We start from the raw sequence: 56,802 nt of genomic DNA on the forward strand, positions 1-56,802 counted from the left end.
GCGATGACCTTGACCATCCTGAGGCGCCAAGAGAAAGCTGTTGAGCTGCATCGGCGCAGCAAGATCGAGGACGATCCGCGTGTCGCCCTTGCCGAAATGTCCCGAGCGAATAGAGGTAATGCCGCTGTTGCTCAGGGCCAGTTGGCTGAAATCTTCGCTCAGGCCAGCGCCGCTAAGGTCGATGATCAGCCGCTCGGGGGCCGTCAGGGAAAAGGTCTTGTATTGCACTGGGCCGCTGAGATCGAACACCACCCGCAGTTTTTCGTCCGAGCGCCAGAGCCGGGCATTGCGGATTTGCGTGGCAGAAACACTGAAGGGTAAAGCGAATACTGCACTGGCCAGCAGCAGGTTGAGGAGTTGACGTCTGTGCATGACTTACACCGCAAATAAAGGAGCGTCCGTGTTCGACATAACTGATTAAAAGACCGGCGCAGAAAAACCATCGTCGCCGTAATAGTTATAATATAACATGTCTTTTTAATCCCAACGATGGACCTGCTCATGAATGCGCTGACTCTGCCGGATATCGCCGCGCAGGCTTCACGCCAAGCCTTGCCACTGGACTGGGTGGGCATGTGCGGCATTGCCCTTCCTGTCCTGATCGACGGCCAGCGCCTGAATGCCAAGGCCGATGCAGGCGTGAGCCTCGACGACAGTGAGGCGCGCGGCATTCATATGTCGCGCCTGTATCTGGCGCTGGAAATGCTTGAACAAGAAAGCCTGACACCGGCGCTGTTGCGTCAAGTGTTGCAGCGCTTCCTCGATAGCCATGAAGGTCTGTCCCATAACGCCAGCCTGCGTATTCACACAGATTTACTGCTCAAACGCCCCGCCCTGGTCAGTCCTTTGGCTGGCTGGAAAAATTATCCGGTGAGCATCGAGGCGCGTTTTGAAAATCAGATGTTCCACGTGGAACTAAAAATTGACGTTACCTACTCGTCAACCTGTCCTTGCTCGGCCGCGCTCGCCAGGCAGTTGATTCAGCAGCAATTTGTCGATGATTTCGCCAACACCCCTTTGCAACACGAGGACGTGCTGGCTTGGCTGGGCAGCACGAAAGGCATCGTCGCCACACCCCACAGCCAGCGCAGCAGCGCGCAATTGCAGGTGCAGTTGCAAAGCAACACTCACAACCTGCCGCTGATTGAGCTGATCAATGCCGCCGAAGCCGCTCTCGGCACCGCCGTGCAAACCGCCGTGAAGCGGGCCGACGAACAAGCCTTCGCCTTGGCCAACGGCCAGAACCTGATGTTCTGTGAGGACGCAGCCCGCCGCTTGAATCTGGCGCTGAAACGTTCAGACGCGGTACACGCCTTCCACTTGAAAGTGGTCCACGCCGAAAGCCTGCACGCTCACGACGCTGTAGCAGAAAGCCGCTGGACGAGGGCATCCGCATGATCAGTTGCAAAGCGTTGCGCTGGGGGGCGCCTGGCCAGCCACTGACACCCGCAGTGGATTTCGAACTGGCCAAAGGCACCCTCACCGGTGTGATCGGCGCCAACGGCTCCGGCAAAAGCAGCCTGCTGAAAGTCATCGCTGGCTTGCAGAAACCCCTGGCCGGAAAAGTCGTACTGGAAACTCCCCGGCGCGGCAGTCTGTCATTCCTGCCACAGCAGCAACACTTGGACCGCCAGTTTCCGATCAGCCTGCAAGAATTAGTGGCCGCCGGCTTCTGGGGCAGCAAACAAACACCGCAACAACGCAGCCAACGCCTCCAAGCCGTACTGGACGACTGGTGCCTCAGCGGCCTGGAGCATCGCCCGTTGATGGCCCTGTCCGGCGGCGAACTGCAACGCGCCCTCCTCGCTCGCATGAGCCTGGCCGAAGCACCTGTGCTGTTGCTCGACGAACCCCATGCTGCCCTCGACGAAGACGGCCAAGCATTACTGTGGAAACACATCCACGCCTGGCACGCCGCAGGCCGCACGCTGCTGGTGGTGTGTCATGACCTGGCCGCTGTGCGCCAACACATCCCCCAGGCATTGCAGATCAAAAACAGCGGGTGCGTCCTGGCACCCAGTAACGAATTGATCCGTCAGCAACCGCAGATGCAGGTGGCCTGATGCACATCGCCGCCCACCTATGGATGCCGTTCAACGACTTCGTATTTATGCACCGCGCATTGCTCGGCGGCCTGGTCCTGGCCTGCAGCACCGCCCCACTCGGCGTGTTCCTGATCCTGCGCCGCATGAGTCTGATCGGCGACGCCGTGGCCCATGGCATCCTCCCCGGTGCGGCATTGGGATTCTGGTTCGCCGGCCTCAGCCTGCCCGCCCTGACCATCGGCGGCCTCGGCGCAGGCCTGAGCATGGCTGGATTGGCCGCGTGGATCACCCGCCGCACCGGCCTTCGCGAAGACGCCAGCCTCGCCGCCATCTACCCGATTTCCCTGGCCAGCGGCGTACTAATCCTCGGCATGGCCGGCAAGCGCCTGGACCTGCTGCACCTGCTGTTCGGCTCGGCCCTGGCGGTGGACGGCCCGACTCTCACCGGCATGATCTGGGTGTCCGGCTTCAGCCTGATCGCCATGGCGTTGATCTACAAACCGCTGCTGTTGGACACCCTCGACCCACTATTCCTGCAAACCATCAGCCGCCTCGGGCCGCTGGCCCACGGCGTGTTCCTGACCCTGGTGGTGCTGAACCTGGTGATCGGCTTCCAGGCCATCGGCGCCTTGATGGTGGTCGGCTTGATGATGTTGCCAGCAGCGGCTTCACGATTCTGGAGCCGGCGCCTGCCGGTGTTGATCGTGGTATCGGCCGTGCTGGGATGCCTGTCGGTGTGGCTTGGCTTGTTGCTGTCGTTCTACTACTCGCTGCCCAGCGGCCCGGCGATTGTGCTGGTGGCTGGCGGCTTGTACTTGCTGTCCGTGGTCTTCGGTCCGGTGCACGGCTTGCTGCGCCGCCCGCCTTTGCTTACATCCTAATGAGGTGTTTCCCGATGCGCGCTCTACTCGTGCTGTTCAGTGTCTCGCTGGCGCTGTCGTTCGCGACCGTCCAGGCGGCGGACAAGCTTCAGGTGGTCACCAGTTTCAGCATCCTTGCCGACATGACTCACCAGGTTGGCGGTGACCATATCCAGATCAGCAACATGGTCGGCCCTGACGCCGATGCCCACACGTACGAGCCAACCCCGGACGACGCCAAGGCGCTGCTCACGGCCAAGGTGATCATTAAGAACGGCCTGGGTTTCGAACCGTGGCTGGATCGACTAGTCACCAGCACCGAGACCAAGGCCACAGTGGTGACCGCCAGCAAAGGCGTAATTCCCCGCACCATGGACGAAGATGGCGACACCCTCCCCGACCCGCACGCCTGGCACAACCTGGCCAACACCGAACTCTACGTGAACAACATCACCAAAGCCCTGATCGTGGCGGACCCGGCCAACAAAGCGGACTACCAGCACAACAGCCAGGTCTACCTGAAGGAAATCTACCGCCTGCTGGCCGAAGCCAAGGCCAAGTTAGGTTCGCTGCCACTGGGCAACCGCCGCATCGTCACCTCCCATGACGCCTTCGGCTATCTCGGTCAGGCCTACGGTATCGACTTCATGGCACCTCAAGGCCTGTCCACTGAACGCGACCCCTCGGCTGCCGAAGTCGCCGCGCTGATCACCCAAATCCGTCAGGCCAAGGTCAAGGCGGTATTCATGGAGAACATCAAGGACGCGCGCCTGCTCAAGCAGATTGCCGACGAAAGCGGCGCCCATATCGGCGGCACGTTGTACTCGGATGCCCTGGCAACCGAAGGCCCGGCCAGCACCTTTACCGGGCTGTTCGAATACAACCTCAACACCTTGTACGACGCCTTGAGCAAGCCATGACCCTGACCATGCTTGATCTGGAAAGCGCGGCCCTCGGCAGCCGCTTTCCCCTCGATCAGGTGCTCGACGCCCTGCCATGGAACAACGATGGCCTGATTGCCGCCATCGCCCAGCAACACGGCAGCGGCGCGGTGCTGATGCTGGCCTGGATGAACCGCCTGGCCCTCGACGAAACCCTGGCCACCGGGCAGGTCTGCTATTGGTCACGCTCGCGCCAGCGACTGTGGCGCAAAGGCGAGACCTCTGGTCATCGCCAGCAACTGATCGAAGCGCGCCTGGATTGCGACGGCGACGCTGTGCTGCTGATCGTCGATCAACAGGGCCCCGCTTGCCACACCGGCCGGCCCACCTGCTTCTACAACACCATCGCTGACGGCCAAGTGCACATCATCACCGCGCCCGTCGAGGAACAAGCATGATCCGCAAGAACCCTTCCGGCGATCTCCCGGTGATTGCCGAGTCGGCCTACGTCGACAAAACCGCAATCATCTGCGGCAAGGTGATCATCGGTGAAAACGTGTTTGTCGGCCCCTACGCAGTGATCCGTGCCGACGAGGTGGACACCAACGGCGATATGGACCCGATCACCATCGGCGCCAATTCCAACATCCAGGACGGCGTGGTGATCCACTCCAAATCCGGGGCGGCGGTGACCATCGGCGAATTCAGTTCCATCGCCCACCGCTCCATCGTCCACGGCCCCTGCACCGTCGGCGATCGAGTATTTATCGGCTTCAACAGCGTGCTGTTCAACTGTGCGGTCGGTGACGGCTGCGTGGTGCGGCATAACTCGGTGGTCGACGGCCGCGACTTGCCTGCCGCCTTCTACGTACCCTCCACCACCCGCATCGGCCCCAACACCGACCTGTCGCAATTCCCGCCGGTGAGCGTCAGTGCCTCAGAGTTTTCCGAGGACGTGGCCCGTACCAACGTTGATCTGGTGCGTGGTTACAAAGCCCTGCAAAACGAGTTTTAAGCATGAGCCGCCTACTGATCCGCAACGCCCGCCTGGTAAATGAAGGACAGGAATTCGACGCCGACCTGTTGGTCGCCAACGGCCGCATCGAAAAGATCGCCGCAAGCATCGAAGGGCAAAACGCTACCGTAGAAATCGACGCCCAGGGCCAGTGGTTACTGCCCGGCATGATCGACGACCAGGTGCATTTCCGCGAACCCGGTGCGCCGGACAAAGGCAGCTTCTACAGTGAGTCCCGCGCCGCCGTGGCCGGCGGCATTACCAGTTTCATGGACATGCCCAACACCCAACCGGCAACCCTGACCCTGGAAGCATTGGCCGATAAAAAGCGCCGCGCCGCCCTGCATTCAGTGGCCAACTACGGTTTTCACTTTGGCGTGAGCAATGACAACCTCGACACCGTCGCCGCGCTTGATCCGCGAGAGGTGGCAGGCGTCAAAGTGTTTATGGGCGCCTCCACCGGCAATATGCTGGTGGATGATCCACGGATTCTGGAGCACCTGTTCGCCGAAGTACCAACCATCCTCCTCGCTCACTGCGAACACACCCCCAGCATCCAGGCCAACGAACGACGCCTGCGCGGGCGCTTCGGCGACCACATCCCCGCCGTGGCCCACCCGTTGATCCGCGACGCCGAGACCTGCTATCGCTCGTCATCCCTGGCCGTGGATCTGGCCCGCCGCCACAGCACGCGCCTGCATGTGCTGCACCTGACCAGCGCCCGGGAGTTAGCACTGTTTGAAGACAAACCCCTGGCTGAAAAACGTATCACCGCCGAAGTCTGCCTGCACCACTTGTTGTTCGATGACCGCGACTACGCGCGCCTAGGTCATCAGATCAAATGCAACCCGGCGATCAAGTCCCGCGCCGACCGCAACGCCCTGCGTATGGCGCTGCTGAGCAACCGCCTGGATGTGATCGGCAGCGACCATGCGCCTCATACCTGGGCACAAAAACAGCAGCCGTACCGCGAGGCGCCATCGGGCTTGCCGCTGGTGCAACACGCTATGCCTGCGTTGTTGGAGTTAGTGGCCGACGGCCTCTTGCCGCTGGCCACCCTGGTGGAGAAAACCAGTCATCGGGTTGCCGACCTGTTCGCCATCCCTGATCGTGGCTATCTGCGCGAAGGCTATTGGGCCGACCTGGTGCTGATCAAACCCGAACCCCACGGCAAACCCGTCAGTAGCCAACCGATTCTCGCCCGCTGCGGCTGGACGCCCTTCGCCGAACGCAGCTTTCGCCACAGCGTCAGCACCACGCTGGTCTCCGGGCACCTGGCCTGGCACGACGAGCGGGTACATGACAGCTGCCAGGGCTTGCCTTTGCTCTTTCTGCGTTAGGCGCGAGGCTTGACCGTCCCGCAATTGCTGCCCAACCACTGTGCATGGGTATCCAGGCTGCCGTTCTGCTGAATGCCGGTGGCATTGAAGGTGCCGTTGACTGTGGTGGTGAATTCCTTCTGACTCTGGAACGTTGCCACTCCCGTGCCCTGGGCTTTCGGGCAGCTGAAACGGAATTTCCACTGGTTGCCGGTTTTATCGGTCACTTCCTGCTTGCAGCCCGATTGCGGGTCAGTCAGGGGGATCGAGTCAGACGCCACTTGTGCCGGCGTCAGGCACACCTGAACGCCCTTGCCGGCCATGGCAATGCCCTGCTTTTCCAGCATGGCGCGTTGCTCCGGGGTCATCTGTTGTTTCAACTGACCGAGGATCAGTGACAAGTCCGGCAGATTCTGGTTATCGACTTTCATGTTGCTGGTGGTCAATTCCCACAACCCCGGCGCCAACATCTGCGCCTGCGCCGCCACTGGCAACGACAAACCAACAACCATGGCCAAACCAAGCAGACGAGCATTCATCGGGTAACTCCTGGGCAATTGTCGGCGTTAGACGCCGCAAAAGCGCCAGTGTTGCACAGCGAATAAAATAGCGACATTCGCACCGGAACATGGTCTGTTAGGCATGGAATCATCGGGAGTACCATCGTCCATGGATTTTTTTGGCCCACACCTGCTCGGCTACCTGATTGCATTGCTCCATACCCTGGGCACCATCGCCGCCATTCACGCGGTGCTGACCGTCAGGACCGCCCAAGGCTCGATTGCCTGGGCCCTGTCCCTGATGTTCATTCCTTACCTGACGCTAATCCCCTACCTGATCTTTGGCCGCAGCACCTTCGACGCCTACATACAGGCACGCCGCCAGGCCAACCAGGAAATGCACAAGGCCATCACCGAGCTGAACTGGCGTCCGTGGGTGGAAGAGGCGCTGGCCGCCCGCAACTCCCATGCCTATGCCTCGCTGCGCGCCATGCCCAGGCTGGGGCGCATGCCGTGCCTGGCGAACAATCAGGTGCGGTTACTGATCAACGGCGACGCCACCTTCGGCGCGATTTTCGAAGCGATCCGTGGGGCGAAAACTGCGGTGCTGATCCAGTTTTTCATCATTCATGACGACGAACTCGGCCGTCAGTTGCAGGCATTGCTCAAACAGAAAGCCGCAGAAGGCGTGGTCATCTACGTGCTCTATGACCGCATCGGCAGCCATTCCCTACCCCACGGTTATGTACAGCCATTGCGCGATGCCGGGGTCAACGTCAAAGCCTTCGCCACCCGCAGCGGCTGGCTCAACCGTTTTCAGGTCAACTTTCGCAACCACCGCAAGATAGTGGTGGTGGACGGCTTGGTGGGCTTTGTCGGTGGGCATAACGTCGGCGATGAGTACATGGGCAAGAAGCCTCCGCTCGCGCCTTGGCGCGATACCCATGTCCAGGTCAGTGGCCCGGTGGTGGCATGCCTGCAGGAGTCCTTTGCCGAAGACTGGTTCTGGGCCGCGCGGGAACTGCCGCCGCTGATCCTGCCAGACACTTACCCCGATGACGGCGTACTCTGCCAGTTACTGGCCAGCGGCCCGGCTGACCCCTATGAAACCTGCTCGCTGTTCTTCGTCGAAGCCATTCATGCCGCCACCGAACGGGTATGGATCACCAGCCCGTATTTCATCCCGGATGAGGCGGTGTTCGCGGCGCTGCGGCTAGCAGTGTTACGCGGGGTTGATGTGCGTGTGCTGCTGCCATCGCGCCCCGATCACCGCATCGTCTATGCCGCATCAAGCCTGTATGCCATCGAGGCCGTGCGCGCAGGCGTACGGGTGTTTCGCTACACGCCCGGCTTTCTGCATCAGAAGGTGGTGTTGGTGGACAGCGAAATCAGCGCCATCGGCAGTGCGAACCTGGACAACCGCTCGTTCCGGCTCAATTTCGAAGTGATGTTGCTGACGGTGGATGAGGCCTTTGCCAGCCAAGTGGAAAAAATGCTGATGGACGACTTCGCCCTGGCCCACGAAACCAGCCAGGAAGAAAGCCGCCAGACCCGCCGCCTGCAACAACTGGGCATGCGGGTCGCGCGGCTTATTTCACCGATTTTGTAGGCGCACTATCGGTACAGATCATCTCGCGTCCAAGGCAAATCATGACTGCCATCGGCATGGGGCTTGACCGCCAGAATCTGATGCAGATTGATCCAACCCCGGGCAAAGGCATACGCACAGCCCGCCAGGTACAGCCTCCAGATCCGTAGCGCTTGCTGCGGCACCATCTTCGTCGCTGCTTCCAGGTTGTCTTCCAGGCGCTCGCTCCAATGGTCCAGGGTGCGGGCGTAATGCAGGCGCAAGCTTTCCACGTCGACCACTTCCAGACCTACTTCGCTGATTTCGGCGGTCATCATCGACAGATGCGGCAGCTCGCCGTTGGGGAACACATAACGCCCGATAAACTCACCAGCGCCACGGCCCACCGGTCGGCCATCAGTGTGTTTGGCGGTAATGCCGTGATTCATCACCAAGCCACCTTCGCGCACCGCACCAAAGAGCGTCTTGCAGTACTCAGCCAGGTTAGCGTGGCCCACGTGTTCGAACATGCCGACGCTGATCACTTTGTCGAAACGCCCGTCCTGCGGCAGGTCGCGGTAGTCCAGCAACTGCAGCTCCACCAGATCCTCCAGGCCTTCGGCGATCACACGCTCGCGAGCCAGCTCCAGCTGTTCCTTGCTCAGGGTAATGCCGAACACCTTGACCCCAAATTCCCGCGCGGCATAACGCGCTAACCCGCCCCAACCGCAGCCGACATCCAGCAAATACTCACCTGGTTGCAGTCGCAATTTGCGGCACAGGTGGCGGAATTTGTCTTGTTGGGCCTGGTCGAGGGATTCGCTGCCGGTTTCGAAGTAACCACAGGAATAGGCCATGTCGTGGTCCAGCCAGAGCTGGTAGAACTCGTTCGACAGGTCGTAATGGTAGGAAATGGCCGCCGCGTCGGTGGACTTGTCGTGGATCGAGCGCACCGGACGACTCTCTTCGTCGTCATGGATCAAGGCATGACTCCACTCGTCACAGACCCGGATCACTTCGCTAATGGAGCCTTCCAGTTCCAGTTTGCCCTCGACGAAGGCCGCGCCCAGGGAGTCGAGCGTGGGATGAGCCAACTGCGAAACCACGATGGGGTCCTTGACCACAATGGTGACGCTGGGCTCCGGGCCCAAGTTGAATTCATGGCCATCCCAGAGTCGCAGACGCAGTGGAAGCTGAAGATTCTGTAAGGCCGGTGGAAGTTGCGCGAGCATGAATAATCCCCCTTGTTTCAGACGTCTGAAATGAGGGTAGACCATCCAAAGAAAAGCAGCAGGCTATCGATAATAGCCGTTTTCTATGGTGCACGAAGCTGCAGCAAACCGTCCTGAACCCACTGTTTCAACCAGGTAACTGCTTGCAGGGGCGCGCCCTCCTGATAACTGACTGCCAACTCGGCGCACAGTTCTGAAAAGCTCCAGCCGGTAGTGACCATTGCGGCCAGGGCGCAGGCTTCGCCCGCTTTCAGGCTGCGGTAGCGGCAAACATGTTGGTCACGCCAGACCAGGTACACCTCGGCCAAGGGCAGCTCCTGGCTGCCGGGAAAGCCGGTCTGATCCTTGACCGAACGCCAGATCCCCAGGCTGTTGAAGCGACACAACACCTGCTGCACCGACGGCGCCAGTTCGACCTGCAGCCCCGGCCACTCCTCAGGCGTCAGCGCGGCCATATCGGACACCGTCAGCGGTTTACCTTCCGGCGCATCGAACGCCAGGGTAAACGCCCATTCCAGGCGCGCCAGCTCTACCAGCGGAGCACTTTGCTCGGCAACCAGATGCTCGCCGATAAAGCGTTCGAACCGCTGTCCCAACCAGCGCAAACTAAAATGTGCCGAGGGATAGCGAGAAATATAGGCCGCCACCAGCGCGGCAAACTCTTCGTCCCCCAACCAGTGCCACACCGCCGGGAAGTCCCCACGCATCACCTCCTGCAACCGCTCCAGATAGGCGTTGTGGTAAATCGCCAATCCCGTCTCGACATCCAGCGTCGGCCCGCCCATCAACGTGGCATTAAAACCACTGCTCGCAGAGGATTTGCTCAGCAGGCGCTGTTCAAACGCCTGTTGCCAATCGATCAGGCGCATAACGGCCTCCTGGCCAGGGCGATTGCGCCCAGCTCACGGGCCTTGTTCAACTCATCGAGCAACTCGGCAAACGGCGGGAAGTGGTCGTCACGCTCCAGCAGTGTCGCCACCGGGCCGAGGTGTTCAAGGGTCTGTTGATAGAGCTTCCAGACCGGATCGCACACCGGATGATCATGGGTGTCGACCACGTAGTCGCCGTAATCCATGTGCCCGGCCAGATGTAACTGGCGGATGCTCTTGGGCGGCAGGTTGCGGATAAAGGTCCAGGGGTCAAAGCCGTGGTTGCGGGAGCTGACATAGACATTGTTAACGTCCAGCAACAGCTCGCAACCGCTGAGGTGACTCAGGGCATTGAGAAACTCCCATTCGGTGAATTCATCGGCCTTTGCTCGTACATAGCTGGAGACATTTTCCAGCACCAACGGGCGCTGCAAAACCTCCTGTACCTGCCGCACACGAGCAGCGACGTGATAGAGGCTTTCTTCGGTGTAAGGCAGCGGCAACAAGTCATGCAACTGATGGGCGTTGCCACGGCTCCAGCACAGGTGATCGGAAACCCAGGCAGGTTTGACCCGGTCAGCCAGTTGCTTGAGTTGCTTGAGGTAATCGATATCGAGGGCATGGGGCCCGCCGATGGACAAGGACACGCCATGCATCACCAGCGGGTAGCGCTCTGCGATGGCGTCCAGGTAGTACAAGGCCTTGCCGCCTTGCACCAGATAATTTTCGGAGACGATCTCGAACCAGTCCACGTCCGGCGACTGTTCAAGAATCTCCTGGTAGTAAGCGCTACGTAATCCCAGGCCGTAGCCCAGGCAAGGCATAGATGCAGACATGACGAACTCCTGAAAAGTGTCCGCAGCGACGTGCACACCGCTGCGAAATCACGTATTCGCCGTTACTCGCCGACTTTGCCGCCAGCCTTATCGCAGGCCGCCTGAGTCATTGCCTTGAAGCCGTGACCCTTGCAGACAGCCTGGCCCTTGCAGGCGTTTTCAGCGGTCTTGCAATCGTTCATGCCTTTGCAGGAAGTCACGCCGTAGCAATGAACGCTCGCTTCATCGGCGGCTTGTACTTGAGTGGCAACACCGGCAAACATGGTGGCGGCAGCGATAGCCAGGGCAGCACCGGAAATGGCATTTTTGATGTTCATTTTTGTATTCCTCAATGATCGGTAATGGCGTCGGCTGAACGGATTGTTCAGTCCCGACATACCACTAGAGTGAGGTCATCGAATGCCGTTACAGAGCACCTCGATATTTTCTGAAAATCATTCTTCCAGCTTCAGCAACGGCTCCTGAAACCGCAGCAACCGCCCGGCGTTACCCAGCACCAGCAAGGTGCTGAGATTATGCAGCACCGCCGCAATCATCGCCCCCGCCGCGCCCAGCCAGCCAAACGCTGCGAATGCCACGATCGCCAGTGTCCAGCCCAGGCCGATGATCACGTTGACCTGCAACGTCTGCCGACACTGGCGACTCAAGCGTACGCAAGTGCCCAGGCGCCGCAGGTCGCTGCCAATCAGCACCACATCCGCCGATGCCAGGGCGATGTCCGCGCCGCCCGCGCCCATTGCTACGCCTACCACACCGGCCTTGAGCGCCAGGGAGTCGTTGATCCCATCGCCCACCACCATTGGCCGGAAACCGCTGCTGATTTCCCCCATAACACGGTTGAGCTTGTCTTCCGGCAAGGCCTGGGCCTCGACGTCGCTGATGCCCACTTCCAGCGCCAGGCTATCGGCCACGCTCTGGCGATCGCCGGTCAGTAGCAGTTGCCGACCCAGGCCCAGTTCTCGCAGTTCCTTCATGGCCTGGCGCGCTTCCGGTTTGACGCTGTCGGCCAGCAGCAGCCAGGCGAGAAATTGCCCATTGAGCGCCAGCCCGGCAATCGGGCCGTCGTGGTTGGGCACCGCAGTGGTGACGATACCCAGTTGGTCGAACAACTCAGGCCGACCGAGGGCCGCTTCACCCTGTGAAGTCTGCGCCACGACACCCAGGCCTTGGCGCTCACGAATATCCGCGAGCGCCAGCATTTGTTCCTGAGTTGCCAACCCCGCCAATGCCCGGCTGACCGGGTGGCTGCTGGCCGAACCGAGGCTGGCGGCAAGGTTGAGCAGCACCTGGCGATCAGGCTCAGTGGTTTCAATGGACTGCAAACGCAAGGTGCCAAAGGTCAGGGTGCCGGTCTTGTCGACCACCAGTGACGTCAAGTCCGCCAGCTCTTCGAGAAACGCCGAGCTGCGAATCAGAATCCCATGGCGCGCCGCGACTGCAATGCCCGCAATCGCCGTGGCTGGTGCCGACAACACCAGCGCACACGGACATGCCGCCACCAACACCGCCAACATCGCCTGGGCATCGTTGGTGACAAACCAGGTGACCGCCGCCAGCAACAACACCAGCACCAGGTAACTGCCGGCATAACGCTCCAGCAACCGGGTAATCGGCGGCTTGGAGCGCTCGGCGCTTTGCATCAGGGCAATGACTTTGCCCAGGGTCGACTCGTTGCCGGTGCGGGTCACTTCCAGGCGCAGCAAGCCGTCCAGATTGATCGCCCCGCCAAAGACCTGTACGCCAACGCTCGCCTCCAGAGGCACCGACTCGCCGGTAATCGGCGCAGTGTCCAGGCTCGCCTGCCCCGACAGCACCACGCCATCGGCGGGCACCCGGTCGCCGGCACGTACTTCAACGATATCGCCGGTCTTCAGCGTGCCGTTGTCCACCCCCACAATCGTGCCGTCGGCCTGCACCCGCCGCGCATGGCTGCGGGTCAGTTTGCCCAAGGCATGAATGGCTTCCTGGGAGCCGATGACGCTGCGCTCTTCCAGCACATGACCGAAGATCATGATGATCGGCAGCAGTGCGGCGGTCAGCAGATCACCGGTGGCCCAGGCGCCCAGCATCGCCAAGGCAATCAGTTGGTCAGTGATGCCATGCAGGCTCGGGTAACGCAGGCTGTACCAGGCCGAACGCATCACCGGCACCGCCACCAGCAGCGAGGCAAAACCCAGCAGCAGTTGGCTGACGCCGGTTTGATCAGGCGCCAGCCAGCGCCAGACCAGGCCCAGGCTGAGCAGACCCAGTGCGAGCATCGCCAAGGTCAGTTGCCGGGCGGCGCTGCGTTGTTCGGCCGATGAGAGCATGGGCGCCTGCTCCAAAGGTAGAGAATGAGCGGTCATTGTTCGGCTCCCTGAATGATCAGGCGGGAATCATCTTTAGGGTCGACCGTGGTCACGGAGCCGGCTTGGCCGAGGATCTTCGGCAGGCGTTCGCGGTACAGCCGCAGCAGCAGGCCGGGATCCTTCACCTGGGCCAGGCTAGCGACGGTGGCGGTTTGTGCCTGGGCGTTGGCCAAGCGTTCGCGGGCCTGGGCGTGAGCCACCTGCACGGAGCGGTCGGCGTCCTGAGTGGCGGTCTGGGTCAGCTTCTCGGCGTCGGTGCGGGCGTTGGCCACGGCCTTATCGGCCTGCTGGCTGGCAGTGAGTACCGCGTTAAAGGCGCTGACGGCCGGGCTCGGCAGGCTCGATTGCACATCGACGCGAGTGACTTCAATGCCCAGGCCCAAGCCGGTGGAGGCCAAATCCGCCAGGCGCTGATTGATACCTTGCACCAGATCGCCCCGCAGCCGCTCACGACGTTCGGCGGCCTGGTTGTCGGCGCCGATCAGTTCGGGGCGAGCCACCAGAATCGTGTCCAGGTCCCGCGCCGCCGTCAGGGCCACGGCACTTCGTGTGACCAATCGATCCAAAGCGGGCAACACATGATCAGCCTGCAATACGAAGGCGTAAGGCTCGGTGACCTTATAGAACACCCGCACATCCAGTTGCACCACGCCCGCATCACCGGTCAGCAGGTAACCGGAGCCGGCCAGGGCGTCACTGATGGGCGTGGCGAAACTGGCCACGCGGTCGGCCTGGATCGCGGCGTCGGAACGCAGCAGGTTTTCCACCCGACGCTCGATCACGCGGTCCGCAGCGGGCAGCAGCACGACTTGTTCAAAGGGCCGCGGCCAAGCTAACAGCAGGCCGGCATTCTGAATCCGATCCAGGGCGCCGAAGTGCAAGACCACGGCGCGGTTCTGCGGGTCGATTTGGCGCACATTGGAGAATGCCCAAGCCAGCGCTGCCAGCACGGTCACCGCGTACAGCGCGATGAAGGTCAGGCGCCCGGCCTGAATCCATGGGCTGTCTGGGGTGTCACGGTCACTCATGGCTGGACGTCCTTGGGCCCGTCCACCAAGGCGCGAAACGGTGCGGCGTCGGTGCGCAGGATGATTTTGGTGCCCGGCGTCACTACCGTGCCGAGGGTATCGAGGGAGCGCAGCAGGTTGTACAGCTGTGGGTTGCCGGCGTAGGCGCGGCCATAAATCTGCGCCGCTTCCACGCGCGATTGCGCTTCGATGTCGGCGGCTTTCACCGTAGCGTCAGCCTGGACGATGCGTGCATCACGCTCGGCAGCGGAGCGAATCTGTGCCGCTTCGCGCTTGCCAATGGCGGTGCGTTCAGTGGCGATGGTTTCCCGCTCGGCGCGCATACGGTCGACGGTGGCGGCCAGGGTGACCGAGGGCAGCGTCAGCCGTTCGACGCCCACCTGCACCACGCGCACGCCGTAGGTGGTGAGCAATTGTTGATCAATCTGCTGGCGTAGTTGCGCTTCAAAATCGGCGATGTGCACTTGATTGGCGTCGGTATTTACCAGGTTGGCCAGGTCGAAGCTGCTGGCGGTGGTTTCCAGGGCCGAGCCGACAAAGGTGCGAATCTGCCGCGCGGCTTCGTCCGGCTGGTTCTGCACCGCGCGCATAAAGCGCTGCACATTGTCGGCGTCGCCCTGAACCTGCCACGCCACATAGGCCTGGACGATGATCCGCAGGCCATCACGGGTACCTACATCCTGCAAACCGCTGGAGGTGGTGCGCAGGCGAAGGTCCACCGGGATTGCCGCCTCGAACGGCTGCGGCCAGCGCCAGCCCAGGCCCGGTTCCAGCAGCACCCGCGACGGGTTGCCAAAGCGGGTAATCACCGTCGCTTCGCCGGAGCGCACCTGCACCAGGCTAGCCGCGGCGATGGCGAACAGCACCAGCAACACGGCCCAGGCCATGCGCCGCCAGGGGAAAGGGCCGGCTGCTTGTTCGTCACCGTGATGGTGATGATGGTGGCCGTGGTGGTGACCATGATCGTGAGAGTGAGCGCTCAACAGACAGACTCCTTATTGAACGGTTTTACGCGGCAGCGAAGGATCGGCCGGCAAGGTAAAAGAACGCAGATCGATCGTCGGTGCACCACTGGCGCCCAGGCGATGATCAAGAATAAGTAACTTGGCGTGGGCCAGGCCCTGGCTCAGTTGGCTCAGGTACTGCTCCAGCACAAAGGCCTGGCCGGCTTCTTTGTAAGCCCTTTGTTCGGCGCGAAAGCGCAGGTCCGCCGCCTGGGCGCCAGCACTGACTTCATGGGCCGTGGCCTGGGCCTGATCGCGGGCGACACTGGCTTGCAGCAGCGCCAGGTTGGTCTGCTCGCTGGCCGCTCCGCGTTCGCGGGAGATCAGCGCCTGGGCGCCAATTTGCGCGGCCTGCACGCCGTGGTAAGCGTTGGCAGCGCCGGCCGGTGGGTGAATGGCTTCCACCACAGTGGCAAGAATCTCCACACCGCTGTCGAGTTTCTGCAGATCAGCCTGCACCGCCCGGCCCACTTCGTCGGCGAGGTTGGTGCGTTGTTCCCCCAGTAATTCGTCGAGGGTACGTGAGGCGAAGTCATGCACGAGGATGCGGCTGGCGGTGCTGCGGATCAGCGTCGGCACATCGGCGCTGTTGTAGGTGGCGGCAAGCGCGGCCTGATCGGTCAGGCCGATGCGGTAGACAAAACGCACATCCATGTTGACGATCTGAAAGCTCTGCTTGTCGCCGCTGCTGCTGGCGATGACCTGGGATTTGTCATTCACATGGCTGGCGTCCCACAGGCGATTGGCGATCAGCGGCGCTGGGCCTTCGGCGGGGGCAAGATCGGTGACGGTGGTTTCGCCAACGCTGGTGGCCAGTTCGTGGACCACGCCGTTTTCCACCGGAAGCACACGGCCCAACGGCCAAGGCAAGCCGACATGCAGGCCGGGGCCAAAGACCTCCACCGGTTTGCCAAAACGTTCATAAATCCCACGGCCTTGTAAGGCGACTTCATGCACACCGGTGAGCAACCATCCTACCGCCAGCACCGCCACCAGAACCGGCAAAAACGCGCGGCGCATGTAGGTAAAGGCCCAGATCTGCCGCAGGTCAATGCCAAAGCGGTTGTGCAACTCGTGCTGCAAGGCCAGCAAGGGTTGTGGTGGCCAACGCAGCATGCCGGCGATAAAGCTTTGCGCCATCAGGCGCGGTTCAAGCAGCGCCTGACGCGGGCTGAACAGCGACAGTACGCCCCGCAGCAGGAACTCCAGCGCCACCAAGGCGGGCAACAGGCCAATCAACACCGCCAGGCGCAATGGCCACACCGATGTTTCACCGGCAAATAACAGACAGATCCCACTGATCACCAGGCAAATGATCGCCACCCGGCTCAACTGCGCCAGCTGCGCCGCTTCCGGCCATTGGGCAGTGCTCTCCTGGGCCAGGCGCCTTTCAAACACCAGCAAACCGAAGGCCAGGATCAACGCCAGCGCCGCGCCGACACTCGCGGCCTGCCCGACCGCAGCGGCTGGCAATGCCAGGTTCCAGAACTGCTGGATGCTCACCAACGCCAGCAATGACCAGCTGCACAGCCACATAACCGGCGCGCCGATTTGCGCCAGCAGGCCCGCCCCGCTGTGGCGCAAGCGCCCCAGTTGGCGGTCAAGCCAAGTCGTCTCCTCCACCGCTGACAGCGTTTCAGTCAACCCAGGCGCGGGCACTTCCAGCGCCTGGGCGCGCCAGTCAGCTACCCACCACGCCGACTGCAAACCCGCCACCAACACCAGCAACGCCGACGCACAGTTAATCAGCACCACCGGCCAGATCGACAGCGGCGCAAACAACGCGACAAAAAACGCCAGCATCCAGCCGATGACAGCCACCGCCGTCAGGCCAATGCCCGCCTGTCTTAACCGCCGGGTATGAAACAGCCCTTGCTGAAAACGCGGCAGCCCTTCGATGGCAGCGCCTTCAGCTTCCAGATCCACTCGCATCCCCAAACGCCCATCAAGAAACAATTCGTTACCATATAACACGCGGCGTGAAATTTTTGTTTGGTACCACATCGATCGTGACAAAGCCCCCATAAACACGAGCCATCACTAGTGCCCGCCGCGATAAATCGTCACACTCCGGAAAGTTTTTCGCGGGATCACGGACAAGGAAGCGTCACCACTCATGATTTCGATCTATCAGCTCAAACCGCGTTTTCAGAACCTGCTGCGCCCCTTGGTCCAGCGCCTCTACGACAATGGCACCACCGCTAACCAGATCACCGTGCTGGCCGGGGTGGTTTCCCTGTTGGTGGGTCTGCTGATCGCAGGTTTTGCCCAACACCTCTGGCTGTTCGCGCTGATCCCGTTGTGGATGATCCTGCGCATGGCCCTGAACGCCATCGACGGCATGCTCGCCCGGGAGTTCGGCCAGCAATCACGCCTGGGCGCTTACCTCAATGAACTGTGTGATGTGATCGCCGACAGCGCATTGATCCTGCCGTTTGCGTTGATCCCAGGCGTCAGCCTGGCGCCAGTGTTGCTGGTGACCTTGCTGGCGGTGTTCAGCGAATACGCCGGCGTGCTGGGGCCGATGGTCGGTGCATCGCGGCGTTACGACGGCCCAATGGGCAAGAGTGACCGGGCATTTGTCCTCGGCGTACTGGCCACCGGCGTCGCCCTGGGTTGGCTCGGTACTGGCTGGGTCGATGGGGTGATGTGGCTGGTCGCCGCATTGCTCGCCTACACCTTGGTCAACCGCGTGCGCCAAGGCCTTAAAGAACAATCAGACATTTCCCCTTCTGCATAAGGATTTTGCGATGCGTGAACAGCAAGAGCACACCTTCAGCACCCATGACGGTGTCGAGCTTTTCTACCGTCACTGGCCCGCCACTGCGCCAGCAGGCTTAGAACCGCGCAAGGCGATCCTGCTGTTCCATCGCGGCCACGAGCATTCCGGGCGCATCGCCCACCTGGTGGATGAACTGGACCTGCCGCAATTCGACTTCTTCGCCTGGGACGCCCGTGGCCATGGCCAGTCCCCCGGCGAACGCGGTGACAGCCCCAGCTTTGCCACCAGCGCCCGGGACGTGCAGACCTTCTGCGACCATATCGGCGGCGCCTACAGCATCGAAGAAGAAAACCTTGCAGTTATCGCCCAAAGTGTCGGCGCAGTAATCGCCGCCACTTGGGTGCACGACTACGCGCCGAAGATCCGCGCTCTGGTGCTGGCCTCGCCGGCGTTCAAGGTCAAGCTCTACGTGCCTTTCGCCCGTCCGGGCCTGGCGCTGATGCGCAAGTTTCGCGGCAATTTTTTCGTCAACAGCTACGTCAAGGCCAAGTTCCTCAGCCATGACCCGGAGCGGGTCGCCTCCTACGACACTGACCCGCTGATCACCAAGGCGATTTCGGTGAATGTGCTGCTGGGCCTGTACGAAGCAGCCGACCGCGTTGTAGCCGATGCCCAGGCGATCCAGGTGCCGACCCAGTTGCTGATTTCCGGCTCCGACTTTGTAGTCCATCGCAAACCCCAACAGCAGTTTTTCGACCGTCTCGGTAGCCTGAAAAAGGAACTGCACATCCTCCCCGGCTTCTTCCACGACACCCTCGGCGAACGTGACCGCGCCGTGGCCGTGAACAGCGCCAAGCGGTTTATCCTGCAAAACTTTGAGCACCCGCTGGATCGCGCATCCTTGCTGGACGCCGACAAGATCGGCCTGACCTGCGCCGAATCCGAATCCCTCGCCGCGCCCCTGCCGCGCAACTCACTGCGCGATCTGTACTGGCGCATGACCCGCGCCAGCATGGGCTTGGGCAGCAAGCTGTCCGATGGCGTGAAGCTGGGCTTCGACACTGGTTTCGACTCCGGGAGCACCCTGGATTACGTCTATCGCAATAAACCCACCGGCAAGGGCGCGCTGGGTCGGATGATCGACACCAACTACCTGAACTCCATCGGCTGGCGCGGCATTCGCCAGCGCAAGTTGAATGTCGAAGAGCTGCTGCGCCTGACCATGGCCAAGCTGCGGGAAGACGGCCGCGAAGTGCGCATCGTCGACATCGCCGCCGGCCACGGCCGGTACATTCTGGAGGCGTTGCAGGGCGTTTCGCCGTTGCCGGAATCGATCCTGCTGCGCGACTACAGCGACATCAACGTGCGCGACGGTGGCGCACTGATTCGCGAGAAAGGCTTGAGCGATATCGCCCAGTTCGTCAAAGGCGATGCCTTTGACCGAGCGGACCTAGCGGCACTGGAGCCCAAGCCAACATTGGCGGTGGTTTCGGGCCTGTATGAATTGTTCGCCGATAACGCGATGGTCGGCGGTTCGCTGGCCGGTCTTGCCGAAGCGGTGGAACCCGGTGGATATCTGGTCTACACCGGCCAACCGTGGCACCCCCAACTGGAACTGATCGCCCGCGCCCTCACCAGCCACCGCCAAGGCCAGGCCTGGGTGATGCGTCGGCGCAGCCAGGCGGAAATGGATCAACTGGTGGAGGCGGCAGGTTTTCGCAAGATCACCCAGCGCGTGGATGAATGGGGCATCTTCACTGTCTCCCTGGCGCAGCGGGTCTGATCATGCAGCTTACCCCTAGAGAGCAGGGTTTATTGAAACCTGCGGTCTTATGGCTGCTATTGCTCGCGCCGCTGTTTTTCAGCACCTACGGCTTTGCCACGTGGGTCACCAGCCAACGCAGCGATGTCGGCACGATGGTGTTCGGCTGGGAAACCCATATTCCGTTCTGGGCCTGGACCATCGTGCCCTATTGGTCGATTGACCTGCTCTACGGCTTCTCCCTGCTGCTGCCCAACAGCCGTCATGAACTGAAACAGCACGCCCTGCGTTTGCTGACGGCCCAGGTGATTGCCGTCAGTTGTTTCCTGGTATGGCCGTTGCGCTTTACCTTCGAACGGCCAGAAATGGATGGCGTGTTCGGCTGGCTGTTCGCCGTACTGGCGGGCTTCGACAAACCGTTCAACCAGGCGCCGTCGCTGCATATCGCGCTGTTGGTGATCCTGTGGATCATGTTCCAGCGCCATACCCAAGGGGTGTGGCGCTGGCTGGTGCATGGCTGGTTCACCTTGATCGGGATTTCAGTGCTGACCACTTATCAACATCACTTTATCGACTTACCCACAGGGGCGCTGGCAGGTTGGTTGTGCTTGTGGTTATGGCCACTGGAACATCCGAGCCCGCTGCTTGATACACAACTGGCCGAGGATTCGAAGCGCTGGCAACTGGGAATGCGTTATGCCTTGGGTGCACTGGCGTTTGCTATCCCGGCGTTTACCTTCGGTGGCTGGTGGTTGTGGCTGCTCTGGCCCGCCGTCGCGGTGCTGTTGGTGGCGTTCAATTATCTGTTGCTGGACGCCGCCGGCTTTCAAAAACGCGCCGATGGAAAACTCAGTCCTGCGTCACGCTGGTTGTACGCGCCGTATCTTGGCGCCGCGTGGATCAACTCACGGTTGTGGACTCGCAAGCATCCACAGGCCGATCAGGTTGTGGATAACGTTTGGCTGGGGCGAATTCCGACGACAAGCGAGCTAACTTCTTTTAAAGCGGTGGTCGATCTGTGCGCCGAGTTGCCACTTGATCCACAGGGCCGCGCCTATTACAGCCTGCCCGTGCTGGACCTCACGGCTCCCACCGCCACGCAGTGTCTGGACGCCGCTCACGCTATCGAACGCCTGCGCGAAGCCGGGCCGCTATTGGTGTGCTGCGCCCTCGGCTATTCCCGCAGCGCCACCGCCGTCGCTGCCTGGCTGCTGAACAGCGGGCGCGCCGCAACGGTCGACGAGGCAGTGGCTATTATTCGTACAGCACGTCCCGGTGTGGTCCTACACCCCGCCCACCGCCAAGCACTGGGGCAAATGCTCACTCATCCTTCCCCCAATCTGAGGACAGCCAATGCCCGCTGATATGGAACTACAGGTGGTTGCCAGCCTACTGCGTCGAGGCCGGTCCCTGGATCAGCTATCCACAGGCCTGACCTTGCTCGGTGTGTTGTTCGGCCTGGCGCAACTGTTAATGGCCAGTATTACGCCGGTGTGCCTGATCCTCGCCGTGTGGATGATTGTCTTGGGACTGCTGCAAAAGTACTGGGCCCTGCGAGTGGCGTTCGATGCCGATCTGTTTAGCCTGATGGCCCGTGACGTGGAACGCACCCAGGATCTGGACCAGACGCTGCAAACCCTCGGCCTGCAATCGCCCAAGCGCGCCGGCCGGCCCTGGACCGAACGCCGTCGCGGTGCCCTGAAACTGCTGCGTAAACAAGCGTACCTGCTGGCCGCGCAAGTGCTGCTGACATTGGCCGTCATCCTGGCCAGCCCTTGGCTGCCCTTCGCCGGATAAGGAATCCTCATGTTCGAACCCGTGGTCGCCACCCTGATTACCTCCATGGCCCGCACGGTCACTGGCGCGCGCAGCCTATGGCTCGGTTGCGCGCCGGAGCCAGTACAGCGCATCTACTTCGCCAACCACAGCAGCCACGGCGACTTTGTGCTGCTGTGGGCATCCTTGCCGCCCAAGTTGCGCAAAGCCACACGCCCGGTGGCTGGCAGCGATTACTGGCAAAAAAGCGCCCTGCGCCGCTACATCATCAATCGGGTGTTCAACGGCGTGCTGATCGACCGGGAACGCAAAGACCCTGTGGATAACCCATTGCAGCCGATGCTCGACGCCCTCGAAAATGGCGATTCGCTGATCATCTTCCCCGAAGGTACGCGCAATCTGGAAGATGGCCTGCTGCCCTTCAAAAGCGGCCTCTACCACTTGGCAAAAAGTTACCCACAAGCCGAGTTGATACCGGTGTGGATCGCCAATCTCAACCGTGTCATGCCCAAGGGTCGCGTCCTGCCGCTGCCATTGCTGTGCACCACCAGCTTCGGTGCGCCGCTGCAATTGGAAGACGGCGAAGACAAGGCGCTGTTCCTCGCCCGCACCCGCGACGCCTTGCTCGCCCTTGCCCCGGAGCATTCCTGACATGGATAGCCAAACCCTGATGTTGTTCGGCGGGATCGGCATGATCCTGGTGCTCGCCTCGCTGATCGGCCTGATCCTCAAATTGCGCAGCCGTGGCACGCCCAACGCGGTGATCGATAACCTCAACGCTCGCATCAACGCCTGGTGGGTGATGGTGGTAGTGATCGGCATCGCCTTCTGGCTCGGCACCGGCGCGGTGATCTTGTTGTTCTACGCGGTGTCGTTCTATGCCCTGCGAGAGTTCCTCACCCTCACGCCAACCCGACGCAGCGATTACCCGGCGCTGGTGGCGGCGTTCTACCTGGCCTTGCCCCTGCAATACCTGCTGATCTACTTCGACTGGTATGGGCTGTTCTCAATCTTCATCCCGGTCTACGTGTTCCTGCTGCTGCCGATCCTCGCGTCATTGGGCGGCGATAGCACGCACTTCCTGGAGCGGGCGTCGAAGGTGCAGTGGGGGCTGATGATCGCAGTGTTCTGCGTGTCCTTCGTCCCGGCGCTGCTGACCCTGGACATCGTCGGCTATGAAGGTCGCAACCTGCTGCTGATCGCCTACCTGGTGATCGTCGTGCAGCTGTCGGATGTGTTGCAGTACGTGTGCGGCAAGCTGTTTGGCAAACACAAGATCGCGCCCAATTTATCGCCTTCGAAAACCGTGGAAGGGTTTGTTGGCGGAATCCTGCTGTCATCGCTCATTGGCGCGGCGTTGTGGTGGACCACGCCGTTCAATCCTTGGCAGTCATTTTTAATTGCGCTGTTGATCAACTTGCTGGGGTTTGCCGGCGGGATCGTGATGTCGGCGATCAAGCGCGACCGTGGCGTGAAGGACTGGGGGCATATGATCGAGGGGCACGGCGGGATGCTGGATCGGCTGGATTCGGTGTGTTTTGCCGCGCCGATTTTCTTTCATCTTGTGCGGTACTGGTGGACCTGAAAACGTTAATCAGACCAAAAGAAAACCCCCGGTTGTCGGGGGTTTTTCTTGGGTATTGGAATTAGATAATAAAGTCTGTCTCAAATCGACCCTTCGCTTATTTCGTCATCCTACCCAGAAGCTCACCGACAAGAGTAGCTTGGTATGTAGAGACAGAGCCTACACACCGAAGCACCATTCCAATCAGCAGCGTCTTCGAGAAGGTTTGGATTCATGTTGGCTTTCGGGGCTTTGGCGATGGCCCCGAAGGGTCGAGTAGGCTGTTGAAGGCATTGGCCAGGTCATCTTTCGTTGCCTTCGGCACGGGAGTTCGCTTAGATCCCTTTGCATGTCTGGAGTCTGGCTTGAGGGATTCGGGCTGAATAAGGGCCTGGAGTGTCTGGCTTTTCCCCGCTCCGGCTAAACCTGTTAGACAGATCGGAGCGACCTCGGCGTCGGTTCAAAGCCTAGAAATACTGTGGTTTAGAAACCTGCGTCAGCGAAGCAACAAGACAGGCATGCTGGCTGTTCGAAGCACTGTCTTAGTCGTGTTATCCACCAGGAACTGTTGGATGCCCATGAAAGCCCGGCCAAGTGCCGGTTTTTTTATTCGCCAGTTAAATTTTTCTCAATGAAATGCGAGGAATTTTTTGAGCTCATGAAGGCGAGCTAGGTTCTGCCACTTAACAACCGATCCTTGTTTGACTGATTGCCTGTAGAAATTTTACGCAAAATTTACGGGGCTTTGAGGTTGAGCATTCGATACTGCGCGGCGCTAATTTAGCAGGCCACTTTCTATGTCCCTCGCAGCAATGCGGCTCATCGGCTTCATCCTAGGCATTTTTCTGATCACGCTGGCCGTAAGCATGGCTATTCCAATGATCACGCTGGTGGCCTTCGAGCGTAGCGACGATCTGTCGGCCTTTCTCTGGTCGAGTTTGATTACCTTCATCAGCGGCCTTCTTTTGATCGTGCGTGGGCGCCCTGATACTGGCCAGCTCCGTCCGAGGGATATGTACCTGTTGACGACTGGCAGTTGGGTGGTGGTGTGTACCTTCGCGGCGTTGCCAATGGTGTTCATCAGTCACATCAGTTACACCGACGCTTTCTTCGAAACGATGTCCGGCATCACAACCACGGGCTCAACTGTCCTGAGTGGTTTGGATACCGCTTCACCGGGATTGTTGATCTGGCGCTCGATGCTGCACTGGCTGGGTGGGATCGGCTTCATCGGCATGGCTGTGGCGATCCTTCCACTGTTGCGAGTGGGTGGCATGCGTCTTTTCCAGACAGAGTCCTCAGACTGGTCGGAGAAAGTGACGCCGCGTTCCCATGTGGCAGCCAAGTACATCCTTTTTCTCTATCTGGGACTTACTGGCATTGGGGCTCTGGCGCTCTGGATCGCTGGGATGACACCGTTTGAAGCAGTCAACCACGCAATGTCGTTGATCTCTACTGGCGGATTCTCCACTTCAGACGCCTCACTTGGGCATTGGACGCAGCCAGCGATTCACTGGGTAGCGGTGGTCATTATGATTCTGGGTAGCCTGCCCTTTACCTTGTACGTCGCAACTTTGCGCGGCCATCGGCGTGCGCTACTGAAGGATCACCAGGTACGCGGATTTCTTGGATTCCTGATTGTCACCTGGCTGGCTGTGGGTACATGGCTGTGCTTTCACAGCGACTACGCTTGGTGGGATGCATTTCGTATTGTGGCGGTCAACGTGACCTCTGTCGTCACGACTACAGGAGTTGCGGTTGGTGATTACACACTATGGGGTAGTTTTGCCGTTCTGTTGTTCTTCTATCTGACGTTTGTCGGAGGATGCTCAGGCTCAACGGCTGGAGGACTGAAAATCTTCCGCTTCCAAGTTGCAGCATCCCTCCTCGTGAGTAGTTTGAAGCAGTTGATCCATCCTCGAGCCGTGATTCAGAAGAAGTACAACGGTCATCCGATTGACGAGGATATCTTGCGCTCACTTTTAACCTTCTCGTTTTTCTTCACCATCACCATTGCCATAATCGCCTTAGGGCTGGCGATGATCGGGCTGGACTGGACGACTGCTTTAAGTGGCGCCGCTACTGCAGTATGCAACGTTGGACCAGGCCTGGGCACGATCATCGGGCCTGCCGGTAACTTCTCATCACTACCTGATGCAGCAAAATGGTTACTGACCATTGGCATGTTACTGGGGCGGTTGGAAATCCTCACCGTACTGGTACTTATTACACCAGTCTTTTGGAGGTATTAGCCTACCTATTGTGAGTTTGAGACTGGGAAAATCTCCAATGTGGTGTGGGTGACGAAAATCATCGCTTAGCATGAGGAATGTGCATTCCGCGCAGCCCAAAACCTTAAGGAAAGTTTCCCATGTCTCGTTTGGCTGAATATCGCAAGCTTGAACAACAACTGGCCGAACAGCTCGCAGAGCTCGAGTCGATGAAAAGCGATTCAGGCCTGCAGCAAGAAATGGACTTTGAAAGCAAGCTCCGTGCATTGCTCGGCGAGTACGGCTTCAATCTGCAGAACGTCATCAACCTGCTTGATCCTCAGGCCGGTCGCCACTCCCTTGGTGCTGCTGCCGCACCGAAGGCAGCCCGTAAAACCCGCGAGGTGAAAATCTATAAGAATCCGAATTCTGGTGAGTTAATCGAAACCAAGGGCGGAAACCATCGCCAATTGAAAGAATGGAAAACCGAGTTCGGTGCAGATGTTGTTGAGTCGTGGCGCACTCAATAACACCATTTGTAAGTACAAAGGGCCCTGTGAGGGTAATGCCAGTCAGCTAAGCTGACTGGCATTTTTTTCGGGGTGAGAATCCCGATTAGGCGTCATCGCAGCGACCGATTGAGAAGCCCAAACTTATTAGGCTAACTCAGCTTCCCACTCAAGGCGTTTGTTTCGACTACAGTAGAAAGACTCTGCATAAAGCCATAACAAAACGGAGAGTTTTCCATGCGAGTAAACAAACGCTTTAGCCTCTTTGCAGCCACCGCTGCGTTGACAATCTCGTGCGCAGCTAACGCCGCACCTGTGTTCATAAACATCCTTACAGGTGGTACTAGCGGGGTTTATTACCCCATTGGGGTTGGGCTGTCACAGATATACAGCGCTGGGATTCCGGGGGCGAAGACTTCTGTCCAAGCGACCAAAGCCTCGGTGGAAAATCTCAACCTTTTACAAGCTGGTCGTGGGGAGCTCGCTCTGGCGCTTGGGGACTCTGTGGCTGATGCAAAAAACGGAGTGGAAGATGCCGGATTTAAGGCCCCGCTGACAAAGTTGCGAGCAATTGCAGGAGCCTATCCGAATTACATTCAAATTGTTGCGAACAAAGAGTCCGGCATCAAAACCTTGGCGGATCTGAAAGGGAAAACCATCTCCGTCGGCGCCCCCAAGTCCGGTACCGAGCTAAACGCGCGTGCGATCTTCAAAGCTGCGGGATTGACGTACGAAGACATGAGCAAAGTCCAATACCTACCCTTTGCGGAGTCGGTCGAGCTGATCAAAAACCGTCAGTTAGATGCCACGCTTCAGTCCTCGGGGTTAGGAATGGCGGCCATCCGCGACCTTTCCTCAACCATGCCATTGAACTACGTCTCCATCCCTCCTGATGTGGTTTCGAAAATCGGCAATGCCGCATATCAGCCTGCACAAATTCCAGCCAATACCTATGACGGACAGCCTGAGTCAGTGCCTACGGTGGCGATCACTAATATTTTGGTGACGCGCGAGGATGTCTCGGATGACGTTGCCTACCAGATGACCAAGCTGATGTTCGAAAACCTCACTCGTTTAGGTAATTCTCACTCAGCCGCCAAGGACATCAAGTTGCAAAATGCTGCCAAGAATCTGCCCATTCCACTTCACCCCGGTGCCGAGCGCTACTACAAGGAAGCTGGAGCGCTGTAATCCAAAAATGCGCCACGGGGATGGTCGCTAGAGCGATAGAGCGGTTCGTACCCTTCTATGTAGTTTTGAGGCAGGTACCCAATGAGCGAAGATCATCATGGCATCGCCGCCAACCCACGCGACTGGCCTAAGACGCTGTTCTACGTGGCGTTGTTGTTTTCAGTTTTCCAGATTGTCACTGCTGCGTTTGCGCCTGTTTCCAGCCAGGTGCTGCGCGCGGTGCACGTTGGTTTCCTGCTGTGGGTGGTGTTTCTGAGTTACCCGGCGTATGGCAGAACACGTCCTTGGCAGCCGTTGGCCTGGATATTGAGTCTCGCTGGGATTACCACTGCCTTGTATCAATGGTTCTTCGAGGCGGATTTGATCCAGCGTTCGGGTGACCTGACATCTGCAGACATGGTCGTTGGGCTGGTATTGATCGCATTGGTGTTTGAGGCGGCTCGTCGGGTGATGGGTATCGCATTGCCCGTCATCTGTGGACTGTTTTTGGCATACGGTTTATTGGGTGAATACCTGCCAGGCGACTTGGCACATCGAGGCTACGGATTCGATCAAATCGTCAACCAGTTGTCCTTCGGCACCGAAGGTCTCTACGGGACACCAACCTACGTTTCCGCTACCTATATTTTCCTGTTCATTTTGTTCGGGTCCTTTCTCGAGCAGGCCGGCATGATCAAATTGTTCACAGATTTCGCGATGGGACTGTTTGGCCACAAACTCGGGGGGCCAGCAAAAGTATCGGTCGCGTCATCGGCTTTGATGGGGACGATTACAGGTTCAGGCATTGCAAACGTTGTCACGACAGGACAGTTCACGATTCCATTGATGAAGCGCTTCGGCTACAAGGCAGCATTTGCTGGCGGCGTAGAGGCGACTTCGAGCATGGGCAGCCAACTGATGCCGCCTGTGATGGGCGCTGTGGCCTTCATTATGGCGGAAACAATTAATGTCCCGTTCGTAGAGATCGCCAAAGCTGCGTTAATTCCAGCCATCCTGTATTTCGGTTCGGTATTCTGGATGGTTCACCTTGAGGCAAAACGCTCCGACCTTAAGGGGTTACCCAAAGACCAATGTCCCAGCGCATGGGGTGCGGTAAAGGAAAGCTGGTATTTGCTGATTCCGCTTTTTGTCCTGGTCTACCTGCTGTTTTCCGGACGTACCCCCCTATTCTCCGGAATGGTGGGGCTGGCGCTAACAGCCATCGTTATTCTAGGTTCGGCAATCATTCTTCGGGTGTCCAGTTTCGCGTTGCGGTGTGCATTCTGGATCGCTCTTGGTGTCCTCTGCGTCGGTTTTTTCCAGTTGGGTATCAGCGTGATCTTTGCGGTGATCGCCACGTTGGTGGTCATCTGTTGGTTCATTCAGGGAGGCCGAGAAACCCTGAGTATTTGCCTGCATGCCTTGGTCGAAGGTGCTCGTCATGCTGTGCCGGTCGGGATTGCTTGCGCGCTGGTGGGAATCATCATCGGTGTAGTGTCATTGACGGGGATAGCCTCGACCTTCGCGGGTTACATACTGGCCATTGGCAGGGACAACTTGTTGTTGTCACTCATACTGACGATGGTTACCTGCCTGGTGTTGGGTATGGGTATCCCGACGATTCCCAACTACATCATCACCAGTTCGATTGCAGCACCCGCACTGTTGGAGTTGGGTGTGCCGCTGATCGTGTCGCACATGTTCGTTTTCTATTTCGGAATTCTTGCAGACCTTACCCCACCGGTTGCCTTGGCATGCTTTGCCGCAGCGCCCATCGCCAAGGAAACAGGATTCAAGATCAGTCTGTGGGCGGTTCGTATTGCACTGGCTGGCTTTGTCATTCCGTTCATGGCGGTCTACAACCCTGCGCTCATGATGCAAGGCGACAATTTGTGGATGACTGCCTATATGTTGGTCAAGACGATGTTGGCCGTTGGCCTTTGGGGAATGGCGTCCACAGGTTATCTGCAACAGAAGATGCCGGTTTGGGAACGTTTATTGTGTTTCGCGGCAGGTGCTTTGTTGGTCGTTGCGCTGCCGTTGACCGACGAAATCGGTTTTGTGCTGGGTGTGTTGCTGATACTTCAGCATGTCTGGCGGTCTCGCCGTGGCGGACTGGCCAGAGCATGATCGGCTTGTGCCTGGGTCTGGCGGGAGTCGCCTGGGCCCAACTCCCAATCTCAAGCTTTACACTGGCTTGGAATCACACAATCGAAAAAATTCGTTGGGAAGAAGATTACCGTGTCTCGGAGCAGGGACTTGTGCTCACCGAGGCCAGGGTCAAAGGGAATGGCGCGGGGATGGAGATTCCCCCGGAGGCTAGCTTGGAAAAAGGCAGTTGGCACTATCAACGTCACCTGCCGCCCTTGCAGCCTCTGAGTCTGGGACGCACCCCGCAAGCAGGTGACTACCAGTTATGCTTCGATCAGCAATGTCATGAGATGAGCGAGTGGCTAGGGCCACCCGTCAGCAATCCGTCCTCAGTGGAGCTATGGAGTTGCTGGACGGACTCAGGACAACACTAAGTGGCCGGGGTAGCACAAACGTGAAGCCCTGTCCGGATACTGACGAACGTCCAGTACCCGGACAGGCAGGCATCAACTCATGCCCAGCCAGTTTGGCAAAGCCAGGGAGATCCAAGGCACGTAGGTAATCAGAATCAGGAACAGGAGCAGGATCATCAGCCACGGCATGGCGGCTCTGATGGTTGCCGGCAGTGTCATACCCGTCACAGCAGAGGTCACGAACAGGTTCAGACCCACGGGCGGCGTGATCAAGCCGATCTCCAGATTCACCACCATAATGATGCCCAGGTGAATCGGATCGATACCCAGCTTCATGGCGATGGGGAAGAGGATCGGTGCCAGGATCAGGATGATGGCCGAGGGTTCCATAAAAGCCCCTGCAATCAACAGCACAATGTTCACCACCAGCAGGAACATCACCGGTGTCAGCCCCGCTTCAATCACCCACGCGGTGATCTGTTGCGGTAGCTGCTCGGTCGTCAGCACATGGGCGAAGAGCATGGCGTTGGCAATAATGAACATCAGCATGATGCTCAGCTTGGCCGAGTCCAGCAGGACTTTTGGCGTATCGCGAAACGTCAGGTCTTTGTATACGAACAAGGCGATGAATGCCGAGTACACGGCCGCCACCGCCGCCGCTTCAGTCGGGGTGAACATCCCGGAGTAGATGCCTCCCAGGATGATGAGCATCAGCAATAGGCCCCAGATCGCCTGGCGTGCCGTGCCAAGCCATTCACGGAACGTCGCGCGCGGCATGGCGGGGAGTTTTTTCTTCACGGCGACGATGTAGATCGCCACCATCAACGCCAGCCCCAGCAGCAGGCCCGGTAACACGCCAGCCATAAACAGTTTGCCGACAGACGTTTCGGTCGCGGCGGCGTAGACCACCATCACGATCGAAGGTGGGATCAGGATGCCTAAGGTTCCCGCGTTACAGACGATCCCCGCGCCGAAGGCCTGCGGATAACCGGAGCGGACCATGCCGGCAATGGCAATTGAACCCACCGCCGCCACAGTGGCTGGGCTCGATCCGGAAAGGGCAGCGAACAACATGCACGCCAACACGGCAGCGATAGCCAGACCACCACGAATATGGCCGACACAGGCATTGGCAAAGTCAATCAGCCGCCGAGCGACGCCACCGGTGGTCATGAAGGCCCCCGCGAGCAGAAAGAACGGGATGGCCAGCAGCGTGTAGTGCTCCGACGTCTCGAACAGTTTGATCGCCAGTGAGCGCACGGAGTCCGGGCTGAAAAAAACGATGGTCAGTGAGCCCGCCAACCCCAGGGAGATAGCAATGGGAACGCCGATCAACATCAGCACGAACAGTGATGCAAAGAGGAAGGCAATAGTCATGACTTGTCATCCTCGTGTTCAGTCAGTTTCATCGCATCTGCGGCTTCATCGGCCAAGCCCAGGCCGGTCTGCCTGTTTTGCAGGATGCGCACGAGAATTTCAGCGAAACGGATGAAGACCAAGGCGAACCCTACGGGGACGATCAAACCGATGTGCCATTGCATGATCCCGTACTGGCCCAGGTCTTCGGCACCTATGCGCACAATCATCAGGGTCTGGATCCAGCCGAAACTGGCAATGCTGAGCAATCCGGCATAAGTCAGACAGAAAAGACAGGCAATGATGCCAATGAGCCGTTGCACCGATTTGCTGGCCAGCCTGACCAGCGCATCAACGCCGATATGGCCGGCCGTGCGCACACCGTACGACAGCCCGAAAAAAATCAGCCAGCCAAACAAGGCCTTGGTCAGTGAGGTGCTCCAGGTCATGGCCTGTGCCATACCCATGACGCCGTCGCCGATGGCGAACAGCGATTCGCTGGCGCCTTCCCAGTTCTCAGCGAGGCGATAGAACAGGGTGTAGAGGTTGTTGAGGACAACGTAGACGAATGTTACCAACGTCATGGCGGCCAGAAGGAAGACGATGAAGCCTTCCTCGAAGTGTTCCCAGATGCGCCGAAGAGCATTCATGGATGGCATCTCCTGTAGCGGACGACAGGCAGGTGCTGCCAGGGCGGCAACACCTGCCGACGACCGATCATTGGGCCTGGTTGGCAGCTTCAGCGGCAGTGATCAGCTCGGCGCCGATATCGCCTTCGAATTTTTTCCACACCGGTTTCATCGCGACACGCCATTGTTCGCGCTGCTCAGGTGTTAGGGTGATGATCTCGGTGGTTTTGGCCGCAATGATGCTCTGCTTGGCGTTCTGATTCAGTTGCTCGGCCTCTTTGTTCACATGGGAGGTGACTTCGACGAGGATCTTGTCCAGCTCGCCACGAAGCTCCGGCGATAAACCGCTCCAGAACTTGGTGTTGGTGATCAGCATGTAGTCCAGTACACCATGGTTGGATTCGGTGATGTACTTCTGTACTTCATGCATTTTCTGGCTGTAGATGTTCGAGTAAGGATTCTCCGCGCCGTTGACGACACCGGTCTGCAAGCCCTGATAAACCTCGGCGAAGCTCATCTTGCGCGGATTGGCGCGTATAACCTTGAACTGCTCCTCGAGCACGGCAGAGGCCTGCACCCGGAACTTCAGGCCACGGGCATCACCCGGCACTCGTAGCGCTTTGTTCGCGGACAGTTGTTTCATCCCGTTGTGCCAATAGGCCAGTCCTGTGATGTTTTTGTCTTCCATGGACTTGAGCAGTCCCTGGCCCTGCGGGCTCAGTTGGAAGCGGTCAACAGCGGTGATGTCATCAAACAGGAAAGGCAGGTCGAACAGTTGAACGGTCTTGGTGTAGTGCTCGAACTTGGCCAGCGACGGTGCAATCATCTGTACGTCCCCGAGCAGTAAGGCCTCCATCTCTTTGCCATCGCCGAACAACGAGGAGTTGGGGTAGACCTCGACTTTGACCTTGCCGGGCAAGCGTTCTTCCACCAGTTTCTTGAACAACAGGGCGCCCTGGCCTTTGGGCGTCTGCTCTGCAACGACGTGGGAGAATTTTATAATCACCGGATCTGCAGCCATGGCCGTACTCATGGTGCCAAGGGCAAGGGCGCAGGCGACTGCTTTCCACATAGGTTTGAACATTGGGGGATTCCTCTTGTTTTAGTTTTTCGTACAGTTCCATGCTCTGAAAGCATGTGCACGGCGGACAAGAGCAAGTCTAGGCAGAAAACTACCATTTGGAGGGTGATGACTGAATGTAGTTAGAAATCTTGTAGGTAATATGGCATTGCCTCCGGCAACACCCTCTTACAACATTAACGCTTAGGACGATTGCGCTAAGGGTAAGCGGTGTGCGGTGTTTAAGAGTCATCTATACCGATGACAAACTCATCATCGATCGCGCCACCAGCAGGGCATCTACTTAGCTCATGCTCATCGCTTCAGAATTAAGAGGGTATATAGGTCAGTTGGCCTTTTTGCCGACGATGCCCATTTCGATTGGGGTCTTAATAAAAAACACTGAGATTTCCTCGTCCTCCAATCGCTTGAACAATGTTTCGGACTCGTCCTCGGTGATAGCCATGCGAATCTCGGTAGATCCGCCAGCTCAAAGAAATGCGAGGAGTGCAACCGACCGGTGTACCCAAAACCCTCGATACCTGTAGATAGGGTCGCGCCACGGAGCCCCATATCTTTGGCCAAATCAACGATCCAGTCGCCAAGCATTTTTCCCTGATAACGACGGTTGTTGGCGTTGATGCGATTTTGATCCAGGCTACCGGAAATCGTTAACCTACCTGAATACTCGGTAATCGATGGTCTTATGCGTGCCTTCACAGACCGCCTAAGGGTCAGCTGAAGGAAAGCGAGGCAGCAGGCGTAGGGCCGAAGATCAGCGCAGGAGACGGGGTTGGACAGACCTCACCGGCTCCTGCGACAGTTTTAATTCTCTAAAACCAACAGTTGGTTTTAGAGAATTAAAACTGTCGCTGGCGAATTAAATCTGTCGCAGGTAGCTGATTGCTCGGATCAGTATCTGTTACAGGCATTCCCCAGCGCATATTCTCTGGACGCGGTTGCCTTGCTCCGATTTCCATATTGTTCAGAAAATTTCCTTTGGGGGATCCTCGCTTTCCATACCTGATGGACGAACACTGAGCAAAAGGCGCAATTATAGGTGGAAATCGCCCGCAGCCTCCGGCTGGTAAAGCACTTTCCTGATCTCAATCCGGCGGGTCCGATCAGAAATTCGCCAGTCGATGGCGTCCCCCTCCTGATAGCCCAGGATGGCGGCGCCGATGTCGGAATACACGGAATACTTCCCTGCGTTGCTGTCCGCGTCTTCAGGGTAGACCAAGGCCACTTCGATCTCTTCGTCGTCCAGCTGCAGCAAGGCCCTAGAGTTCATCGTGACGACATTGCACGCCACCTGCTGCGGCTTGACGACAATGGCTCGCTCAAGCTCATGTTCGAGTTCAACAATGGCCGGGCCTTGCTCGAGCACGATTAGACTCTCGAGCCTGGCCTTGTCGATTTCAGTGATGTAGATCCTAGTGGAGTCGCCAACGGTACCTTCGCGCAAGAACTGGAGATAGCGCCCCGCCGTCATGGAAAATGACTTCAATGTCGGCGTTTCGCTCTCAAGCAGAAAGCCGCTGCGCAGAAAGGCTTTCTGCGAGCGCGCGTTGTCCGGGTGGATCTTGGCGATGAGCTTCTCGGCCCGCATGTCGAGGAAGGCCAGTTTCATTCCTTCGCGGATCGTACGGGCGCCAAGGTTTCGACCCCATTTGTCGCGGTCTCCAATGACCAGGACTATCTCGCAATTTGAGCCGGTCTTGATTAGACGGACAAAGCCCACCGGGGCGTCATGCCGGTCATAGGCCATGAAGAATCGGCCGCCCCGGTTGAATAGATGGGTCAGGATCGGCAATTGAGTCCGATCGATGGCTTGCTCGATGGAGCGGGAGACATGACGCGAATCGCTCAGATAGCAGGTGACTCGCTCATCCTCCAACCAATCCATCAGCGTCAGCGCGTGCGCCCGAGTAATTTCAGGGCACAGCGAAATGAAAGGCTTGTTCATCTTCATCACACTTATTTGTAAAGGATGGAAGCCCTTCATGGCTATGGTCATGACGGTTCTTCGGCAACCGGCTATTTTAAGACATAACGCGAGTAATGGCGAAGATCCTGGAGAGTTCGAGGAAACCATCGTTTTGCCGAACCCGAACCCGAACCAGTCAAGCGCTCAAGCCTCGATGAAGCCGACTATCACTCAGAATGATCAGCGCTTCATCGTTCTGCCCCTTGATCCGACCCAGAGGCTCGCCGCAAGCGGCTCCATCAAAGGTACGTGGATGTCGTGTCATTACTGGTTGCAAGAGTTTTAATGTTCTAGATCATGTGTCCGAACCAGCTTTTGGGGTGGTTGCGACAGTTTTTCGGTTCCTTTATACGACGCTGCAGGCCCCGAAATACGGGCACCCTTCGCGACAGTTTTAATTCTCTAAATTCACAGTATGGGTAATCCCTGAATGGCTTACTCCACTGTCACCGATTTCGCCAGGTTACGCGGCTGGTCAACGTCAGTGCCCTTGAGCACGGCGACGTAATACGACAGCAGTTGCAACGGGATGGTGTAGAGGATTGGCGACAGGGTGTCGTGGATGTGCGGCATGTTAATGACGTGGGTGCCTTCGCCATTGGTCATGCCCGCCTTCTCATCAGCAAAGACGATCAGTTGGCCGCCACGGGCGCGGACTTCCTGCAGGTTGGACTTGAGCTTCTCCAGCAGCTCGTTGTTTGGCGCAACGGTGACCACCGGCATATCGTCATCCACCAGGGCCAACGGGCCGTGCTTTAGCTCACCGGCCGGGTAGGCTTCGGCGTGGATATAGGAAATTTCCTTGAGCTTGAGGGCGCCTTCCATCGCCACCGGGTATTGCGCGCCACGGCCGAGGAACAGAGTGTGGTTTTTGTCGGCAAATAGTTCGGCGACTTTCTCCACGGTGCTGTCCATGGCCAGGGCTTCGCCCAGACGGGTTGGCAAGCGGCGCAGCTCTTCCACCAGGGTGGCTTCGACGCCTTCGGCGAGTGTGCCGCGAACCTGGCCAAGGGACAGGGTCAGCAGCAACAGACCGACCAGCTGGGTGGTGAAGGCTTTGGTGGACGCCACGCCGATTTCACGACCGGCCTGGGTCAGCAGGGTCAGGTCGGACTCGCGCACCAGGGAGCTGATGCTGACGTTGCAGATCGCCAGGCTGGCGAGGTAGCCCCCTTCTTTTGTAGAGAGCAACTTGGCGTTACGCAGGGCGGCCAGGGTGTCGGCGGTTTCGCCGGACTGGGAGATGGTGACGAACAGGGTGTCCGGTTGCACTACCACTTTGCGATAGCGGAACTCGCTGGCCACTTCCACCTGGCACGGGATGCCGGCCAGTTCTTCCAGCCAGTAACGGGCGACCATACCGGCGTGGTAGCTGGTGCCGCAGGCGACGATCTGCACATTGCGCACTTTGGCGAACAGTTCAGCGGCTTGCGGGCCGAAGGCCTGGACCAGTACCTGATTGTGGCTCAGGCGGCCTTCCAGGGTACGTTGCACCACGGACGGCTGCTCGTGGATTTCCTTGAGCATGAAGTGGCGGAACTCACCCTTGTCGGCGGCTTCGGCACCGTCGCGGTACTGCACGGCTTCGCGTTCGACCGGCTGACCGTTAACGTCCCAGATCGCCACGCTTTCGCGGCGGATGTCGGCGATATCGCCTTCTTCCAGGTACATGAAGCGGTCAGTGACCTGGCGCAGGGCCAATTGGTCAGAGGCCAGGAAGTTTTCGCCCAGGCCCAAGCCGATCACCAGCGGGCTGCCACTGCGGGCGGCGACCAGGCGATCCGGTTGGCTGGCGCTGATCGCGGCCAGGCCATAGGCGCCATGCAGTTCCTTGACGGTAGCCTTGAGGGCGGTGGCCAGGTCGCTGTGGTCCTTGAGTTTGTGGTTCAGCAGGTGGGCGATGACTTCGGTATCGGTGTCCGAAGTGAACACATAGCCCAGGCCTTTGAGCTGTTCGCGCAGCACTTCGTGGTTTTCAATAATGCCGTTGTGAACCACCGCCAGGTCACCGGAGAAGTGCGGGTGGGCGTTGCGTTCGCACGGTGCGCCGTGGGTTGCCCAACGGGTGTGGGCGATGCCCAGACGGCCGACCAGAGGCTCGCCGGCCAGGGCTTGTTCCAGCTCAGCAACCTTGCCCGGGCGACGCATGCGCTCAAGCTTGCCGGCGTTGGAAAAAACCGCCACACCAGCGCTGTCATAGCCACGGTATTCAAGGCGTTTGAGGCCTTCAAGCAAAATGGCGGTGACGTTTCGTTCAGCGACTGCGCCAACAATTCCACACATGGTTTCTCTCCTAGATGACTGCCGCGCAAATCAGCGTAATGCCGCGGGCTTGAATCTGGTCGCGGGCCTCAAGCGGCAGGCGATCATCGGTAATAAGGGTATGGACGCTGCTCCAGGGCAGTTCCAGGTTGGGGATCTTGCGGCCAATCTTGTCGGACTCGACCATGACCACCACTTCACGGGCGACTTCGGCCATGACCCGGCTCAGCCCCAGCAATTCATTGAACGTGGTGGTGCCGCGCTGTAGATCGATGCCGTCGGCGCCGATGAACAGTTGGTCGAAATCGTAGGAGCGCAATACCTGCTCGGCGACCTGGCCCTGGAACGAGTCCGAATGGGGGTCCCAGGTGCCGCCGGTCATTAATAGCACCGGCTCGTGTTCCAATTCGCTCAGGGCACTGGCCACGTGCAGCGAGTTGGTCATTACCACCAGGCCGGGTTGATGGCCCAGTTCGGGGATCATGGCGGCGGTGGTGCTGCCACTGTCGATGATGATCCGCGCATGTTCGCGCAGCTGATTCACAGCCGCACGGGCGATGGCGCGTTTGTAGACCGAGATAGGCTGGGCGGGATCACCCACCAACTCCTGGGGCATGGTGATCGCACCGCCGTAGCGTCGCAGCAACAGGCCGTTGCTCTCCAGCGCAGCGAGATCCTTGCGGATGGTCACTTCCGAAGTTTCGAAACGCTTGGCCAGTTCGTCCACGCTGACTTCACCCTGCTCGGTGAGCAAGGCAAGAATGTTGTGGCGTCGTTGGGGTGTATTTCGTTTCGACATGGTGATTATAAGTTTCGTTTCGAAAGATAACGAAGGCAATAAAAACCTATTGGAGAGAAATCGTCAAGCACAAGGCATAAAAAAACCTGTTGGACCGACGTACCGGACCAACAGGTTTGCGGGGTTGTGGATAACTCAGGTCTTCTTGGTCTTGACCGGGCGTTTCCAGCCGTCGATGTTGCGTTGACGGGCGCGGGCTACGGCCAGTTGGGACTTATCCACATCCTGATTGATGGTCGAACCCGCAGCGGTGTTGGCACCATCCCCAATGGTCACTGGGGCCACCAGAGAGTTGTTGGAGCCAATAAACACGTCTTCGCCGATGGTGGTCTGATGCTTGTTGGCGCCATCGTAGTTGCAGGTGATGGTGCCAGCGCCGATGTTGGTGCGAGCACCGATCACCGAATCACCTAGGTAGGTCAGGTGACCTACCTTGGCGCCTTCACCCAGATTGGCGTTTTTCAGTTCGACGAAGTTACCCACATGGGCTTTGGCACCCAGCACGCTGCCTGGACGCAGACGGGCAAATGGGCCGGCATCGCTACCCTCACCCATCACTGCGCCTTCGATATGGCTGTTGGCCTTGATCACCACGCCTTTGCGCAGGGTGCTGTCCTTGATCACGCAGTTCGGGCCGATGACTACGTCATCTTCAATAACCACACGGCCTTCGAGGATCACGTTGATGTCGATGAGCACATCGCGGCCCACAGTGACATCGCCGCGCACATCGAAACGCGCCGGGTCACGCAAGGTGACACCAAGCGCCATCAGGCGACGGGCTTCACGTTGCTGATAGTGACGCTCCAGTTCGGCCAGTTGCTTGCGGTCGTTGGCGCCCTGCACTTCCATGGGGTCGTGGGGCTGCTCGGTGGCAACCAGCAGGCCATCGCTGACAGCCATTTCAATCACGTCGGTCAGGTAGTACTCACCCTGGACGTTGTTATTGGACAGGCGGCTCATCCAGTCCGCCAGGCAATCAGCCGGTACAGCGAGGATACCGGTGTTGCCTTCGGTGATGACACGTTGGGCTTCGCTTGCGTCTTTATGCTCGACGATCGCAGTGACCTTGCCGTCGGCATTGCGCACGATCCGACCATAGCCAGTTGGGTCATCCAGCTCAACGGTCAGCAGGCCCATTTGACCGGGCACCACATGCTTGAGCAGGCGTAGTAGGGTTTGCACCTCGATCAACGGCACGTCGCCGTAAAGGATCAACACCGTGTCAGCCTTAATGAAAGGCACGGCTTGGGCGGTGGCGTGACCGGTACCCAGTTGCTTGTCCTGCAATACGAAATTCAAATCGTCCGCCGCCAGCCGCTCACGCACCACGTCAGCTCCATGGCCAATCACTACATGGATACGTTGGGGGTCCAGTTTCCGGGCGCTGTGGATAACATGGCCGAGCATGGAGTCACCGGCGACCGGGTGCAGCACCTTGGGCAGCGCCGAACGCATGCGGGTGCCTTGGCCGGCGGCGAGAATTACGATTTCGAGAGACATGAATGGCTACCAATCCTGGGCGGTCAGACTTCAGACCAAAGAAGTGTTTTGCAAATAAAGAAAAAGGGTAGCCGAGGCTACCCTTTTTAATCAATCACGCATGAGGCTTGACGGCTTAGCCGCCAAACTTCTTGCGGATCTGCTGGACGGTGCGCAGCTGAGCTGCGGCCTCGGCCAGACGTGCAGCAGCAGAACCGTAGTCGAAATCTGCGCCTTTTTCGTTCAGGGCCTTCTCGGCAGCCTTGACGGCGTCCTGAGCGGAGGCTTCATCCAGGTCGGCGGCACGTTGCACGGTATCGGCAAGTACCTTGACCATGTTCGGCTGAACCTCGAGGAAACCACCAGAGATGTAAAACACCTCCTTTTCCCCGCCTAGCTTGGTCAGAGTGATCGGACCTGGCTTCAAGCTGGTGATCAACGGTGCGTGACCCATGGCAATACCAAGGTCACCCAGTTCGCCGTGCGCTACTACCATCTCAACCAGACCGGAGAAAATTTCCCCTTCCGCGCTGACGATATCGCAATGGACTGTCATAGCCATCTGCTTGCCTCAACCTGAGTAGCGCCCGTTGCCGGGCGCCAGGATTACAGTTTCTTGGCTTTCTCGATCGCTTCTTCGATGCCGCCGACCATGTAGAACGCTTGTTCTGGCAGGTGGTCGTAGTCACCGTTGAGGATGCCTTTGAAGCCAGCAATGGTGTCTTTCAGGGAAACGTATTTACCCGAGGCACCGGTGAAGACTTCAGCCACGAAGAACGGCTGCGACAAGAAGCGCTGGATCTTACGAGCGCGAGATACCAACTGCTTGTCGGTTTCCGACAGCTCGTCCATACCCAGGATCGCAATGATGTCCTTCAGTTCTTTGTAACGCTGCAGCACGTACTGAACGCCGCGAGCGGTGTCGTAGTGTTCCTGGCCGATCACGCTCGGATCCAGCTGGCGCGAAGTCGAGTCCAGTGGATCGACCGCTGGGTAGATACCCAGGGAGGCGATGTCACGGGACAGTACGACGGTAGCGTCCAAGTGGGCGAAGGTGGTCGCTGGCGACGGGTCAGTCAAGTCATCCGCAGGTACGTATACCGCTTGGATCGAGGTGATCGAACCGTTTTTGGTCGAAGTGATACGCTCTTGCAGAGTACCCATCTCTTCGGCCAGGGTCGGCTGGTAACCTACTGCGGAAGGCATACGGCCCAGCAGTGCGGATACTTCAGTACCGGCCAGGGTGTAACGATAGATGTTGTCGACGAACAGCAGAACGTCGTTACCTTCGTCACGGAACTTCTCGGCCATGGTCAGGCCGGTCAGTGCTACGCGCAGACGGTTACCCGGCGGCTCGTTCATCTGACCGTAAACCAGTGCTACTTTGTCCAGAACGTTGGAGTCCTTCATCTCGTGGTAGAAGTCGTTACCCTCACGAGTACGCTCACCCACACCAGCGAACACGGAAAAACCGCTGTGCTCGATGGCGATGTTACGGATCAGTTCCATCATGTTTACGGTTTTGCCTACACCGGCACCACCGAACAGACCGACTTTACCGCCTTTGGCGAACGGGCAAACCAGGTCGATAACCTTGATGCCGGTTTCCAGCAGGTCGTTGCCGCCCGCTTGTTCCGCAAAGGATGGCGCAGGACGGTGAATGCCCCAGCGCTCTTCGGTGTCGATTGGACCGGCTTCGTCGATCGGGTTACCGAGGACGTCCATGATCCGGCCCAGGGTCGCTTTACCGACCGGTACGGAGATGGCAGCGCCAGAGTCAGTGACTTCCAGGCCGCGCTTCAAGCCCTCGGTGGAACCCATTGCAATGGTACGAACCACACCGTCGCCCAGCTGCTGCTGAACTTCCAGGGTGGTGCCGGCATCGCTTTTGACTTTCAAAGCGTTGTAGATGCTCGGTACGCTGTCGCGTGGGAATTCCACGTCGATAACGGCGCCGATGATTTGAACGATACGTCCGCTACTCATAGCTGGATCCTCTGAATATTTGAACCGTTAAACCGCGGCAGCGCCGCCGACGATTTCCGAGATCTCTTGGGTGATCGCAGCCTGACGCGCCTTGTTGTAGACCAGCTGCAAATCGCTGATCAAATCACCGGCGTTGTCGGTAGCGCTCTTCATCGCGATCATCCGCGCAGCTTGTTCCGCCGCGTTGTTCTCGACCACCGCCTGGTACACCTGCGACTCCACGTAGCGCACCATCAAGCCGTCAAGCAGCTCTTTGGCGTCTGGTTCGTAGAGGTAGTCCCAGTGGTGCTTGAGTTCTTGTTCCGGGGTCGCCACCAATGGAATCAACTGCTCCACGGTAGGCTGTTGCGTCATGGTGTTGATGAACTTGTTGGATACCACGGACAGGCGGTCAATCCGGCCTTCCAGGTAAGCATCCAGCATCACCTTGACGCTGCCGATCAGGTCATTGATCGACGGTTCTTCACCCAGGTGACTGATAGCTGCAACGACGTTACCGCCGAAGTTGCGGAAAAAGGCCGCACCCTTGCTACCGATCACACACAGATCAATCTCGACGCCGTTTTCGCGGTTTACCGCCATGTCCTTGACCAGGGCCTTGAACAGGTTGGTATTCAAACCACCGCACAAACCACGGTCACTGCTCACCACAACATAACCGACACGCTTTACTTCGCGGTCGAGCATGAACGGGTGGCGATATTCCGGGTTGGCGTTGGCCAGATGACCAATAACCTGGCGGATACGATCCGCGTAGGGACGGCTAGCAGCCATGCGCATTTGTGCCTTGCGCATTTTGCTGACCGCCACTTTTTCCATGGCGCTGGTGATCTTTTGCGTGCTTTTGATGCTCGCAATCTTACTGCGAATCTCTTTTGCGCCTGCCATGTAACACCTATCAGGTTAGCAAGCGGGAGCCTCACGGCCCCCGCTGCGGCTTACCAGGTTTGGGTGGCCTTGAACTTCTCGATACCGGCTTTGATGCCAGCGTCGATGTCGTCATTGAAGTCACCTTTCACGTTGATCTTCGCCATCAATTCGGCGTGATCGCGGTTGAAGTAAGCAATCAGCGCTTGTTCAAAGCTGCCGACCTTGGTGATTTCAACGTCGGTCAGGAACCCACGCTCAGCGGCATACAGCGACAGCGCCATGTCAGCGATCGACATTGGTGCGTATTGCTTCTGCTTCATCAGCTCGGTAACGCGCTGACCATGCTCAAGTTGCTTACGGGTCGCTTCGTCCAGGTCAGAAGCAAACTGGGCGAATGCCGCCAGTTCACGGTACTGAGCCAGAGCGGTACGGATACCACCGGAGAGCTTCTTGATGATCTTGGTCTGAGCGGCACCACCCACACGGGATACCGAAACACCGGCGTTCACTGCAGGACGGATCCCGGAGTTGAACATGGCCGATTCCAGGAAGATCTGACCGTCGGTGATGGAAATCACGTTGGTCGGAACGAACGCGGAAACGTCGCCAGCCTGGGTTTCGATGATCGGCAGTGCGGTCAGGGAACCGGTTTTGCCGGTCACTGCGCCGTTGGTGAACTTCTCTACCCACTCTTCCGAAACGCGGGATGCGCGCTCCAGCAGACGGGAGTGGAGATAGAACACGTCGCCTGGGTAAGCTTCACGGCCTGGTGGACGGCGCAGCAGCAGGGAAATCTGGCGATAAGCCACTGCTTGCTTGGACAGATCGTCATAAACGATCAGCGCGTCTTCACCGCGGTCGCGGAAGTACTCGCCCATGGTGCAACCGGAGTACGGTGCCAGGAACTGCAGTGCAGCGGATTCGGAAGCACTGGCGGCCACGACGATGGTGTTAGCCAAGGCGCCGTTTTCTTCCAGCTTGCGAACCACGTTGGCGATGGTCGATTGTTTCTGACCAATAGCTACGTAGACGCAGAAGATCCCGCTGTTTTTCTGGTTGATGATCGCGTCGATCGCCAGAGCGGTTTTACCGATCTGACGGTCACCGATGATCAGCTCGCGCTGGCCACGGCCGACAGGAATCATGGCATCGACAGCCTTGTAGCCAGTCTGTACAGGCTGGTCTACCGACTTACGCCAGATCACGCCTGGAGCAACTTTCTCGACCGCATCGGTCTCGGTGTTGTTCAGCGGACCTTTGCCGTCAACTGGGTTACCCAGTGCGTCGACAACGCGACCCAGCAGTTCCTTACCAACCGGAACCTCCAGGATGCGGCCTGTGCACTTGGCGCTCATGCCTTCGGCCAGAGTCTGGTAGGAGCCCAATACAACGGCACCTACAGAGTCTTGCTCCAGGTTGAGAGCCATACCGAAGACGCCGTCCGGAAACTCGATCATCTCGCCGTACATAACGTCGGCCAGACCGTGAATCCGCACGATGCCGTCAGATACGCTGACGACAGTGCCTTCGTTACGGGCTTGGGAGGTCACATCGAGCTTGTCGATGCGGCCCTTGATAATTTCACTTATTTCGGAAGGATTGAGTTGCTGCATTGCTCTGCTGCCCCTTCAAACTCAAGATTTCAATGCTTCGGCAAGATTCGCGAGTTTGCCGCGAATCGAGCCATCGATAACCAGGTCGCCGGCGCGAATGATGACACCACCAATCAGGGTGGCATCCTCCGCAACTTGCAGGCGCACTTCCCGGTCGAGTCGTGCACTGAGAACCTTGGCGAGTTTGTCTTGCTGTTCTTGGTTCAATGCAAAAGCACTGATGACTTCAACATCTACCGATTTCTCTTGTTCGGCCTTGTACAGGTCAAACAGAGCGGCGATCTCCGGCAAAAGCGGGAGACGGTCGTTTTCGGCAACGACGTGGATGAAGTTCTGCACTTTCACATCAAACTTGTCGCCGCACACGTCAATAAACGTGGCGGCCTTGTCTGCGCTCGTCAGTCGCGGGGCCTTGAGCACGCGCTGCATGGTGTCGTTTTGCGACACTGCTGCAGCCAGGCCGAGCATGGCTGACCAAGAGGCCAGTTGCTGGTGGGCCTGGGCGTGCTCGAAGGCTGCCTTAGCGTAAGGTCGGGCCAACGTGGTCAATTCTGCCATGATCGCCCTCGCTTAAATTTCAGCAGCCAGTTTGTTAACCAGCTCCGCGTGCGCGTTTTGATCGATTGTGGCACCCAGGATCTTCTCAGCACCGCCGACGGCCAGAGCACCCAGTTGGGCACGCAGCGCATCTTTGACACTATTCAGTTCCTGCTCGATCTCGGCCTGAGCCTGAACCTTCACACGGTCAGCGTCGATACGGGCTTTTTCAACAGCCTCTTCAACGATCTGGTTACCGCGTTTCTTGGCTTGCTCAATGATTTCGGCTGCCTGAGCTTTTGCTTCGCGCAGTTTTTGACCCACTTTATCTTGGGCCAATTCCAGGTCGCGAGCTGCTCGGGCGGCAGCGTCCAGTCCATCCGCGATCTTCTTCTGACGTTCGTGCAAAGCCGCGATGACCGGAGGCCACACGAACTTCATGCAAAACAGTACAAAAATGAAGAACGCAACGGACTGGCCAATCAGGGTTGCATTAATGTTCACGCCAACACCTCGCTCGTTCGTTGTCCATCACTCTAATCAACTCGAAAATTCGAGTGATTAGCCAGCGAGTTGACCAACGAAGGGGTTCGCGAAGGTGAAGAACAGAGCGATACCAACGCCGATCATGGTCACGGCGTCGAGCAGGCCGGCGACGATGAACATTTTAACTTGCAGCATTGGAACCATTTCTGGCTGACGCGCGGCGCCTTCCAGGAACTTGCCGCCCAACAGGCCGAAACCAATGGCAGTACCCAGGGCGCCCAGGCCGATCAACAGTGCAACAGCGATAGCGGTTAGACCAACTACAGTTTCCATCTTTCCTCCCGACTTTTACGTCGTATGGTTTAGGTTTTTTAGATTTTAAAGCGGTAAAACAAATCGTTTCATAGCCCTGAAGGGCCACCTTCCCGTTTCACCGGGAAGGACATCAGACTAGTCGAGACTGGTCTTAATGGTTCTCTTCGTGCGCCATCGACAGGTAAACGATGGTCAACATCATGAAGATAAACGCCTGCAGGGTGATGATCAGGATGTGGAACACAGCCCACGCCCACTGCAGAACAATGCCCAGGCCGCTAAGCCAGAGCAGACCGCTGCCGAACATCACAGCAATCAGAATGAAGACCAGTTCGCCGGCGTACATGTTGCCGAACAGTCGCAGTGCCAATGAGATTGGCTTGGCGATCAGGGTGACGAATTCCAGCAGGAAGTTCACCGGGATCAGCAGCGCTTGCAGGAAAATGTTCTTGCTGCCAAACGGGTGCAGGGTCAGTTCGCCGATGAAGCCGCCGATGCCCTTGACCTTGATGCTGTAGAAAATGATCAACGCAAACACCGACAGGGCCATACCCAGGGTGGCGTTAGGATCAGTGGTCGATACGGCACGGAATGGAATGTGCGCATCGCCGGTGATCAGGATGGCCAACTGAGGAATCCAATCGACCGGTATCAGGTCGACGGCGTTCATCAGGAACACCCAGACGAAGATGGTCAGTGCCAGCGGTGCAATCACCGGGCTACGGCCATGGAAGCTGTCTCTCACGCTGCCATCGACGAATTCGACCAATACTTCAACGAAGTTCTGCAAAGCACCTGGCTGACCGGAAGTCGCCTTCTTTGCCGCCATGCGGAAAATCAGGACGAAAATCAGACCCAATGCGACCGACCAGCCGAGGGTATCGACGTGGAAAGCCCAAAAGCCCATTTCTTTGGCTTCTGCTGCGGTGTGAGCAAAGCCCCAGCCGCTATTGGGTAACTGACCGAAGGTCAGGTTCTGCAAGTGGTGCTGGATATAGCCCGAAGCGGTTGTCTCTGCCATGGTTGCCTCAAACGCCCTAAGGTCTCGAAAATCTTGTTCTCATCAGCAGGGGCGAAAACCAGCTGACCAGTTGGGTCAACACGAAGACGCCGAATACAGCCAGCGGCGCCAATGGCTTTACACCTGCAAACGTCAGCGCAAAGAGCACTGCCGTCAAAATCAGTTTACCCGCCTCACCGGCATAAAAAGACCGGACGATGGCTTGGGCTGCTCGGGCGCCGGAAAACCGAAAAGCCCTGTGAGCAAAATACATATTGGGCAGCAAGGCTATCAGGCCTCCGCAGAGTCCTGAGTATCCGGCTACGACCCCATGCCAATACCAAAGCGCCAATGCGGCGATCAGCAAAATGACAAATTGGGCCAATAACACCGGAAAAACGGCCAAGCGATGGAACGGCAACGTGTTTGGCGTGCGGTTTTCCATCACTCTTGCTCCCCAATAGTCGGCTGCCGGAAATCAATAACTTGGCATCATTTGTGCCGACAAAATGCGCGCAGAGTATAGGGGCGGTTCTGCCCCTATTCAACAGCCAGGTAGTGATTTCCGACTGTGCGCTACATAAGCAAATGTTTCAGCGGATGTGGGCAAGTACGCCCTGAAGCTCATCGAGAGAGTTATATCCGATGACCAATTGCCCTTTGCCTTTCTTGCCGTGGCGAATTTGTACCGCAGAGCCTAGGCGTTCCGCCAGGCGCTGCTCCAGGCGTGCGATATCCGGATCAGGTTTGGCGGCTTCGACAGGTTCTGGTTTACCACTGAGCCACTGGCGAACCAGGGCCTCGGTCTGACGAACGGTGAGCCCTCGTGCGACAACGTGTCGCGCCCCTTCAACCTGCTGATTTTCCGGCAAACCGAGTAAAGCACGAGCGTGACCCATTTCCAGGTCGCCGTGAGAAAGCATGGTTTTGATCACTTCCGGAAGCGCGATCAGGCGCAACAAGTTGGAGACGGTAACGCGAGATTTACCCACCGCGTCGGCGACCTGTTGCTGAGTCAGCTGGAATTCCTGCTGCAAACGCTGCAAGGCCACCGCCTCTTCGATGGGATTTAGGTCTTCGCGCTGGATGTTTTCGATCAACGCCATGGCAATGGCGGTTTCATCCGACACATCGCGAACCATCGCCGGGATGGTTTCCTGGCCGGCCTGTTGGCTGGCGCGCCAACGGCGTTCGCCGGCGATGATTTCAAAGCGGCCGCCGCCAATCGGGCGCACCACGATCGGCTGCATCACGCCCTGGGCCTTGATCGACTGGGCCAGTTCTTCCAGTGCCTGGGGGTCCATATCCCGGCGTGGCTGGTATTTGCCGCGCTGGATCAGGTCCAGCGGCAGGTGCTGCAGCTCACGCTGGTCAGCCTGCACCGCTTGTTCTTCAAGTGAAGTAACAGTCGGACCACTCAGCAGTGCATCCAGTCCACGTCCGAGACCTCGTTTCTTGACGGCCATGAGGATTCCTTAAGTTGGCTGGGCTGCAGCGGTGCGTGAGTTGCGGCGTTGGCGACGAACCATCTCACCCGCCAAGGCGAGGTAAGCAAGAGCACCACGAGATGACTTGTCGTACGCCAGCGCGGGCATGCCATAGCTTGGCGCTTCGGCCAGGCGAATATTGCGTGGAATCACCGTGTCGTAAAGCTGGTCGCCAAAGTGTTCCTTGAGCTGCGCTGACACGTCGTTCATCAGGCTCAGGCGCGGGTCATACATGGTCCGCAGCAAACCTTCGACTTTCAGGTTCGGGTTGAGCAATTCAGCGATGCGCTTGATGTTATCCACAAGATCGCTCAAGCCTTCGAGGGCGAAGTACTCGCACTGCATGGGGATAATTACCCCATCGGCGGCGACCAATGCGTTAATCGTCAGCATCGACAGCGACGGCGGGCAATCAATCAAAATGTAGTCGTAATTTTCGCGAATCGGCGCCAAGGCGCTGCGCAGACGGCTTTCTTTCATCTGCATTTCCAGCAGCACCACTTCCGCCGCCGTCAAATCGCGGTTGGCCGGCAGCAGTTGGTAACCGCCGTGCTCGGAATAGTGCATGGCCTGGGCCAGGTCGCACTCGCCAATCAGCAAGTCGTAGACCGAGTTTTCCAGGCCGTGTTTATCCACACCGCTACCCATGGTGGCGTTGCCTTGTGGATCGAGATCGATCAACAGCACCCGACGCTTGGTAGCAACCAGGGATGCTGCGAGGTTGATGCAGGTGGTGGTTTTGCCCACGCCACCTTTCTGGTTCGCTATCGCGAATACCTTAGCCATTCTTGCTTGTGTTCCCAATCATGCCGTGCGGCGCAGTATCAGCAGATGGCGTTGGCCTTGGCAACCGGGTACGGCCAAGGCGTGTTCGCTATCGAGGTGGAAGTCTGCCGGCAATGCTAACAGCTCGTCGCTTGGATGAACGCCCTTCATTGCCAGCCAACGGGTATCGCGGTCGCCAAGATGGCGGGTCCAGTTACTGAAGTTCTCCATGCTGCTGAACGCCCGCGAAACGATTCCGTTGAATGGCTGTTCAGGCGTGAAGGTTTCGGCGCGGCTGTGGATAACTTGCAGGTTGTCGAGTTTGAGTTCGAGTTTGACCTGGGTCAGGAAGCGGGTTTTCTTGCCGTTGCTGTCCAGGCAGGTCACTTGCGACTCGGGAAACAGGATCGCCAAAGGGATGCCAGGCATACCGCCGCCACTACCGACATCGAGCCAGCGGCCGTTTTCGATAAACGGCATGACGCTGAGGCTGTCGAGCAAATGCCGGGAAACCATTTCGTCGGGATCGCGCACCGCCGTCAGGTTGTAAGCCTTGTTCCATTTGATCAACAGGGCCAGATAACCCAACAGCAATTCGTGCTGGGCCTCTGTCAGGTCAACGCCCAATTGGCGAGCACCTGTGGATAACTCTTCGGCGTGTTGCAGGGTGACCAACGAACTCAAGCGCTTTGCTCCAACTGACGGCCCGCGCCGCGTTTTTTCAAATGAATCATCAACAGCGAAATAGCTGCCGGGGTGACGCCCGGTATACGGGACGCCTGGCCCAGGGTCTCCGGCCGAGTTATCCCCAGCTTGCCCTGGATCTCCTTGGAGAGACCCGAGATGTTCGTGTAATCGATATCCACAGGCAGCTTGGTGTCTTCACTAGCCCGCAGACGCGCAATCTCGTCTTGCTGGCGATCAATGTAACCGGCGTATTTGGTCTTGATTTCGACCTGCTCGGCGACCTGTGGATCTTCTGCACCACCGCCAGTCACCGAGATCAGACCAGCGTAGTCGATTTCCGGACGGGACAGCAGGTTCAGCAAGTTGTATTCGTGAGTCAGCGGCGTACCGAATTTCTCGGCAATGGCATCGCCTTGTTCGGTGCCAGGGCGAACCCAGGTGCTTTTCAGGCGCTGCTCTTCCAGTTCGACACTTTCGCGTTTTTTGCAGAACGCAGCCCAACGCGCGTCATCCACCAGACCCAGCTCGCGACCTTTTTCGGTCAGGCGCAGGTCGGCGTTGTCTTCGCGCAGGATCAGGCGATATTCGGCCCGGGACGTGAACATTCGGTACGGTTCCTGGGTACCCAGGGTGATCAGATCATCGACCAACACCCCGATATACGCTTCATCGCGACGCGGACACCAGCTGTCTTTGCCCTGTGCACGCAGGGCCGCGTTGGCTCCGGCCAGCAAACCCTGGGCACCAGCTTCTTCGTAACCGGTGGTGCCGTTGATTTGCCCGGCGAAGAACAGACCGCCGATGACCTTGGTTTCCAGGCTGTATTTCAGGTCACGTGGATCGAAGTAGTCGTACTCGATGGCGTAGCCCGGACGCACGATATGGGCGTTTTCCATGCCGCGAATCGATTGCACGATCTGTATTTGCACGTCAAACGGCAGGGAAGTAGAAATCCCGTTCGGGTACAGCTCGTGAGTGGTCAGACCTTCCGGCTCGATAAAGACCTGATGGCTTTCCTTGTCGGCAAAGCGGTGGATCTTGTCTTCAATCGACGGGCAGTAGCGCGGGCCAACGCCTTCGATCACCCCGGAATACATCGGCGAACGATCGAGGTTCGCGGCAATGATTTCGTGAGTCCGGGCGTTGGTATGGGTAATCCAGCAACTGACCTGTTTCGGATGCTGTTCCTTGGAACCCATGAACGACATCACCGGGATCGGCGTGTCGCCGGCTTGCTCGGTCATCACCGAGAAGTCCACGGAACGGCCGTCGATACGCGGTGGTGTACCGGTTTTCAAACGTCCGACCCGCAATGGCAACTCACGAAGACGCTGCGCAAGGGCGATTGAAGGCGGATCACCGGCGCGGCCGCCTGAATAGTTCTGCAGCCCGATGTGGATAAGTCCGCCGAGGAAGGTACCCGTGGTCAATACAACAGATTCTGCGAAGAAACGCAGACCCATTTGGGTAACAACACCACGTACCTGGTCCTGTTCAACGATCAGATCATCAGCGGCTTGCTGAAATATCCACAGGTTGGGCTGGTTTTCCAGGGTTTCGCGGACAGCGGCCTTGTACAAAATCCGGTCGGCTTGAGCCCTAGTGGCTCGCACGGCTGGGCCTTTGCGGCTGTTCAACACGCGAAATTGAATACCACCCTTATCGGTGGCCATGGCCATCGCGCCGCCTAGGGCATCGATTTCCTTGACCAGATGGCTTTTGCCAATCCCACCAATGGCGGGGTTGCAGCTCATGGCACCGAGGGTTTCCACGTTATGCGTCAGCAACAGGGTCTTTGCCCCCATACGTGCTGACGCCAGTGCTGCCTCGGTACCGGCATGACCGCCGCCGATGACGATCACTTCAAAACGGGAAGGGAAATCCACCACGCACCTCGTGCCTGCTTCAGTTGGGTAATTAGGAAAGGGTTGAGCTCAGGTTTTCTAACTCTGGCGGCAAGTATAGGGACTTAGCCCTTCCTAAAGAACCCTTTGCACAAAATTTAACCAGCTGTGGATGAATCACAGACAATAGAAATTAAAAGAGAGAAATATATTAAATCTTTATTTTTATGTTTATTAATACTGAGGCACTTTTCTGTGGATAGATTTCTACAGGCCTTTATTTATGTCGTGTACAAGGATTCAAAAGTCTGTGGTTAGGTGCCGATAAGGCACTTGGATAAGTGCTTTAAGCCTGTGGATTAAACAGCTACTTATCCACAGACGTGGTTTTCCTCAGTTTTCAAGCCCGGTTATCAACCGAGTACAGAGGCTGTTATTCACAGGGCTTAATCCACAGAAAAACGCTTGGTGCAGCAAATCGCGCCCACGAAAAAGCCATCGCAACCGATAGCGCTTGTCAGAAGTAGGAATTGAATGCCCTGAAGCGGGCAGAACAGACAGGCGCGAATGGCCTGTCTGTGAGTAACGAGGGTCTATTTACCGATGCAGAAGCTGGAAAAGATCCTTCCGAGCAAGTCGTCGGAACTGAATGCCCCGGTAATTTCGCCCAATAGCTGCTGTGCCTGACGCAAATCTTCGGCCAGCAGCTCTCCAGCCCCAGCCAGGGTCAACTGCGCCCGACCATGCTCAAGGGCCGTGCTGGCATGGCGCAACGCCTCCAGGTGCCTACGGCGAGCACTGAAGCTGCTCTCCGAGGTCTGCTCGTAGCCCATGCACGCTTTGAGATGGTCGCGCAGCAGTTCCAGGCCATCACCTGCGGACTTGGCGCTAAGGCTGATGGTCACGTGGCCATCTTCGCTAACTTCCAGCGCTATGGGCTCACCGGTGAGGTCAGCCTTGTTACGAATCAGCGTGACCTTCGCCGGATCCGGCCGTTGTTCAAGAAATTCTGGCCACAGGGCAAAAGGATCCACAGCCTCTGGAGCCGTCGCATCCACTACCAGTAATATCCGATCAGCCTCGCTGATAGCCTTGAGTGCCCGCTCCACGCCGATTTTTTCCACTTGGTCGTCGGTATCGCGCAAGCCAGCGGTATCAACAACGTGCAGCGGCATGCCATCGATGTGGATATGTTCACGCAAGATATCCCGAGTGGTGCCGGCAATTTCAGTAACGATCGCCGCTTCCCGACCAGCGAGGGCATTAAGCAGGCTGGATTTACCGGCATTTGGACGACCGGCAATCACCACTGTCATCCCATCGCGCAGCAACGCACCTTGTCCCGCTTCACGCTGGACTGTGGATAACTCATAGCGAACTTTGTCCAGCATCGCCAGGACATGACCATCGGCCAGAAAGTCTATTTCCTCTTCCGGAAAATCAATCGCCGCCTCGACGTAGATCCGCAAACTGATCAACTGCTCGGTGAGATTATGCACACGCAGGGAAAATGCCCCCTGCAACGAGCGCAAGGCATTGCGCGCGGCCTGGGCAGAACTGGCTTCGATCAGGTCGGCAATTGCTTCGGCTTGTGCAAGGTCAAGCTTGTCATTAAGAAACGCCCGCTCGCTGAACTCACCCGGCCGAGCCAGGCGACAGCCCAGTTGCAGGCAGCGTTGCAGCAGCATATCCAACACGATCGGGCCGCCGTGACCCTGCAGTTCCAGGACGTCCTCACCGGTAAAGGAATTGGGGCCCGGAAAATATAAGGCGATACCCTCGTCCAGCACTTCTTCATCGTCATTGAAGAACGGCCCGTAATGGGCGTACCGAGGCTTCAGTTCGCGACCAATGATGGCTTGAGCCGCGATGCCGGCGAGCGGCCCGGAAATACGAACGATACCGACACCGCCACGACCTTGAGCGGTGGCGACGGCGGCTATGGTTTCACGAGGAGCGCTCATCAACGGGTACCCGGACAAAAGTGACAAAATGCAAAACGCCCCACTAGGGGGCGTCTTGAGTGGTTATCCACAGAGTAAGTTACGCCTCGGCTTTTTTGGTAGCCGCTTCGACCTTACGCGTGATGTACCACTGTTGAGAGATCGACAACACGTTGTTGACCACCCAGTACAGAACCAGACCAGCTGGGAACCACAGGAAGAAGAAGGTGAAGATGATTGGCATCATTTTCATCACTTTAGCCTGCATCGGATCCGGAGGTGTAGGGTTCAAACGCTGCTGGATGAACATGGTCGCGCCCATGATGATCGGCAGGATAAAGAACGGGTCTTTGATCGACAGGTCAGTTATCCACAGCATGAACGGTGCCTGGCGCATTTCTACGCTTTCCAGGAGAACCCAGTACAGCGAGAGGAACACCGGCATCTGCACCAGAATCGGCAAGCATCCACCCAGCGGGTTGATCTTCTCTTTCTTGTACAGCTCCATCATGGCTTGCGACATTTTCTGCCGGTCATCGCCATGTTGTTCTTTCAGAGCGGCCAGTTTCGGGGCCACGGCACGCATACGCGCCATCGACTTGTAGCTGGCGGCCGACAGAGGGAAGAAAATCCCCTTGATCAGCATGGTCAGGAAGATGATCGACCAGCCCCAGTTACCAACGATGCTGTGGATATGTTGCAGCAGCCAGAAGATCGGCTGGGCAATGAACCACAAAATGCCGTAATCCACAGTCAGTTCCAGACCTGGGGATAACTCTTTGAGCACAGCCTGGCTTTTCGGACCGGCGTACAGCGTAGCGCTGGTTTCAGCCTTGGCACCTGGAGCGACGGTCACCGCTGGGCCAGTGAAACCAATGATGTAGTTGCCTTGGCTGTCCTTGCGGGTTTGAACCAGGTTGGCTTCGCCCTTGCTCGGTATCCAGGCTGTCACGAAGTAGTGTTGCAACCAGGCGACCCAGCCACCTTGTACGGTTTCTTTCAGCGCAGCCTTGTCGATATCTTTCATCGACACTTTTTTGTACGGCTCGTTACTTGTCCACAGGGCGGCGCCCAGGTAAGTCGCGGTGCCGGTGGCGGTGCTGGAAGAAGGATCGGAGCTGCCATCACGCTTGAGCTGGGCAAACAGATTGCCGGTCCAGGCTTTGGCGCTGGTGTTGTCGATCAGGTAGGTTACTTTCAGATCGTACAAACCACGGGTGAAACTGAAACGCTTGATGTAGTTGACGCCATCGAGACTGAATTTCAGGTCGACGTTCAACTGGTTCTGGCCATCAGCCAGTTGATAAGTCTTTTGTTCGGTCGAATAAACCGGACGACCGGTAGCACGAGCATCAGGACCGTCAGTGCCGGTCAAGCCGCTTTGCGCCAAATAAGTACGTTCGCCGCCATTATCGAACAGCTGGAACGGAACATCTGGATGGTCTTGGCGACGTGGATACAGCGGCAGCTTCAGCTGGGCGATGTCACCACCCTGTGGATCGATAGCCAGGTCCAGCACATCCGTTTTGACGTGGATGAGGTCTTTACTGGTTATCACCTGTGTTTCTACAGGGGTGCTGCTATCGGAATTTGCGCTGGGTACATCGGCACTGGCGGAAGCATTGTTACCCAACGGAGTGTCCGGAATAGCCGGCGCAGCCTGATTGGTAGCAACATTCTGAGTCGGCAGGGCAGCCTGACCATAGTCCTGGTTCCACTTAAGAACCATAACGTAGGTCACGATTGCCAGGGCGACGATCAGGATCGTGCGTTTAATATCCATGATTACTCGGCCATCGAAGAAGAACGGGAGGTAGGGATAGGTGGAACCGGGTCATAACCACCGGGATTCCACGGATGACAGCGACCTAAACGACGAAAGGTCAGCCAGCCACCGCGCAGAAGGCCATGATTTTCTATGGCTTCATACGCGTAGCAGGAGCAGCTGGGGTAGAAACGACAGTGGCTGGCCATCAGCGGACTAATGGCATAGCGGTAAAACTGGATCGGAACGAGTGCCAGTTTACGCATCAGTACTGTCTACCCCTACAGTTTCGGTGCCGACTGCTGGTGCTGGCTTGTTAGTACGAGCCAGACGTTTCCAGAGCTTGCCGAAATGCTGAATCAATTCGGGGTTTTCTATGTCCCCCAAGCCTTTGCGCGCGACGATAACAATATCCCAACCAACCAGAGTGTCCTGGTGGAGGCGAAACGATTCGCGCATCAGACGCTTGAGGCGATTGCGCTCAACGGAGAGCTTTACGCTCTTCTTGCCAATCACCAACCCGAGACGGGGGTGATCCAGATCGTTGTTACGCGCAAGGAGCAGGAGATTTTTCCCCGGAACCTTGCCGGTGGGGGAGTCAAAGACTGCCTTGAAATGCCGGGGGGTTAGCAGACGCTTTTCCCGACTGAAGTCCTGACTCACCACCAGTACCGGATTATCAAACTGCCAGACGCGCACGACCTTTGGCGCGGCGACGCGACAGGACAGCACGGCCGTTCTTGGTAGCCATGCGAGCACGGAAGCCGTGAGTACGGGCGCGTTTGATGGTGCTTGGTTGGAAAGTACGTTTCATGGCGTGTTACCTGGTTCGTCCACAACGGGCCGGAATGGCCCCCGTTTTAAGAGACCGGCGATTCTAGAGAAAGCAAGCCTCTAGGTCAATTTCCAACCCGCTTTTCCTTCAATTAGATATCTGGACACATCCGGACCTATTCCGAGTCGTTCGGCTTTCGTGAGCAATGCCATAGATATAAAAATAAAGAAGGAAGTTATTTAAAGCTTTTCTGTAAAGCTTATAAAAGCTAGGGACGCCATCTTCTGTGGATAACCACCTTAAGGCCACGTTTTACTTGATGTACAGAGGATGACAACACGGGGGAGAAACGGTGCTCTACCTGTGCTGCACTGTCGGATAAGCTGTGTGTGGAATGGCTAGTTATCCACAGGCCAGTTACCCACAGACTTTCCCCCCCACTTGTACAACGGGCTTAGGGGCTCTTATCCACAGAGCTTATGCACAGACCATTGGTCGCCTTTTTTACGGTTAAGGCATTGATTCTTGGCGTCCTGTGAGCAACCTACATGTGGATAAGTAGACGGCTGGCCGCTACAATGGCGGCTGTTTTTGCCTCACCGGCTTTCAACTTAGGGGATCTCCGTGTCAGTGGAACTTTGGCAGCAGTGCGTAGAGCTTTTGCGCGATGAGCTGCCTGCCCAGCAATTCAACACCTGGATCCGTCCGCTACAGGTCGAAGCCGAAGGCGACGAGTTGCGCGTCTACGCACCCAATCGTTTTGTTCTCGACTGGGTCAACGAGAAGTACCTGAGCCGCGTTCTCGAATTGCTCGATGAACATGGCAACGGGCAAGCCCCGGTTCTCTCCTTATTAATAGGCAGCAAACGCAGCTCGGTACCTCGTGCCGCGCCGAATGCGCCGTTGGCTGCTGCTGCGTCGCAAGCTCAGGCTGCCGCTGCACCGGTCAACCACACAGCGGTAGCTCCTGCTGCTGGCCCATCAAAGTCGTTTTCGCAAAAAAACGCGCCGAGGAACGAAGAGCCGTCCCGTGACAGCTTCGATCCGATGGCAGGTGCCAGTTCGCAACAGGCACCGATTCGCGCAGAACAGCGCACGGTGCAGGTTGAAGGTGCGCTCAAGCACACCAGCTATCTGAACCGGACGTTTACCTTTGAGAATTTCGTAGAAGGTAAATCCAACCAGTTGGCCCGTGCAGCCGCCTGGCAGGTGGCCGACAACCCCAAGCATGGTTACAACCCACTCTTCCTTTATGGCGGCGTTGGCTTGGGTAAGACGCACTTGATGCATGCTGTGGGTAACCATCTATTAAAGAAGAACCCGAATGCCAAGGTCGTGTACCTGCACTCGGAGCGCTTCGTTGCCGACATGGTCAAGGCGTTGCAGCTCAACGCTATCAACGAGTTCAAACGGTTCTACCGTTCCGTCGACGC

At 58.0% G+C, this 56,802-nt stretch carries 56 protein-coding genes and 1 pseudogene (2 of these 57 cut by a window edge); 21 read left to right on the top strand and 36 right to left on the bottom strand.

Features of this window, described 5'->3' with window-relative positions; translation table 11 throughout:
• On the bottom strand, positions 1-372 hold the 5' end (the start) of the coding sequence (locus tag ACZRJ6_RS08590) for an N-acetylmuramoyl-L-alanine amidase (protein ID WP_463967552.1). It extends 840 nt beyond the left edge of the window; the window shows 372 of its 1,212 coding nt (coding positions 1-372); the start codon lies at positions 370-372; its stop codon lies off the left edge, out of view.
• 129 nt (positions 373-501) lie between these two features.
• Here ACZRJ6_RS08590 and folE2 point away from each other — a divergent pair, with 129 nt between their 5' ends.
• From folE2 to ACZRJ6_RS08625, 7 genes are read left to right on the top strand one after another with little or no spacing between them, the layout of a single operon-like run.
• The gene (gene folE2 / locus ACZRJ6_RS08595) at positions 502-1,398 is read left to right on the top strand and encodes a GTP cyclohydrolase FolE2 (RefSeq protein ID WP_463967551.1); all 897 of its coding nucleotides are present in this window, start codon (positions 502-504) and stop codon (positions 1,396-1,398) included.
• Positions 1,395-2,063, top strand: a complete 669-nt coding sequence (locus ACZRJ6_RS08600) for a metal ABC transporter ATP-binding protein (RefSeq protein ID WP_463967550.1) — start codon at positions 1,395-1,397, stop codon at positions 2,061-2,063. Before folE2 ends, ACZRJ6_RS08600 begins: the two co-directional genes overlap by 4 nt.
• On the top strand, positions 2,063-2,926 hold the full coding sequence (locus ACZRJ6_RS08605; protein ID WP_463967549.1) for a metal ABC transporter permease: 864 nt from the start codon (positions 2,063-2,065) through the stop codon (positions 2,924-2,926). The genes ACZRJ6_RS08600 and ACZRJ6_RS08605 overlap by 1 nt, the downstream gene beginning before the upstream one ends.
• A gap of 14 nt (positions 2,927-2,940) precedes the next feature.
• Positions 2,941-3,825 (top strand): metal ABC transporter substrate-binding protein, encoded by an 885-nt coding sequence (locus ACZRJ6_RS08610; RefSeq protein ID WP_463967548.1) that lies wholly within the window; start codon positions 2,941-2,943, stop codon positions 3,823-3,825.
• Positions 3,822-4,244, top strand: a complete 423-nt coding sequence (gene hisI / locus ACZRJ6_RS08615; RefSeq protein WP_463967547.1) for a phosphoribosyl-AMP cyclohydrolase — start codon at positions 3,822-3,824, stop codon at positions 4,242-4,244. The genes ACZRJ6_RS08610 and hisI overlap by 4 nt, the downstream gene beginning before the upstream one ends.
• A complete protein-coding gene (locus tag ACZRJ6_RS08620) occupies positions 4,241-4,801 on the top strand; it encodes a gamma carbonic anhydrase family protein (protein WP_463967546.1) in 561 nt (186 codons plus the stop codon). Before hisI ends, ACZRJ6_RS08620 begins: the two co-directional genes overlap by 4 nt.
• A gap of 2 nt (positions 4,802-4,803) precedes the next feature.
• On the top strand, positions 4,804-6,141 hold the full coding sequence (locus tag ACZRJ6_RS08625) for a dihydroorotase (protein WP_463967545.1): 1,338 nt from the start codon (positions 4,804-4,806) through the stop codon (positions 6,139-6,141).
• Here ACZRJ6_RS08625 and ACZRJ6_RS08630 read toward each other — a convergent pair.
• The gene (locus tag ACZRJ6_RS08630; protein WP_149412506.1) at positions 6,138-6,659 is read right to left on the bottom strand and encodes a DUF3617 domain-containing protein; all 522 of its coding nucleotides are present in this window, start codon (positions 6,657-6,659) and stop codon (positions 6,138-6,140) included. The two genes, ACZRJ6_RS08625 and ACZRJ6_RS08630, sit on opposite strands and share 4 nt — an antisense overlap.
• Positions 6,660-6,789: 130 nt before the next feature.
• On the opposite strand from ACZRJ6_RS08630, the gene cls reads away from it, so the two are divergent.
• Positions 6,790-8,229, top strand: a complete 1,440-nt coding sequence (cls, locus tag ACZRJ6_RS08635) for a cardiolipin synthase (RefSeq protein WP_463967544.1) — start codon at positions 6,790-6,792, stop codon at positions 8,227-8,229.
• 5 nt (positions 8,230-8,234) lie between these two features.
• Here cls and cfaB read toward each other — a convergent pair whose 3' ends face one another.
• The 8 genes from cfaB to hflK (ACZRJ6_RS08675) form a co-directional block, all read right to left on the bottom strand.
• A complete protein-coding gene (gene cfaB, locus ACZRJ6_RS08640) occupies positions 8,235-9,419 on the bottom strand; it encodes a C17 cyclopropane fatty acid synthase CfaB (protein ID WP_463967543.1) in 1,185 nt (394 codons plus the stop codon).
• An 83-nt stretch (positions 9,420-9,502) separates the two neighbouring features.
• Positions 9,503-10,288, bottom strand: a complete 786-nt coding sequence (locus tag ACZRJ6_RS08645; RefSeq protein ID WP_463967542.1) for an HvfC/BufC family peptide modification chaperone — start codon at positions 10,286-10,288, stop codon at positions 9,503-9,505.
• Positions 10,279-11,124, bottom strand: a complete 846-nt coding sequence (bufB, locus tag ACZRJ6_RS08650) for an MNIO family bufferin maturase (protein ID WP_463967541.1) — start codon at positions 11,122-11,124, stop codon at positions 10,279-10,281. Before bufB ends, ACZRJ6_RS08645 begins: the two co-directional genes overlap by 10 nt.
• Positions 11,125-11,186: 62 nt before the next feature.
• Positions 11,187-11,441, bottom strand: coding sequence for a BufA2 family periplasmic bufferin-type metallophore (bufA2, locus tag ACZRJ6_RS08655; RefSeq protein ID WP_149412501.1), 255 nt, complete (start codon positions 11,439-11,441; stop codon positions 11,187-11,189).
• A gap of 117 nt (positions 11,442-11,558) precedes the next feature.
• A complete protein-coding gene (locus tag ACZRJ6_RS08660) occupies positions 11,559-13,469 on the bottom strand; it encodes a cation-translocating P-type ATPase (RefSeq protein ID WP_463967540.1) in 1,911 nt (636 codons plus the stop codon).
• On the bottom strand, positions 13,466-14,500 hold the full coding sequence (gene hflK / locus ACZRJ6_RS08665; RefSeq protein ID WP_463967539.1) for a protease modulator HflK: 1,035 nt from the start codon (positions 14,498-14,500) through the stop codon (positions 13,466-13,468). The genes ACZRJ6_RS08660 and hflK (ACZRJ6_RS08665) overlap by 4 nt, the downstream gene beginning before the upstream one ends.
• Positions 14,497-15,486 (bottom strand): protease modulator HflC, encoded by a 990-nt coding sequence (gene hflC, locus ACZRJ6_RS08670; protein WP_463967921.1) that lies wholly within the window; start codon positions 15,484-15,486, stop codon positions 14,497-14,499. The genes hflK (ACZRJ6_RS08665) and hflC overlap by 4 nt, the downstream gene beginning before the upstream one ends.
• Positions 15,487-15,495: 9 nt before the next feature.
• Positions 15,496-17,436 (bottom strand): protease modulator HflK, encoded by a 1,941-nt coding sequence (gene hflK, locus ACZRJ6_RS08675; protein WP_463967538.1) that lies wholly within the window; start codon positions 17,434-17,436, stop codon positions 15,496-15,498.
• A gap of 184 nt (positions 17,437-17,620) precedes the next feature.
• Between hflK (ACZRJ6_RS08675) and ACZRJ6_RS08680 the strand changes: the two genes are divergently transcribed.
• From ACZRJ6_RS08680 to ACZRJ6_RS08730, 11 genes are all read left to right on the top strand, one after another.
• A complete protein-coding gene (locus ACZRJ6_RS08680) occupies positions 17,621-18,244 on the top strand; it encodes a CDP-alcohol phosphatidyltransferase family protein (RefSeq protein ID WP_463967537.1) in 624 nt (207 codons plus the stop codon).
• 10 nt (positions 18,245-18,254) lie between these two features.
• A complete protein-coding gene (locus ACZRJ6_RS08685; protein WP_463967536.1) occupies positions 18,255-20,009 on the top strand; it encodes a bifunctional alpha/beta hydrolase/class I SAM-dependent methyltransferase in 1,755 nt (584 codons plus the stop codon).
• A gap of 2 nt (positions 20,010-20,011) precedes the next feature.
• Entirely contained in the window at positions 20,012-21,352 is a 1,341-nt protein-coding gene (locus ACZRJ6_RS08690; RefSeq protein WP_463967535.1) for a phosphatase PAP2/dual specificity phosphatase family protein, read from the top strand.
• The gene (locus ACZRJ6_RS08695) at positions 21,342-21,785 is read left to right on the top strand and encodes a hypothetical protein (RefSeq protein WP_149412493.1); all 444 of its coding nucleotides are present in this window, start codon (positions 21,342-21,344) and stop codon (positions 21,783-21,785) included. Before ACZRJ6_RS08690 ends, ACZRJ6_RS08695 begins: the two co-directional genes overlap by 11 nt.
• A 9-nt stretch (positions 21,786-21,794) precedes the next feature.
• Positions 21,795-22,415: a 1-acyl-sn-glycerol-3-phosphate acyltransferase gene (locus ACZRJ6_RS08700; protein WP_133100654.1), complete on the top strand. Its 621-nt coding sequence runs from the start codon at positions 21,795-21,797 to the stop codon at positions 22,413-22,415.
• A 1-nt stretch (position 22,416) separates the two neighbouring features.
• Positions 22,417-23,349: a phosphatidate cytidylyltransferase gene (locus tag ACZRJ6_RS08705; RefSeq protein WP_133100653.1), complete on the top strand. Its 933-nt coding sequence runs from the start codon at positions 22,417-22,419 to the stop codon at positions 23,347-23,349.
• Positions 23,350-24,125: 776 nt separating this feature from the next.
• Positions 24,126-25,580, top strand: a complete 1,455-nt coding sequence (locus ACZRJ6_RS08710; protein ID WP_463967534.1) for a TrkH family potassium uptake protein — start codon at positions 24,126-24,128, stop codon at positions 25,578-25,580.
• Positions 25,581-25,699: 119 nt separating this feature from the next.
• Complete coding sequence (locus ACZRJ6_RS08715; protein WP_463967533.1) at positions 25,700-26,068, top strand: histone-like nucleoid-structuring protein, MvaT/MvaU family; 369 nt, start codon at positions 25,700-25,702, stop codon at positions 26,066-26,068.
• Between the two features lie 216 nt (positions 26,069-26,284).
• On the top strand, positions 26,285-27,238 hold the full coding sequence (locus ACZRJ6_RS08720; protein ID WP_463967532.1) for a TAXI family TRAP transporter solute-binding subunit: 954 nt from the start codon (positions 26,285-26,287) through the stop codon (positions 27,236-27,238).
• A gap of 81 nt (positions 27,239-27,319) precedes the next feature.
• On the top strand, positions 27,320-29,347 hold the full coding sequence (locus tag ACZRJ6_RS08725; protein WP_463967531.1) for a TRAP transporter permease: 2,028 nt from the start codon (positions 27,320-27,322) through the stop codon (positions 29,345-29,347).
• Entirely contained in the window at positions 29,344-29,742 is a 399-nt protein-coding gene (locus ACZRJ6_RS08730) for a DUF1850 domain-containing protein (RefSeq protein ID WP_463967530.1), read from the top strand. Before ACZRJ6_RS08725 ends, ACZRJ6_RS08730 begins: the two co-directional genes overlap by 4 nt.
• 72 nt (positions 29,743-29,814) lie before the next feature.
• Here ACZRJ6_RS08730 and dctM read toward each other — a convergent pair whose 3' ends face one another.
• The 5 genes and pseudogenes from dctM to ACZRJ6_RS08755 all read right to left on the bottom strand — a co-directional run bounded on the left by dctM (position 29,815) and on the right by ACZRJ6_RS08755 (position 34,783).
• Positions 29,815-31,098: a C4-dicarboxylate TRAP transporter large permease protein DctM gene (dctM, locus tag ACZRJ6_RS08735; protein ID WP_463967529.1), complete on the bottom strand. Its 1,284-nt coding sequence runs from the start codon at positions 31,096-31,098 to the stop codon at positions 29,815-29,817.
• On the bottom strand, positions 31,095-31,727 hold the full coding sequence (locus ACZRJ6_RS08740) for a TRAP transporter small permease (RefSeq protein ID WP_463967528.1): 633 nt from the start codon (positions 31,725-31,727) through the stop codon (positions 31,095-31,097). The genes dctM and ACZRJ6_RS08740 overlap by 4 nt, the downstream gene beginning before the upstream one ends.
• Positions 31,728-31,794: 67 nt before the next feature.
• Positions 31,795-32,790: a TRAP transporter substrate-binding protein gene (locus tag ACZRJ6_RS08745; RefSeq protein WP_463967527.1), complete on the bottom strand. Its 996-nt coding sequence runs from the start codon at positions 32,788-32,790 to the stop codon at positions 31,795-31,797.
• A gap of 322 nt (positions 32,791-33,112) precedes the next feature.
• Positions 33,113-33,375, bottom strand: a pseudogene (locus ACZRJ6_RS08750) (DUF190 domain-containing protein).
• Positions 33,376-33,820: 445 nt separating this feature from the next.
• The gene (locus tag ACZRJ6_RS08755; protein ID WP_463967526.1) at positions 33,821-34,783 is read right to left on the bottom strand and encodes a bifunctional GNAT family N-acetyltransferase/nucleoside diphosphate kinase regulator; all 963 of its coding nucleotides are present in this window, start codon (positions 34,781-34,783) and stop codon (positions 33,821-33,823) included.
• On the opposite strand from ACZRJ6_RS08755, the gene ACZRJ6_RS08760 reads away from it, so the two are divergent.
• A complete protein-coding gene (locus ACZRJ6_RS08760; RefSeq protein ID WP_463967525.1) occupies positions 34,770-35,039 on the top strand; it encodes a hypothetical protein in 270 nt (89 codons plus the stop codon). The two genes, ACZRJ6_RS08755 and ACZRJ6_RS08760, sit on opposite strands and share 14 nt — an antisense overlap.
• A 149-nt stretch (positions 35,040-35,188) precedes the next feature.
• Here ACZRJ6_RS08760 and glmS read toward each other — a convergent pair whose 3' ends face one another.
• The 21 genes from glmS to rpmH form a co-directional block, all read right to left on the bottom strand.
• Positions 35,189-37,036 (bottom strand): glutamine--fructose-6-phosphate transaminase (isomerizing), encoded by a 1,848-nt coding sequence (gene glmS, locus ACZRJ6_RS08765; protein WP_463967524.1) that lies wholly within the window; start codon positions 37,034-37,036, stop codon positions 35,189-35,191.
• Positions 37,037-37,046: 10 nt separating this feature from the next.
• Positions 37,047-37,814 carry a DeoR/GlpR family DNA-binding transcription regulator gene (locus ACZRJ6_RS08770; RefSeq protein WP_463967523.1) on the bottom strand — a complete coding sequence of 256 codons (768 nt, stop codon included), beginning with the start codon at positions 37,812-37,814 and terminating at the stop codon, positions 37,047-37,049.
• Positions 37,815-37,949: 135 nt separating this feature from the next.
• Complete coding sequence (gene glmU / locus ACZRJ6_RS08775; protein ID WP_463967522.1) at positions 37,950-39,317, bottom strand: bifunctional UDP-N-acetylglucosamine diphosphorylase/glucosamine-1-phosphate N-acetyltransferase GlmU; 1,368 nt, start codon at positions 39,315-39,317, stop codon at positions 37,950-37,952.
• Between the two features lie 115 nt (positions 39,318-39,432).
• A complete protein-coding gene (locus ACZRJ6_RS08780; protein ID WP_463967521.1) occupies positions 39,433-39,858 on the bottom strand; it encodes a F0F1 ATP synthase subunit epsilon in 426 nt (141 codons plus the stop codon).
• Between the two features lie 44 nt (positions 39,859-39,902).
• Positions 39,903-41,282, bottom strand: coding sequence for a F0F1 ATP synthase subunit beta (gene atpD / locus ACZRJ6_RS08785; RefSeq protein WP_149412836.1), 1,380 nt, complete (start codon positions 41,280-41,282; stop codon positions 39,903-39,905).
• A 27-nt stretch (positions 41,283-41,309) separates the two neighbouring features.
• A complete protein-coding gene (gene atpG / locus ACZRJ6_RS08790; RefSeq protein ID WP_463967520.1) occupies positions 41,310-42,170 on the bottom strand; it encodes a F0F1 ATP synthase subunit gamma in 861 nt (286 codons plus the stop codon).
• Positions 42,171-42,220: 50 nt separating this feature from the next.
• Entirely contained in the window at positions 42,221-43,765 is a 1,545-nt protein-coding gene (atpA, locus tag ACZRJ6_RS08795; RefSeq protein ID WP_463967519.1) for a F0F1 ATP synthase subunit alpha, read from the bottom strand.
• A gap of 21 nt (positions 43,766-43,786) precedes the next feature.
• On the bottom strand, positions 43,787-44,323 hold the full coding sequence (locus ACZRJ6_RS08800) for a F0F1 ATP synthase subunit delta (RefSeq protein WP_149412834.1): 537 nt from the start codon (positions 44,321-44,323) through the stop codon (positions 43,787-43,789).
• Between the two features lie 12 nt (positions 44,324-44,335).
• Positions 44,336-44,806 carry a F0F1 ATP synthase subunit B gene (locus tag ACZRJ6_RS08805; RefSeq protein WP_149412833.1) on the bottom strand — a complete coding sequence of 157 codons (471 nt, stop codon included), beginning with the start codon at positions 44,804-44,806 and terminating at the stop codon, positions 44,336-44,338.
• A gap of 57 nt (positions 44,807-44,863) precedes the next feature.
• Positions 44,864-45,121, bottom strand: a complete 258-nt coding sequence (gene atpE / locus ACZRJ6_RS08810) for a F0F1 ATP synthase subunit C (protein WP_002555987.1) — start codon at positions 45,119-45,121, stop codon at positions 44,864-44,866.
• Between the two features lie 133 nt (positions 45,122-45,254).
• A complete protein-coding gene (gene atpB / locus ACZRJ6_RS08815) occupies positions 45,255-46,124 on the bottom strand; it encodes a F0F1 ATP synthase subunit A (protein WP_149412832.1) in 870 nt (289 codons plus the stop codon).
• Between the two features lie 16 nt (positions 46,125-46,140).
• Positions 46,141-46,548: a F0F1 ATP synthase subunit I gene (locus ACZRJ6_RS08820; RefSeq protein ID WP_463967518.1), complete on the bottom strand. Its 408-nt coding sequence runs from the start codon at positions 46,546-46,548 to the stop codon at positions 46,141-46,143.
• Between the two features lie 148 nt (positions 46,549-46,696).
• A complete protein-coding gene (locus ACZRJ6_RS08825) occupies positions 46,697-47,569 on the bottom strand; it encodes a ParB/RepB/Spo0J family partition protein (RefSeq protein WP_149412830.1) in 873 nt (290 codons plus the stop codon).
• Positions 47,570-47,578: 9 nt separating this feature from the next.
• Entirely contained in the window at positions 47,579-48,376 is a 798-nt protein-coding gene (locus ACZRJ6_RS08830; protein WP_133100640.1) for a ParA family protein, read from the bottom strand.
• 18 nt (positions 48,377-48,394) lie between these two features.
• Positions 48,395-49,039, bottom strand: coding sequence for a 16S rRNA (guanine(527)-N(7))-methyltransferase RsmG (gene rsmG, locus ACZRJ6_RS08835; RefSeq protein WP_463967517.1), 645 nt, complete (start codon positions 49,037-49,039; stop codon positions 48,395-48,397).
• Positions 49,036-50,928 carry a tRNA uridine-5-carboxymethylaminomethyl(34) synthesis enzyme MnmG gene (gene mnmG / locus ACZRJ6_RS08840; protein WP_463967516.1) on the bottom strand — a complete coding sequence of 631 codons (1,893 nt, stop codon included), beginning with the start codon at positions 50,926-50,928 and terminating at the stop codon, positions 49,036-49,038. Before mnmG ends, rsmG begins: the two co-directional genes overlap by 4 nt.
• Before the next feature lie 551 nt (positions 50,929-51,479).
• Positions 51,480-52,850 carry a tRNA uridine-5-carboxymethylaminomethyl(34) synthesis GTPase MnmE gene (gene mnmE, locus ACZRJ6_RS08845; RefSeq protein ID WP_463967515.1) on the bottom strand — a complete coding sequence of 457 codons (1,371 nt, stop codon included), beginning with the start codon at positions 52,848-52,850 and terminating at the stop codon, positions 51,480-51,482.
• Between the two features lie 79 nt (positions 52,851-52,929).
• Complete coding sequence (gene yidC, locus ACZRJ6_RS08850; protein WP_463967514.1) at positions 52,930-54,612, bottom strand: membrane protein insertase YidC; 1,683 nt, start codon at positions 54,610-54,612, stop codon at positions 52,930-52,932.
• A gap of 2 nt (positions 54,613-54,614) precedes the next feature.
• Positions 54,615-54,860 (bottom strand): membrane protein insertion efficiency factor YidD, encoded by a 246-nt coding sequence (gene yidD, locus ACZRJ6_RS08855; RefSeq protein ID WP_010465488.1) that lies wholly within the window; start codon positions 54,858-54,860, stop codon positions 54,615-54,617.
• The gene (rnpA, locus tag ACZRJ6_RS08860; protein WP_371923895.1) at positions 54,853-55,260 is read right to left on the bottom strand and encodes a ribonuclease P protein component; all 408 of its coding nucleotides are present in this window, start codon (positions 55,258-55,260) and stop codon (positions 54,853-54,855) included. The genes yidD and rnpA overlap by 8 nt, the downstream gene beginning before the upstream one ends.
• 13 nt (positions 55,261-55,273) lie before the next feature.
• Complete coding sequence (gene rpmH, locus ACZRJ6_RS08865) at positions 55,274-55,408, bottom strand: 50S ribosomal protein L34 (protein ID WP_003213577.1); 135 nt, start codon at positions 55,406-55,408, stop codon at positions 55,274-55,276.
• A gap of 585 nt (positions 55,409-55,993) precedes the next feature.
• Here rpmH and dnaA point away from each other — a divergent pair.
• Positions 55,994-56,802: the 5' portion of a chromosomal replication initiator protein DnaA gene (gene dnaA / locus ACZRJ6_RS08870; protein ID WP_463967513.1), read on the top strand. The gene runs 712 nt beyond the window's last position; 809 of the gene's 1,521 nt are visible here — the first part of the coding sequence; it begins with the start codon at positions 55,994-55,996; the stop codon falls past the right edge of the window.

This window comes from Pseudomonas sp. C321 (assembly GCF_055407105.1).

Bases quoted from the DNA above. Each gene is read 5' to 3' on its own strand.
- hflK (WP_463967539.1), bottom strand. From the start codon at position 14,500: ATGAGTGACCGTGACACCCCAGACAGCCCATGGATTCAGGCCGGGCGC.
- ACZRJ6_RS08725 (WP_463967531.1), top strand. From the start codon at position 27,320: ATGAGCGAAGATCATCATGGCATCGCCGCCAACCCACGCGACTGGCCT.
- ACZRJ6_RS08700 (WP_133100654.1), top strand. From the start codon at position 21,795: ATGTTCGAACCCGTGGTCGCCACCCTGATTACCTCCATGGCCCGCACG.
- ACZRJ6_RS08715 (WP_463967533.1), top strand. From the start codon at position 25,700: ATGTCTCGTTTGGCTGAATATCGCAAGCTTGAACAACAACTGGCCGAA.
- rpmH (WP_003213577.1), bottom strand. From the start codon at position 55,408: ATGAAACGTACTTTCCAACCAAGCACCATCAAACGCGCCCGTACTCAC.
- ACZRJ6_RS08830 (WP_133100640.1), bottom strand. From the start codon at position 48,376: ATGGCTAAGGTATTCGCGATAGCGAACCAGAAAGGTGGCGTGGGCAAA.
- ACZRJ6_RS08745 (WP_463967527.1), bottom strand. From the start codon at position 32,790: ATGTTCAAACCTATGTGGAAAGCAGTCGCCTGCGCCCTTGCCCTTGGC.
- ACZRJ6_RS08600 (WP_463967550.1), top strand. From the start codon at position 1,395: ATGATCAGTTGCAAAGCGTTGCGCTGGGGGGCGCCTGGCCAGCCACTG.
- ACZRJ6_RS08780 (WP_463967521.1), bottom strand. From the start codon at position 39,858: ATGGCTATGACAGTCCATTGCGATATCGTCAGCGCGGAAGGGGAAATT.
- ACZRJ6_RS08625 (WP_463967545.1), top strand. From the start codon at position 4,804: ATGAGCCGCCTACTGATCCGCAACGCCCGCCTGGTAAATGAAGGACAG.
- atpE (WP_002555987.1), bottom strand. From the start codon at position 45,121: ATGGAAACTGTAGTTGGTCTAACCGCTATCGCTGTTGCACTGTTGATC.
- ACZRJ6_RS08690 (WP_463967535.1), top strand. From the start codon at position 20,012: ATGCAGCTTACCCCTAGAGAGCAGGGTTTATTGAAACCTGCGGTCTTA.
- atpD (WP_149412836.1), bottom strand. From the start codon at position 41,282: ATGAGTAGCGGACGTATCGTTCAAATCATCGGCGCCGTTATCGACGTG.
- cls (WP_463967544.1), top strand. From the start codon at position 6,790: ATGGATTTTTTTGGCCCACACCTGCTCGGCTACCTGATTGCATTGCTC.
- cfaB (WP_463967543.1), bottom strand. From the start codon at position 9,419: ATGCTCGCGCAACTTCCACCGGCCTTACAGAATCTTCAGCTTCCACTG.
- ACZRJ6_RS08695 (WP_149412493.1), top strand. From the start codon at position 21,342: ATGCCCGCTGATATGGAACTACAGGTGGTTGCCAGCCTACTGCGTCGA.
- hisI (WP_463967547.1), top strand. From the start codon at position 3,822: ATGACCCTGACCATGCTTGATCTGGAAAGCGCGGCCCTCGGCAGCCGC.
- ACZRJ6_RS08680 (WP_463967537.1), top strand. From the start codon at position 17,621: ATGATTTCGATCTATCAGCTCAAACCGCGTTTTCAGAACCTGCTGCGC.
- atpA (WP_463967519.1), bottom strand. From the start codon at position 43,765: ATGCAGCAACTCAATCCTTCCGAAATAAGTGAAATTATCAAGGGCCGC.
- dctM (WP_463967529.1), bottom strand. From the start codon at position 31,098: ATGACTATTGCCTTCCTCTTTGCATCACTGTTCGTGCTGATGTTGATC.
- ACZRJ6_RS08730 (WP_463967530.1), top strand. From the start codon at position 29,344: ATGATCGGCTTGTGCCTGGGTCTGGCGGGAGTCGCCTGGGCCCAACTC.
- ACZRJ6_RS08755 (WP_463967526.1), bottom strand. From the start codon at position 34,783: ATGACCATAGCCATGAAGGGCTTCCATCCTTTACAAATAAGTGTGATG.
- ACZRJ6_RS08610 (WP_463967548.1), top strand. From the start codon at position 2,941: ATGCGCGCTCTACTCGTGCTGTTCAGTGTCTCGCTGGCGCTGTCGTTC.
- hflK (WP_463967538.1), bottom strand. From the start codon at position 17,436: ATGCGAGTGGATCTGGAAGCTGAAGGCGCTGCCATCGAAGGGCTGCCG.
- ACZRJ6_RS08605 (WP_463967549.1), top strand. From the start codon at position 2,063: ATGCACATCGCCGCCCACCTATGGATGCCGTTCAACGACTTCGTATTT.
- glmS (WP_463967524.1), bottom strand. From the start codon at position 37,036: ATGTGTGGAATTGTTGGCGCAGTCGCTGAACGAAACGTCACCGCCATT.
- bufB (WP_463967541.1), bottom strand. From the start codon at position 11,124: ATGTCTGCATCTATGCCTTGCCTGGGCTACGGCCTGGGATTACGTAGC.
- glmU (WP_463967522.1), bottom strand. From the start codon at position 39,317: ATGTCTCTCGAAATCGTAATTCTCGCCGCCGGCCAAGGCACCCGCATG.
- folE2 (WP_463967551.1), top strand. From the start codon at position 502: ATGAATGCGCTGACTCTGCCGGATATCGCCGCGCAGGCTTCACGCCAA.
- ACZRJ6_RS08660 (WP_463967540.1), bottom strand. From the start codon at position 13,469: ATGACCGCTCATTCTCTACCTTTGGAGCAGGCGCCCATGCTCTCATCG.
- atpG (WP_463967520.1), bottom strand. From the start codon at position 42,170: ATGGCAGGCGCAAAAGAGATTCGCAGTAAGATTGCGAGCATCAAAAGC.
- ACZRJ6_RS08740 (WP_463967528.1), bottom strand. From the start codon at position 31,727: ATGAATGCTCTTCGGCGCATCTGGGAACACTTCGAGGAAGGCTTCATC.
- ACZRJ6_RS08685 (WP_463967536.1), top strand. From the start codon at position 18,255: ATGCGTGAACAGCAAGAGCACACCTTCAGCACCCATGACGGTGTCGAG.
- yidC (WP_463967514.1), bottom strand. From the start codon at position 54,612: ATGGATATTAAACGCACGATCCTGATCGTCGCCCTGGCAATCGTGACC.
- mnmE (WP_463967515.1), bottom strand. From the start codon at position 52,850: ATGAGCGCTCCTCGTGAAACCATAGCCGCCGTCGCCACCGCTCAAGGT.
- ACZRJ6_RS08720 (WP_463967532.1), top strand. From the start codon at position 26,285: ATGCGAGTAAACAAACGCTTTAGCCTCTTTGCAGCCACCGCTGCGTTG.
- ACZRJ6_RS08620 (WP_463967546.1), top strand. From the start codon at position 4,241: ATGATCCGCAAGAACCCTTCCGGCGATCTCCCGGTGATTGCCGAGTCG.
- ACZRJ6_RS08770 (WP_463967523.1), bottom strand. From the start codon at position 37,814: ATGTCGAAACGAAATACACCCCAACGACGCCACAACATTCTTGCCTTG.
- yidD (WP_010465488.1), bottom strand. From the start codon at position 54,860: ATGCGTAAACTGGCACTCGTTCCGATCCAGTTTTACCGCTATGCCATT.
- ACZRJ6_RS08705 (WP_133100653.1), top strand. From the start codon at position 22,417: ATGGATAGCCAAACCCTGATGTTGTTCGGCGGGATCGGCATGATCCTG.
- ACZRJ6_RS08800 (WP_149412834.1), bottom strand. From the start codon at position 44,323: ATGGCAGAATTGACCACGTTGGCCCGACCTTACGCTAAGGCAGCCTTC.
- bufA2 (WP_149412501.1), bottom strand. From the start codon at position 11,441: ATGAACATCAAAAATGCCATTTCCGGTGCTGCCCTGGCTATCGCTGCC.
- ACZRJ6_RS08645 (WP_463967542.1), bottom strand. From the start codon at position 10,288: ATGCGCCTGATCGATTGGCAACAGGCGTTTGAACAGCGCCTGCTGAGC.
- ACZRJ6_RS08710 (WP_463967534.1), top strand. From the start codon at position 24,126: ATGTCCCTCGCAGCAATGCGGCTCATCGGCTTCATCCTAGGCATTTTT.
- ACZRJ6_RS08630 (WP_149412506.1), bottom strand. From the start codon at position 6,659: ATGAATGCTCGTCTGCTTGGTTTGGCCATGGTTGTTGGTTTGTCGTTG.
- atpB (WP_149412832.1), bottom strand. From the start codon at position 46,124: ATGGCAGAGACAACCGCTTCGGGCTATATCCAGCACCACTTGCAGAAC.
- ACZRJ6_RS08820 (WP_463967518.1), bottom strand. From the start codon at position 46,548: ATGGAAAACCGCACGCCAAACACGTTGCCGTTCCATCGCTTGGCCGTT.
- ACZRJ6_RS08825 (WP_149412830.1), bottom strand. From the start codon at position 47,569: ATGGCCGTCAAGAAACGAGGTCTCGGACGTGGACTGGATGCACTGCTG.
- ACZRJ6_RS08760 (WP_463967525.1), top strand. From the start codon at position 34,770: ATGGCTATGGTCATGACGGTTCTTCGGCAACCGGCTATTTTAAGACAT.